General features: G+C 57.2%; 54 protein-coding genes and 1 riboswitch (1 of these 55 only partly in view). Of the genes, 32 read left to right on the forward strand and 22 right to left on the reverse strand.

Annotated elements, in window-relative coordinates:
- The coding region (locus CW267_RS09140) for a hydantoinase/carbamoylase family amidase (RefSeq protein WP_133124737.1) at positions 1-712 on the forward strand (712 nt) is incomplete at its 5' end.
- Between the two features lie 32 nt (positions 713-744).
- Here the strand turns inward: CW267_RS09140 and CW267_RS09145 are convergent.
- On the reverse strand, positions 745-1722 hold the full coding sequence (locus tag CW267_RS09145) for an NAD(P)H-dependent flavin oxidoreductase (RefSeq protein WP_002905232.1): 978 nt from the start codon (positions 1720-1722) through the stop codon (positions 745-747).
- A 174-nt stretch (positions 1723-1896) separates the two neighbouring features.
- Between CW267_RS09145 and CW267_RS09150 the strand changes: the two genes are divergently transcribed.
- Complete coding sequence (locus CW267_RS09150; protein WP_162493318.1) at positions 1897-2802, forward strand: LysR family transcriptional regulator; 906 nt, start codon at positions 1897-1899, stop codon at positions 2800-2802.
- Positions 2803-2889: 87 nt separating this feature from the next.
- The gene (locus CW267_RS09155; protein WP_064166513.1) at positions 2890-3378 is read left to right on the forward strand and encodes a hypothetical protein; all 489 of its coding nucleotides are present in this window, start codon (positions 2890-2892) and stop codon (positions 3376-3378) included.
- A gap of 232 nt (positions 3379-3610) precedes the next feature.
- On the opposite strand, the gene CW267_RS09160 is transcribed toward CW267_RS09155, so the two are convergent.
- Positions 3611-4711 (reverse strand): NADH:flavin oxidoreductase/NADH oxidase, encoded by a 1101-nt coding sequence (locus CW267_RS09160; protein ID WP_100781013.1) that lies wholly within the window; start codon positions 4709-4711, stop codon positions 3611-3613.
- 107 nt (positions 4712-4818) lie between these two features.
- Positions 4819-6426, reverse strand: coding sequence for an FAD-NAD(P)-binding protein (locus CW267_RS09165; protein ID WP_016161066.1), 1608 nt, complete (start codon positions 6424-6426; stop codon positions 4819-4821).
- 276 nt (positions 6427-6702) lie between these two features.
- Here CW267_RS09165 and CW267_RS09170 point away from each other — a divergent pair, with 276 nt between their 5' ends.
- Positions 6703-7935: an MFS transporter gene (locus CW267_RS09170; protein WP_100781014.1), complete on the forward strand. Its 1233-nt coding sequence runs from the start codon at positions 6703-6705 to the stop codon at positions 7933-7935.
- A 40-nt stretch (positions 7936-7975) separates the two neighbouring features.
- Here CW267_RS09170 and CW267_RS09175 read toward each other — a convergent pair whose 3' ends face one another.
- On the reverse strand, positions 7976-8890 hold the full coding sequence (locus CW267_RS09175) for a DMT family transporter (RefSeq protein WP_100781015.1): 915 nt from the start codon (positions 8888-8890) through the stop codon (positions 7976-7978).
- 203 nt (positions 8891-9093) lie between these two features.
- On the opposite strand from CW267_RS09175, the gene CW267_RS09180 reads away from it, so the two are divergent.
- Complete coding sequence (locus tag CW267_RS09180) at positions 9094-10194, forward strand: iron-containing redox enzyme family protein (RefSeq protein WP_100781016.1); 1101 nt, start codon at positions 9094-9096, stop codon at positions 10192-10194.
- Here the strand turns inward: CW267_RS09180 and CW267_RS09185 are convergent.
- A complete protein-coding gene (locus CW267_RS09185) occupies positions 10170-10748 on the reverse strand; it encodes a TetR/AcrR family transcriptional regulator (protein WP_023322639.1) in 579 nt (192 codons plus the stop codon). The genes CW267_RS09180 and CW267_RS09185 overlap by 25 nt on opposite strands.
- 336 nt (positions 10749-11084) lie before the next feature.
- Here CW267_RS09185 and CW267_RS09190 point away from each other — a divergent pair, with 336 nt between their 5' ends.
- Together CW267_RS09190 and CW267_RS09195 are read left to right on the forward strand one after the other, a co-directional pair.
- Positions 11085-11273 carry a hypothetical protein gene (locus tag CW267_RS09190; protein WP_025712456.1) on the forward strand — a complete coding sequence of 63 codons (189 nt, stop codon included), beginning with the start codon at positions 11085-11087 and terminating at the stop codon, positions 11271-11273.
- A gap of 69 nt (positions 11274-11342) precedes the next feature.
- Complete coding sequence (locus tag CW267_RS09195; protein WP_165454083.1) at positions 11343-11921, forward strand: GNAT family N-acetyltransferase; 579 nt, start codon at positions 11343-11345, stop codon at positions 11919-11921.
- Between the two features lie 37 nt (positions 11922-11958).
- Here the strand turns inward: CW267_RS09195 and oxlT are convergent, their stop codons facing one another.
- The gene (gene oxlT / locus CW267_RS09200; RefSeq protein WP_023297642.1) at positions 11959-13257 is read right to left on the reverse strand and encodes an oxalate/formate MFS antiporter; all 1299 of its coding nucleotides are present in this window, start codon (positions 13255-13257) and stop codon (positions 11959-11961) included.
- 446 nt (positions 13258-13703) lie between these two features.
- Positions 13704-13802, forward strand: a riboswitch (guanidine-I (ykkC/yxkD leader).
- Positions 13803-13858: 56 nt separating this feature from the next.
- Here oxlT and CW267_RS09205 point away from each other — a divergent pair.
- From CW267_RS09205 to atzF, 7 genes are all read left to right on the forward strand, one after another.
- Complete coding sequence (locus CW267_RS09205) at positions 13859-14917, forward strand: putative urea ABC transporter substrate-binding protein (RefSeq protein WP_008804844.1); 1059 nt, start codon at positions 13859-13861, stop codon at positions 14915-14917.
- 24 nt (positions 14918-14941) lie between these two features.
- Positions 14942-15757, forward strand: a complete 816-nt coding sequence (locus tag CW267_RS09210; protein ID WP_023297641.1) for an ABC transporter permease — start codon at positions 14942-14944, stop codon at positions 15755-15757.
- Positions 15754-16530, forward strand: a complete 777-nt coding sequence (locus CW267_RS09215) for an ABC transporter ATP-binding protein (protein ID WP_046619861.1) — start codon at positions 15754-15756, stop codon at positions 16528-16530. The genes CW267_RS09210 and CW267_RS09215 overlap by 4 nt, the downstream gene beginning before the upstream one ends.
- 4 nt (positions 16531-16534) lie before the next feature.
- Positions 16535-17263, forward strand: a complete 729-nt coding sequence (locus CW267_RS09220; protein ID WP_016161060.1) for an urea amidolyase associated protein UAAP1 — start codon at positions 16535-16537, stop codon at positions 17261-17263.
- 10 nt (positions 17264-17273) lie between these two features.
- The gene (locus CW267_RS09225; RefSeq protein WP_008804848.1) at positions 17274-17909 is read left to right on the forward strand and encodes an urea amidolyase associated protein UAAP2; all 636 of its coding nucleotides are present in this window, start codon (positions 17274-17276) and stop codon (positions 17907-17909) included.
- A 166-nt stretch (positions 17910-18075) separates the two neighbouring features.
- Complete coding sequence (uca, locus tag CW267_RS09230) at positions 18076-21681, forward strand: urea carboxylase (RefSeq protein WP_046619858.1); 3606 nt, start codon at positions 18076-18078, stop codon at positions 21679-21681.
- Positions 21678-23474, forward strand: a complete 1797-nt coding sequence (gene atzF / locus CW267_RS09235; protein WP_100781017.1) for an allophanate hydrolase — start codon at positions 21678-21680, stop codon at positions 23472-23474. The genes uca and atzF overlap by 4 nt, the downstream gene beginning before the upstream one ends.
- Positions 23475-23516: 42 nt before the next feature.
- Here the strand turns inward: atzF and CW267_RS09240 are convergent, their stop codons facing one another.
- On the reverse strand, positions 23517-24155 hold the full coding sequence (locus tag CW267_RS09240) for a hypothetical protein (protein ID WP_032730404.1): 639 nt from the start codon (positions 24153-24155) through the stop codon (positions 23517-23519).
- Between the two features lie 124 nt (positions 24156-24279).
- Positions 24280-24945, reverse strand: a complete 666-nt coding sequence (locus CW267_RS09245; protein WP_100781018.1) for an SDR family NAD(P)-dependent oxidoreductase — start codon at positions 24943-24945, stop codon at positions 24280-24282.
- A 104-nt stretch (positions 24946-25049) separates the two neighbouring features.
- Here CW267_RS09245 and CW267_RS09250 point away from each other — a divergent pair, with 104 nt between their 5' ends.
- A complete protein-coding gene (locus tag CW267_RS09250) occupies positions 25050-25970 on the forward strand; it encodes a LysR family transcriptional regulator (RefSeq protein ID WP_100781019.1) in 921 nt (306 codons plus the stop codon).
- Positions 25971-26006: 36 nt separating this feature from the next.
- Here CW267_RS09250 and CW267_RS09255 read toward each other — a convergent pair whose 3' ends face one another.
- Complete coding sequence (locus CW267_RS09255) at positions 26007-27059, reverse strand: LacI family DNA-binding transcriptional regulator (protein WP_032691394.1); 1053 nt, start codon at positions 27057-27059, stop codon at positions 26007-26009.
- 217 nt (positions 27060-27276) lie between these two features.
- On the opposite strand from CW267_RS09255, the gene CW267_RS09260 reads away from it, so the two are divergent.
- The 8 genes from CW267_RS09260 to CW267_RS09295 all read left to right on the forward strand — a co-directional run bounded on the left by CW267_RS09260 (position 27277) and on the right by CW267_RS09295 (position 32897).
- Positions 27277-27714, forward strand: a complete 438-nt coding sequence (locus tag CW267_RS09260) for a PTS sugar transporter subunit IIA (RefSeq protein ID WP_023322630.1) — start codon at positions 27277-27279, stop codon at positions 27712-27714.
- A gap of 11 nt (positions 27715-27725) precedes the next feature.
- Positions 27726-27992, forward strand: a complete 267-nt coding sequence (locus CW267_RS09265) for a PTS sugar transporter subunit IIB (protein ID WP_012968203.1) — start codon at positions 27726-27728, stop codon at positions 27990-27992.
- 30 nt (positions 27993-28022) lie between these two features.
- On the forward strand, positions 28023-29285 hold the full coding sequence (locus CW267_RS09270) for a PTS ascorbate transporter subunit IIC (protein ID WP_012968204.1): 1263 nt from the start codon (positions 28023-28025) through the stop codon (positions 29283-29285).
- Between the two features lie 23 nt (positions 29286-29308).
- On the forward strand, positions 29309-29989 hold the full coding sequence (alsE, locus tag CW267_RS09275; RefSeq protein WP_012968205.1) for a D-allulose 6-phosphate 3-epimerase: 681 nt from the start codon (positions 29309-29311) through the stop codon (positions 29987-29989).
- Between the two features lie 113 nt (positions 29990-30102).
- Positions 30103-30573: a PTS sugar transporter subunit IIA gene (locus CW267_RS09280; RefSeq protein WP_012968206.1), complete on the forward strand. Its 471-nt coding sequence runs from the start codon at positions 30103-30105 to the stop codon at positions 30571-30573.
- Between the two features lie 57 nt (positions 30574-30630).
- Positions 30631-30942 (forward strand): PTS fructose transporter subunit IIB, encoded by a 312-nt coding sequence (locus CW267_RS09285; RefSeq protein WP_004179922.1) that lies wholly within the window; start codon positions 30631-30633, stop codon positions 30940-30942.
- Positions 30943-30984: 42 nt separating this feature from the next.
- A complete protein-coding gene (locus tag CW267_RS09290) occupies positions 30985-32091 on the forward strand; it encodes a PTS fructose transporter subunit IIC (protein WP_100781020.1) in 1107 nt (368 codons plus the stop codon).
- 185 nt (positions 32092-32276) lie between these two features.
- On the forward strand, positions 32277-32897 hold the full coding sequence (locus CW267_RS09295) for a LysE family translocator (RefSeq protein WP_100781021.1): 621 nt from the start codon (positions 32277-32279) through the stop codon (positions 32895-32897).
- Between the two features lie 57 nt (positions 32898-32954).
- Here the strand turns inward: CW267_RS09295 and CW267_RS09300 are convergent, their stop codons facing one another.
- Positions 32955-34163, reverse strand: coding sequence for an MFS transporter (locus CW267_RS09300; RefSeq protein ID WP_100781022.1), 1209 nt, complete (start codon positions 34161-34163; stop codon positions 32955-32957).
- A 103-nt stretch (positions 34164-34266) separates the two neighbouring features.
- Between CW267_RS09300 and CW267_RS09305 the strand changes: the two genes are divergently transcribed.
- A complete protein-coding gene (locus CW267_RS09305) occupies positions 34267-35169 on the forward strand; it encodes a LysR family transcriptional regulator (RefSeq protein WP_004190055.1) in 903 nt (300 codons plus the stop codon).
- Between the two features lie 41 nt (positions 35170-35210).
- Here CW267_RS09305 and CW267_RS09310 read toward each other — a convergent pair whose 3' ends face one another.
- Complete coding sequence (locus CW267_RS09310) at positions 35211-36098, reverse strand: LysR family transcriptional regulator (RefSeq protein WP_038422555.1); 888 nt, start codon at positions 36096-36098, stop codon at positions 35211-35213.
- A 160-nt stretch (positions 36099-36258) separates the two neighbouring features.
- Between CW267_RS09310 and ahlK the strand changes: the two genes are divergently transcribed.
- Positions 36259-37053: an N-acyl homoserine lactonase AhlK gene (ahlK, locus tag CW267_RS09315; RefSeq protein WP_004218740.1), complete on the forward strand. Its 795-nt coding sequence runs from the start codon at positions 36259-36261 to the stop codon at positions 37051-37053.
- Between the two features lie 104 nt (positions 37054-37157).
- Here the strand turns inward: ahlK and CW267_RS09320 are convergent, their stop codons facing one another.
- The 7 genes from CW267_RS09320 to CW267_RS09350 form a co-directional block, all read right to left on the reverse strand.
- Positions 37158-37586, reverse strand: a complete 429-nt coding sequence (locus CW267_RS09320) for a cell envelope integrity protein TolA (protein WP_016161047.1) — start codon at positions 37584-37586, stop codon at positions 37158-37160.
- Between the two features lie 111 nt (positions 37587-37697).
- Positions 37698-38840, reverse strand: coding sequence for a M20 family metallopeptidase (locus CW267_RS09325; RefSeq protein WP_016161046.1), 1143 nt, complete (start codon positions 38838-38840; stop codon positions 37698-37700).
- Positions 38840-39595, reverse strand: a complete 756-nt coding sequence (locus CW267_RS09330) for a glutamine amidotransferase (RefSeq protein WP_008804865.1) — start codon at positions 39593-39595, stop codon at positions 38840-38842. Before CW267_RS09330 ends, CW267_RS09325 begins: the two co-directional genes overlap by 1 nt.
- Positions 39596-39609: 14 nt before the next feature.
- The gene (locus CW267_RS09335) at positions 39610-40689 is read right to left on the reverse strand and encodes a phosphotriesterase (RefSeq protein WP_012541711.1); all 1080 of its coding nucleotides are present in this window, start codon (positions 40687-40689) and stop codon (positions 39610-39612) included.
- 3 nt (positions 40690-40692) lie between these two features.
- Complete coding sequence (locus CW267_RS09340) at positions 40693-41694, reverse strand: ABC transporter permease (RefSeq protein ID WP_016161045.1); 1002 nt, start codon at positions 41692-41694, stop codon at positions 40693-40695.
- Between the two features lie 18 nt (positions 41695-41712).
- Positions 41713-42459 (reverse strand): ATP-binding cassette domain-containing protein, encoded by a 747-nt coding sequence (locus tag CW267_RS09345; RefSeq protein ID WP_004198552.1) that lies wholly within the window; start codon positions 42457-42459, stop codon positions 41713-41715.
- Positions 42460-42839: 380 nt separating this feature from the next.
- Positions 42840-43862: a LacI family DNA-binding transcriptional regulator gene (locus CW267_RS09350; RefSeq protein WP_004190069.1), complete on the reverse strand. Its 1023-nt coding sequence runs from the start codon at positions 43860-43862 to the stop codon at positions 42840-42842.
- A 345-nt stretch (positions 43863-44207) separates the two neighbouring features.
- Between CW267_RS09350 and CW267_RS09355 the strand changes: the two genes are divergently transcribed.
- Entirely contained in the window at positions 44208-45161 is a 954-nt protein-coding gene (locus tag CW267_RS09355; protein WP_012541714.1) for a substrate-binding domain-containing protein, read from the forward strand.
- 1 nt (position 45162) lies between these two features.
- Here CW267_RS09355 and CW267_RS09360 read toward each other — a convergent pair whose 3' ends face one another.
- Positions 45163-46035: a PfkB family carbohydrate kinase gene (locus CW267_RS09360; RefSeq protein ID WP_016161044.1), complete on the reverse strand. Its 873-nt coding sequence runs from the start codon at positions 46033-46035 to the stop codon at positions 45163-45165.
- A 26-nt stretch (positions 46036-46061) separates the two neighbouring features.
- On the opposite strand from CW267_RS09360, the gene CW267_RS09365 reads away from it, so the two are divergent.
- The 6 genes from CW267_RS09365 (at position 46062) to CW267_RS09390 (ending at position 53005) form a co-directional block, all read left to right on the forward strand.
- Positions 46062-46907 carry a BtpA/SgcQ family protein gene (locus CW267_RS09365; protein ID WP_004176161.1) on the forward strand — a complete coding sequence of 282 codons (846 nt, stop codon included), beginning with the start codon at positions 46062-46064 and terminating at the stop codon, positions 46905-46907.
- Complete coding sequence (locus CW267_RS09370) at positions 46907-47551, forward strand: TenA family protein (protein WP_016161043.1); 645 nt, start codon at positions 46907-46909, stop codon at positions 47549-47551. Before CW267_RS09365 ends, CW267_RS09370 begins: the two co-directional genes overlap by 1 nt.
- A gap of 377 nt (positions 47552-47928) precedes the next feature.
- Entirely contained in the window at positions 47929-49539 is a 1611-nt protein-coding gene (locus CW267_RS09375; RefSeq protein WP_100781023.1) for an ABC transporter substrate-binding protein, read from the forward strand.
- Positions 49517-50479, forward strand: coding sequence for an ABC transporter permease (locus tag CW267_RS09380; protein WP_008804871.1), 963 nt, complete (start codon positions 49517-49519; stop codon positions 50477-50479). Before CW267_RS09375 ends, CW267_RS09380 begins: the two co-directional genes overlap by 23 nt.
- Positions 50472-51335: an ABC transporter permease gene (locus tag CW267_RS09385; RefSeq protein WP_080930353.1), complete on the forward strand. Its 864-nt coding sequence runs from the start codon at positions 50472-50474 to the stop codon at positions 51333-51335. Before CW267_RS09380 ends, CW267_RS09385 begins: the two co-directional genes overlap by 8 nt.
- Entirely contained in the window at positions 51332-53005 is a 1674-nt protein-coding gene (locus tag CW267_RS09390) for a dipeptide ABC transporter ATP-binding protein (protein ID WP_012968222.1), read from the forward strand. The genes CW267_RS09385 and CW267_RS09390 overlap by 4 nt, the downstream gene beginning before the upstream one ends.
- Positions 53006-53189: 184 nt before the next feature.
- Here the strand turns inward: CW267_RS09390 and CW267_RS09395 are convergent, their stop codons facing one another.
- The 3 genes in view from CW267_RS09395 to CW267_RS09405 are tightly spaced (at most 15 nt apart) and all read right to left on the reverse strand, a layout consistent with a single transcriptional unit that may run on beyond the window.
- On the reverse strand, positions 53190-54728 hold the full coding sequence (locus CW267_RS09395; protein ID WP_012968223.1) for a DHA2 family efflux MFS transporter permease subunit: 1539 nt from the start codon (positions 54726-54728) through the stop codon (positions 53190-53192).
- A gap of 10 nt (positions 54729-54738) precedes the next feature.
- Positions 54739-55917: an efflux RND transporter periplasmic adaptor subunit gene (locus tag CW267_RS09400; RefSeq protein ID WP_012968224.1), complete on the reverse strand. Its 1179-nt coding sequence runs from the start codon at positions 55915-55917 to the stop codon at positions 54739-54741.
- A 15-nt stretch (positions 55918-55932) separates the two neighbouring features.
- Positions 55933-56295, reverse strand: the 3' portion of a protein-coding gene (locus CW267_RS09405; RefSeq protein WP_012541719.1) for a MarR family winged helix-turn-helix transcriptional regulator. Its footprint extends 93 nt past the window's final position; 363 of the gene's 456 nt are visible here — the last part of the coding sequence; its start codon lies off the right edge, out of view — the gene reads right to left on this strand; its stop codon occupies positions 55933-55935.

Below are 56295 nucleotides of genomic sequence, written 5' to 3' on the forward strand. Positions count from 1 at the left end.
CCACGCGGCCCGTCATCCGCGGGATATCGCCGCCTATCTGGAACTGCATATCGAGCAGGGGCCGTGCCTGGAGCAGGCGGGGCTGGCGCTCGGCGTGGTGGAGGCGATTAACGGCGCCAGACGGCTGAACTGCCGCTTTACCGGCGAAGCTGGCCATGCCGGCACGGTGCCGATGCTCCACCGCAAGGACGCCCTCGCCGCGGCGGCGGAATGGATGGTGCAGGTGGAAAACCTGACCCGGCAGCGCGGCGGTAACCTGGTGGCGACGGTCGGCACCCTGCGCTGTGCGCCGGGCGCGGTGAACGTGATACCGGGCGAGGTGCAGTTGACGCTGGATATTCGCGGCCCGCAGGATGCGCCGCTGACGGCGCTGCTGGATGAGCTGCTGGGCGAGGCGCAGGCCATTGCCGGGCGTCGCCAGCTGCGTTTCGCCGCCGAGGAGTATTATCGCATCGCCGCCACCGCCTGCGACAGTCACCTGCAGGCGGTGCTGGGCGAGGCGGTGATGGCGGTGCAGCGGCGTTCGCTGACGCTGCCGAGCGGCGCAGGGCATGACGCCATCGCCATCGCCGAGCGCTGGCCATCGGCCATGCTGTTTGTGCGTTGCCTGGGGGGCGTCAGCCATCACCCGGCGGAGTCGGTCACCGCCGCCGACGTCGGACTGGCTATCGACGCTTTCTCCCGGGCGGTAGAGAAGGTGGCCGACGCCTGATCGCGCCGGTTGCCGAGCCCCGGCTGGCGGCTTCACACCGCCAGCTGGTTGACCACCTCGGCGACAGAGGTGATGGCATGGATGTTGCCGATCCCCGCGCCCACCGAGATATACCCCTCATCAGTATTCCCCTCCAGCATGCCCAGCCGCATCCCGCGCAGACCGCCCATCGCCTGGGCCAGCTCGGCTTTTGAGGCGCCGGCACGATCCATGGCCACCAGTGTGTCGCTCAGTTTGCCGGGCAGCGCGCGGTAGTAGTCCGGCAGGGTACGGAACAGGCGCAGATCCAGACCGTTGGCGGCCACAATTTTCGCTTTCACCGAGTCGGGAACCCGGCTTTCGATGGTGCTGATAAATACCGAGCCGGCGAAAACCCCTTCCGCACCGAGGGCGTGGACGGCGCGCGCGCCCCGGGCGTCGGTGATCCCTCCGGCGGCCATCACCGGAACCCGCTGTACCGCGTCAACGATCAGCGGGACGATGGTGAAGGTCCCGAGGGCGGTACCCGGCAGCGTGCCGCCTTCGTCAAAGCCGGTGGCGACAATAATATCCGCTCCGGCCTGCTCCGCGCGGCGGCTGTTTTCCGGCGTCGGGTTGATGTCACGATAGATAATGGTGATCCCGGCGGCTTTCAGTTCGTCGAACAGCGCCGGTTTTAACGAACCATCGCCGTAGCCGGTGTAGACCACCACCTTAACGCCTTCCTCTTTGATCACCGGCAGGATCGCCGGCGTCCAGATGTCATTTTCCGCCGTCGGGATCAGGTTGACGCCAAAGGGTTTCTCGGTCAGCTGTTTGGTTTTGCGGATCTCTTCGCGCATTTTCTCGGCGGTGGCCTCCGGGGTGGAAACGGCGGTTGCCGCCGTCAGTCCGGCGTTCGGGCCCAGCACGCCAAGCCCACCGGCGTTGCCGACGGCCGCCACCAGACGAGCATCGGTTAGCCAGGAGAGGGGCCCCTGGACCACCGGTTTTTCAATACCCAGAATGCGGGCGACGCGGTTAGGTTGCATGATATTTTTCCTTTTATGTTAATAAGTTATAAATCTCTTCGCCCCAGCGATGCGGCAATGAGGGCAGTGTAGGCGTCTTTATTGTTTTAAAAAATGAGCAAAAACTTTCATCACTATTATTAAATTAGTAATAATGTGAACTGATGAAGAGGTGTGAGGCGGGCCATCATGCAAATGAATCTGTTTGAAAATATTAAAATTTTTATTGAAATCGTCGATGCCGGCAGCTTTGCCCAGGCGGCTGAAAATTTGCAGATCCACCGACCGGCGGTGACCAAAGCGCTGCAGCAGCTGGAGCAGGAGAGCGGGGTCCGGCTGCTGCAGCGCACCACCCGGCGTCTGTATCTTACGCCGGAGGGGGAAGAGTTTTATCGTCGCAGCAAACCGTTGCTCTCCCAGGCCGACGATCTGCTGGAGTCGTTCGCGCCGGACCGGCCGATCCGCGGTCAGCTGCGCGTTGATATGCCGATCGCCTTTGCCCGGCTGCTGGTGATCCCGCATCTGCCGGATTTTTATCAGGCCCATCCGGAGGTGGAGATTGTCCTCAGCAGCTCCGACGTACGCCGGGATATGCTGCGCGATGGTCTGGATTGCCTGCTGCGGGTGGGGGATCTTGAGGATGGCGACTATGTGGCGCGTTCGCTGGGGGAGGTGGCGTTAACCACCTGCGCCAGTCCGGGCTATCTGGCGCGCTATGGGGCGCCCGCGACGCTGGAGGACCTGCAGTCGCATCTGGCGGTGAACTGGGTGAACAGCAGCAGCCGGCAGATTATGCCCTGGCGATTCCAGACCCCGGAGGGCATCAGGCAGATCGCCATTCCCGGTAAACTGGTGCTGGACAACTCTGAAGTCTTTACTGCCGCCGGGCTGGCGGGGCTGGGGATGCTGCAGGGGATGCGTTTCTTTTTGCAACCTTATATCGACAGCGGGCAACTGGTGGAAATTTTGCCGGACTTTCCGGCGCCGCGTCGACCGTTGTCGCTGCTCTATCCGCACCGGCATCTGTCGCATAAGGTGCGGGTCTTTGCCGACTGGTTGCAGGGGCTGGTAGCGACCCTGGATCGATCGGTGTCGGCTTGACTCTGCTGGCTGAGCGTTTATATATAAAATGTGAATGCTATTAAGCAATGAATCACAAAGCTGGATAACGACTTAACCTGTAAGGGAATGCTGATGAAACTCTGGAATAAAACACTACTTGCTTCCGCTCTGTGTCTGACCCTGTTTGGCTGCGACGATGCGTCGAAAGTGGATAACAAACTGGATAAGGCCAAAGATAATGCGGAGCAGATGAAGGATGCCGCGGCGGACAAAGCGCAGGCGATTAAACAGGATGCGGATAAGCAAATCGATACGCTGAAAAGCCAGGCTGACGCCGAGGCCGACCGCCTGAAGGATCAGGCCAGCGCCATCAAGGCGGAGGCGGACAAGAAAGCGGATGCCATCGCCCAGCAGGCGAAAGCCCAGGCCGATGCCGTGAAGCAGAACGCAAAGCAGGAAAGTGACCGCATAGTCAAAGAGGCGGGTCAAATCAAAGACAATGCCATCGGCGACGCCAATCAGCTCTCGGCGGAGGCGGCGAGCAAAACCAAGGCCATCCAGGACAGTATCGCGGCGGACAAACAGCACACCACGCCACCGCCCGCCCAGCAGTAACCTGCGCTGTTTGCCTGACCCGCGCCAGGAAATATAGGGAGCGGAGCCTGATAGATTGCCCGGCGGCGCTGCGCTTGCGCGGGCCTACGCAGGGAGCGGGTTGGCTGCGCAATGACCGGGTATCATCCTTTTGTAGGCCGGGCAAGGCGCCGCCGCCGCCCGGCACGTGGACCGCAATAACATCCTGCTCAGGGGTATCTTACGATACCCCTTTTTTATGCGCGCTGCGGGTTCAACGGTTTGGCAGCAGGGTGCCTTTCAGGCCGTGTGGCTCGGAGCGCAGGTACTGCGAAGGGACGCGAACCTGGGCGCCGAGGCTGGCGGCGGCGTGCCACGGCCAGTGCGGATCGTAGAGTACCGCGCGGGCGAGGGCGATCAGGTCGGCATCGCCATCCTCCAGCGCCGCTTCCGCCTGCTGCGGATCGGTGATCAGCCCCACGCCAATCACCGGGATGGCAACCTGCTGGCGAATGTCGTGGGCGAATGGCAACTGATAACCCGGTCCGACGGTGATCGACTGCTGCGGCGACAATCCGCCGCTGGAGACGTGAATATAGTCGCTGCCCAGCGCTTCCAGCTGCTGGCTAAACTGAATGGACTGCTCGCAGTCCCAGCCGCCTTCGACCCAGTCGGTAGCCGACAGCCTGACGCCCACCGCCATGGTGTTGCCCACAGCCTCGCGGATCGCGTTAAACACTTCCAGCGGATAGCGCAGACGGTTTTCCAGAGAACCGCCGTACTCATCACGGCGCTGATTGCTGAGCGGCGAGAGAAACTGGTGCAGCAGATAGCCGTGGGCGGCGTGCAGTTCAATCAGCTCAAAGCCCAGACGCTGGGCGCGCAACGCGCTGGCGACAAACGCCGCTTTAATGCGCGCCATATCGGCAAGGCTCAGCTCGGCGGGGGCGCGGTCGCCATCGTGAAACGCCACGGCGGAGGGGGCAACGGTTTGCCAGCCACCCTCATTAAGAGCCAGCTGATGACCACCCTGCCACGGGGCCGCGCAGGAGGCTTTGCGTCCGGCGTGCCCCAGCTGGATCCCCAGGCGGATCGGCGACCAGGCCCGAATATCCTCTACCACCGCGCGCAGCGCGTTTTCGGTTTCATCATCCCACAAACCCAGATCCCCCGGCGAGATACGTCCCGCTGGTTCTACCGCCGTGGCTTCCAGAATTAACAGGCCAGCGCCGGAGAAAGCCAGCTGACCAAGATGGATCCGGTGCCAGGAGGTGGCTTTACCCTCGTCGGCAGAGTACTGACACATGGGGGCAATAACGATGCGGTTATCCAGCGCCAGATGACCAATACGCGTCGCGCTAAAAAGATGGCTCATGAGTACCTCGTAAAAGTTAGACAGGGTCTTGCATGGGGGCAAACAGTCACTGTTTATAGCACGCCTGTTTGCCCTCCTTTATTCGGATATTGCGTTTAAGCAGCCCGCTATTCGATAAACCACAGGCGGCGCCGGCGGCCCGTCGCCTGCTGCGACACGGCACGGGCCATCGCGCTGCCAATTTCGGCGCTGGCCGTCAGCCCCTGCACAAAGGGACGATCGTGCATCAGCCAGGGAAGGGCGCCGAAAGCGACCCGGCCGCGCAGCGTCTCGGGCGCCTGCAGCGTGTAGTCATCGCCGACGTCCGGAATGTCGTCGCCGCAGGCCAGCAGCTGCTGGCGCAGCGATGGGAAGGGCAGGTCCCGGGTTTTCAATGCTTGTTGCCCGCGGGCATCGATAAACACATCGAATTCACAGCGCTGCTGATGATGGACAATCAGCGTTCGGTGAGACTCGCGCTGCAGGTCATAATCCTCGCCGAGCGCCACAATACGCAGAATACCGGCCTGGTGCAGGGCCAGCAGCCGGCGAATGGATTCCGGCGGGATGGCGGCATAGTTATCGATAAACACCCGGGCGAGCCCGCGCCGGAAGCGGCGGCTGTCCTCGTCGTTGAGTTCCGGCACCACGCTTTCAATCGCCTCGTGCAGGCGGAGAATGGCATAGCGCCAGGGCACCGTGTGGTGTTCGCGCTTATTGCGCTCCACCTCCTGCAGATTGCGTTGCGCCCACTGGAACGGGTCATGGGTGAGACGGTCGGCAAACCAGGCGTCGGCGATGCTGTCAGGCGTTAGCTGGCGCAGCCCCGTCGCCTCGCACCAGGCTGGGGCGGCATATTCCAGCTCCTGCACGACCAGCTCGAATACCCGATCCAGTAGCCCGTCACTGCCCTGCGCGACGGCAGCCTCAAGGGCGGCAGGGGTGGCGATCTCCAGCGGCTCCCATGGGATCGGACAGTAAAAATCGGCTTCCGGGAGCACCCCATTGCGCGACAGCAGGGTGATCTCCAGCGCCTCGCTGCCAGGATGGAGGGTAAAATGGGTCGTTTTGTCGTTCTCAGTATGGAAAACACCATGCTGGGCCACCACGGCGATGGCAGCATCAATGGCGCTTAAAGAGGTCCCGAGGATCCCGACCCGACAGGGCGCGATCCGGGCGTCCATCAGTCCGGTCCACGGGCTGGGGAAATACTGTCGACTGGCGCGCTCTTCCTCAGGCCACAGATGGCCGGTGGCAATCGCCACCAGGTCGACGATAACCGGTTCTGCCGCGCTATCAGTGTGGATGGCGATCCCGGCGGGCTGGACGGCAATATCCGTCACTTCACAGGATTCACAAACGCTAACGATGAAGCCGGCGTCCCGGGCCCGCTCTGTGAGATACAGAAAACGGTCGCGATAGTACTCGCCGAGGATCACTCGCGGCAGGAACTGGCGCTCATGCAGCGTGTGCCGCTCGAGGCCGCGCGCCGCCAGCCAGGCGTCGCTGTGCTGCTGCAGCCATTGCAGATAGGTCAGGTCGATAGGGGGGATCTCAATGCTGGCGATGTTAGCCAGCATTTGCGCCGCCGTATTATCGTCACTGTAGGGCATACCCACCCCGGCCTGCGCCTCTTTTTCAAACAGGGTGATCGCCAGCGGCTCGCCACGCTTCACCAGTTCATAGAACGTGTAAATCCCCGTCGGCCCCACGCCGACGATGGCAACTCTCTTCATGATTCTCTCCCTTCCTGTGGGCGGATGCGGCATGGACAGCGGTTCACTGTCGCCAGCCTGTCCTTAATTCTGGTCGAAAATTGCCGATCCGGTGGGCCGTTACACGCAATTTGAAACAAATTAGCAGGCTAATAAACTTGCCGGCGGCCGGAAAAAGGGTGTAATTAACAAAAGAGCAACTTTCTATACAAACAATTTACATAAGCGGTGACACCAGCTTGCTCTGCCGGACGCCGCGCAAGCTCCCGGCAACCCCGTCGGGATAGGGATGACAAGATGCATGGCTGGACTTCACGACAGTGCAACGCGGCGATTGCCAGTTTTTTAAGCTGGACGCTCGATGCTTTCGATTTCTTTCTGTTGGTCTTTTTACTGAGCGATATCGCCCACTCGTTTCACGTCGACCTTGAAGAGGTCACCCTGGCGATTCTGCTTACCCTGGCCGTGCGGCCGATAGGCGCGCTGATTTTCGGCAGGGCAGCGGAAAAGTATGGTCGCAAACCCATTCTGATGCTGAATATCGTCTTCTTCTCCGCCTTTGAGCTGCTCTCCGCCGCCGCGCCGTCGTTGCTGCTGTTTTTTCTGCTGCGGGTGCTGTATGGCGTGGCGATGGGCGGGATCTGGGGCGTGGCCTCGTCGCTGGCGATGGAGACGATCCCCGACCGCTCGCGTGGCCTGATGTCCGGCCTGTTCCAGGCGGGATATCCCTTCGGCTATTTGCTGGCGGCCGTCGCCTACGGCCTGCTGTTTGAACAACTCGGCTGGCGCGGGATGTTTGTGATTGGCGCCGCGCCGGTGCTGCTGCTGCCGTTTATCTATTTCTGCGTCGAGGAGTCCCCGGTTTGGCTGGCGGCCCGGCAAAGTAAAGCGAGCACGGCGCTGCTGCCGGTACTGCGTAGTCACTGGAAGCTGTGCCTGTACCTGGTGGTGCTGATGGCGGCCTTCAACTTTTTCTCCCACGGGACGCAGGATCTCTATCCGGTCTTTTTGAAAGTCCAGCACGGCTTCGAGCCTAAAACGGTCAGCATCATCGCGGTCTGCTACAACATCGCCTCGATTATGGGTGGAGTGTTCTTCGGTTCGCTGTCGGAGAAGATTGGCCGACGCAAAGCGATTATGATCGCCGCCCTGCTGGCGCTGCCGGTCATTCCACTGTGGGCTTTCGCCAGCGGCTCGCTGGCGCTGGGGGCGGGGGCGTTTCTGATGCAGTTTATGGTGCAGGGGGCCTGGGGAGTGATCCCCACCTGGCTCAATGAACTGGTCCCGGCCAACACCCGGGCTGTGCTGCCTGGCTTCGTCTATCAGCTGGGTAATCTGCTGGCTTCGGTGAACGCCACGCTGCAGGCCTCCATTGCTCAACATCATGGGCATAACTATGGTCTGGCGATGGCCCTGGTGGCCGGTACGGTGGCGATTGTCATTACCGTCCTGACCTTCTTTGGTCGCGAGGGACGGGTGATCCAGCCCGCAGGAGCGGGACATCGCCAGCCGCTCTCCACCAGCCGTTAACTTCTGCTACCGGGCGTCGTCAGGCGCCCGGCAGCGTACGTTAGCCGCGCAGACGAATTGCCGCCGCCTGGCGTTTCTCCAGCGAGCAGATCCCAATCCCCACCATGATAAACAGGGCGCTGAACAGATGCCAGGCATGCGGCTGGGTATGCAGGAAGAGGATGCTCAACACTCCGCCGGAGAGCGGGATGATATGGGTGTAAATTTCTCCCCGGGTGGCGCCAATCGCGGCGATACCTTTGTTCCAGAACAGATAGGCCAGCCACGACGGGAAAATCACCAGATACGCCAGGCCGCTGAGGAAAAACGGCTCGCGCCAGGCGGCCCAGTCCTGCGCCGGGTGGCGCATCAGCCAGAAGATGACGATGGGCAGCAGGATCAGGGCGCCGAGCAGCGAGCTGACGGCGACAAAGCCATTCGCCGGGATCCGGCGGTCCTTCAGACGTAATAGCGAGCAGTAGAGCGCCCAGCTCAGCGCCGACCCCATGGCCCACAGATCGCCGACGGAAAAGCGATGCAGCGAGGTGGCATGCAGTGGGTTTCCCTGGAATAACAGGATCATCACGCCAAGGGTGCTGAAGATGACCCCCAGCCAGTTGCGGGCCGAAACCGGGTCACGAAAAATCAGCCGGTTAATCAGCAGCACCATGCTTGGCGTGGCGGACATATAGATGGCGGCGTTGAGGGCGGAGGTGGTTTGCAGGCCAATATAGAGCGTGAGCGGGAAGCTGGCCTGGCCACAGAGCGTTAGCACCAGCACCGCCGGCGCATTTTCCCGCAGCAGGTGGCGGCTGGCGGCGATCTGCCGGCGGTAGAGCAGGCCCAGCAGCAGCGCCGTCAACGCCCATCGCGCTTCGGTCATCAGGATCGGATCCACGCCCTGGACCAGCACGTGACCGACCACGTAATTTCCCCCCCAGAACAGGGCGGCCAGCGTCAGTAACAGATAGGGCATGCTGATTCCTTGCGTCGCTTATCACTGTACTAGATGGTAACTTTAATAATTTTATAATATCAATATTTTTATAGGGGTCTTTTGTTTTATTTATTAAAAGTAGTTATTTTACAATATGATATTTGTTATTCCTAAATTTTCGTTGCCGCGTTGCGAACGGTACTATACCGTATATTTGCCATGCATTTAACAGGGACAAATCCATGCGTAACACAGAAAATGGGGTCATTGGTAGTGACCAGACCGCGGTGATGGCCAGGCTGGCACTGGATGAGTTAATTGACCAGCTTCTGCACAGCAACGCGCTGTCGCTGAAGCTGACGGCCAACCCGCTGGTGGCCGACAGAGCCTGGCATCTGACTGAGAATACCTGCATCCGCGCCTTCTCCGCTGACGATCCACAGGCCAAAAAGCGGGCTCACCATGCGCTGTTCATCCTCTATCAGTCCTGGCTTGCCGACCCGCTTTCGCCAGCGGCAGCTAATCAGTTTCATCCGCTGCTCTCCGGGATCAGAAACTACATTGAGTCTGAGTGGCTGCGGGCGGAAAGCAAACGTTTCCATCGCCAGAGACCGGTGCTTAACGCCGGCAATATCGTCGACGAGCTGCGCGCCTTATGCCAGCAGCACCCGGCGTCTCATCATCCGCTGTTCGATTTCCTTGCCAGCGAGGCCTCCGCGGCGCAGATCGACTATTTCTTCAAAAGCGACAGCGCGCTGAATCTGCTGTTCTTCGATCTTGTGGCGATGGGGTTGGTCGGTTCGCTGCCGGAAACCCGCGCGGAGATTGCGCAAAATCTGTGGGATGAGATAGGTCAGGGCAGCACTGAGATCACCCACGTCAATTTGTATAAGGATTTACTGAAGCGGCGGAATATCGCGTTGCCGGACAATCATTTTGCCCATTTGTACGAGTGGCAGGGTCTGGCCGGGTATAACGCCTTTATGCTGGGCGGCGTAAACCGTCAGCATTATTACAAATCGCTGGGGGTCATGGCGATGACCGAGCTGCTCGACCCACCGCAGTATGAAAAACTGGTGGTGGGCTGTCGGCGGATTGGGCTTTCCGATCGCGACGTGCATTACTATGCCGAACATATCACCGTCGATATCGGTCATGCGGACGGCTGGCTGAACAATGTGATTGTGCCGATTGGCAAAAAACATCCGGCGGCGATGGAGGAGGTCTACTTTGGCGCCGCGCTGCGCCTGCAAACCTGCAACGATTACTATGATTGCCTGCTGGCGGCCCTGCAGTCGCTGGACGGCAGCGCATTATCTCACAGCGTTCCGCCTTCTGAGTAAATAAGCGCTTTGGCTGCGCTCCAGGCGGTGATCCCCGGTGGGATCTCCCTGCATTCGGCGGACTCGGCCTGCTGGGCGGCGATGGCGCCATCGATGAGCATCACCATCATCATGGCGACCCGCTCGGCGGGTTCCGGTTTTAACACCTGCAGGAGGATATCGCGGAAGAACTGCCAGAGGAGCGACTTGAACCGGGAGCACTGCTCCCGGATCGCCGGCGATGACGCGCCATATTCAAACAGCGCGCGGGTAAACATGCAGCCGTGGAATGTGTCGCAGGTAAACCAGCGATGGTAGTAGTCGAACACGGCAAACAGCTTTTCCCGCGCGGTGGCTTTATCCGCCGTGATCTGCGCCAAATCCTGCATAAATTCGCTCTCTTTCTGCTTGAGGATAGCCAGAATGAGCGCCTCTTTATCGGCGTAATAGCGGTAGAAGGTCATTTTGGAGATGCCGGCATGTTCAGCAATCCGCTCGATGCTGGGCGACTGATATCCTTCGCGATTAAACAGCGCGCTGGCGTGGCGGAGAATGTCCGCTTGTTTTGGCTTCATGCGTTTTCCTGTCGAATATTCGCTGTCACGACTGCCGGTGACACGGCCGTCCTGCGACAGCGGTGCATTATGCCGGATCTTGCCGCCAGACGGGCAAAAAGTAAATCAGCCGCGGTTTAAGCGGCGTCGGTTCCCTCAACAAAACAAGATTGCGTAGACATGCACAAGTCATGTCCTTATGTTTCCGAACCGGCGTATTATTCGGACCTTTATACACATAAGCTGTGAATGATGTACTTTCTGATAGCCATTATTTCTGAAGTCTGAGACGGTTACAGCAGGACAGGCATCGAATGAGGGTATTACAGACATCATTACCAGGATGATCCGATAACTATGATGAATCTTATTAAAAGATTGCTGCGAAGAATATTCAGGTCCTTAATATCATATTATGGCCCAGCTGTATTGACCATCCTCTTCGCCGTGGCGCAAGGGCTCTTTTTTCCAAAGACGCCTCTCTGGCTTGTTCCCCTTTTTTTCGTATTTGTTATTGTAATGTTTTATCGGTTTGTGAAATTTTAATATCGAAATTTAACTTTATATTAAATTGACAAGGAAGTGCGATGGCTGGGTTGAGGCTAGCAGGTTAAGATGGCCCCGCGATTGCCTGTCTCATTAAGAAGAAGAGAAGAGATGATGTTACCCCTGACCACGCCCCGGCTGCTGCTGCGCCGGTTCAGAACGGAAGATCTGCCGTCTTTCAGCCATTATCGCAACCTGCCGGAGGTGGCCCGTTTTCAGAGCTGGACCCACTATGGTATGACAGAGGCGACAGCCTTCTATGAACAACAGCGTTCGCTGGCCTTTGCTGAGGATGAGAGCTGGTTCCAGCTTGCCGTAGAGATCCAGGCCAACGGTGCGCTGGCGGGGGATGTGGGGATCCACTTTTTCGATCAAGGCAGACAGGCCGAGCTGGGGATGACCTTTTCCCCGGCGTATCAGCATCAGGGGTATGCCCGGGAAGCCATTCAGGCGGTGATGGCCTTACTCTTTGAACAGTTAGCCCATCACCGGCTGATAGCCGTGGTAGACACCCGCAATTCCGGCGCGATCAAACTCCTTGAAGGGCTGGGCTTTCGTCGCGAGGCGCATTACCGGCAGAATATCTTTTTTAAAGGCGAGTGGGGCGATGAGTACCTGTACGCGCTGCTGCGCAGCGAATATCCGTGAAGTGACGGGCGAGCCGTCACTTCTGTCAGCGCTGCAGTTAGCTGTGCTGGCGGATAAAGCGCGCGCGCCACGGTTTTAGCACCCACAGCGCGAGGGCGGCGGTGACAAAATCAAGGCCAATCGCGCAGCTGAAGACTACATGCCAGCCGTGGGTGTACTGATAGAGCAGTGCCGCCAGCGGGCCGCCGAAGATTGACCCGATGCCCTGAGAAATATACAGCCAGCCATAGTTGGTGGCGGCATGCTCGCTGCCGAACGTATCGGTGAGTGTCGACGGGAAGAGAGAGAAGATCTCCCCCCAGCCAAAGAACACCACCCCGGAGAGCAGGACAAACAGCAGCGGATCTTCCCGGCACGCCAGCCAGAGCATCATCGCCACGCCTTCCAGCGCAAAGGCGATAAACATGGTTTGCTCGCGGCCGAAGCGGTCGGAAATAAAGCCAAACAGCGGCCGGGTTAAGCCGTTGGTGAAGCGGTCTATCGTTAACGCCAGCGGCAGCGCCGCCATGCCAAACACCACCGCCTGGCTAATGCCGAAATCCTCGGCGAACACCGCCATCTGCGACGTGACCATCAGCCCGGAAGTCGACATCATCGCCATCATGGCGAACATCAGCCAGAACAGCGGCTGGCGCAGCATTTCCCGGGAAGTAAACGATCTGCTGCTCTGCGCCACCGTCTGACTGACGGGCTGGGAGACAGCGGGCGGCGGCAGCTTCAGCCCCTGACTGGCGAGGAAGCCGACGAGGGCGAAAAGGATCCCGAAAGTCGTCATCGTGTGTTCAAGGCCGTTAGTGGTCAGCGACAGGGAGATGGGGAAGGTGGTTATGATGGCCCCCATCCCGTAGCCCGCCGCCACCGAGCCGGCGGCAAATCCCCGCTGCTGTGGGAACCATTTGACCATCAGGCCGACAACGCCGATGTAGACGATCCCGGTCCCGAGGCCGCCCATGCAGCCATAAACCAGCCAGAGCGTTGCCAGGCCATTCACCTGCGCGGAAAGCACCCAGCTCATTCCCGCCATCACCGTGCCAATAGCGATCAGCCGCCGTGGGCCAAACTTTTCCACTAACCGCCCCTGAAAAGGGGAAAAGAAGGTCTGCAGGATGATCAGCAGCGAGAAGGTGACCTGCAATTCTGGCAAACCCACGCCCAGTTTGGCGGCCAGGGGTTTTGTCAGCAGCGTCCAGACATATTGCGGACTGGAAATGGCGGCCATACAGATCAAACCCAGCACCAGCTGGCGCCATTTGCCATATTTCGGGGTAACCAACGGTTCACTGAGTGTCGTCATGTTGTTCTCCGTTTTCAGTAAGCAGGCTTCCGTGAAACGCATCCACCCTGGATGCCTCACGGAAAGGGGAAGGTGGCGACCGCAGAGTGACGACGTGTTGTGGCCATACGGCATACGATCTTGTCCACATCGCGGTATACAAGCGCACAGCATTAAACGTGCCATATAAAATAATCATTTATATTCAGCAGGTTAATGTAATGAGGTGGTAACTGACGGGATGCGACATGGTGAATGGGCGGCACTGAGGCGGTGCAAATGGGTCATCGCGGTGCGTGGGAAATGTTCGTGGCAAATTCACAGAATGTCGGCGCATGCGCTCTGCGTTTTCCTGCACCAAAGCCATGCAATGCCCCAACATCACTCCCCATTTTTGGGAATCGATGCGTCCGCTGGCGGCGAAACGCGGCGGTGAGCGGCCTCTGGCTCCTGGCATGGTGCTTGCAAGAACATTGGCAGAAAGCAGCGCAACAGACAATTCAGATCACACAATAGCTGGCTAGGGTTCCGGTTCACCGCGGTGAACGTCTGGTCCGAGAGCTGGCGACCTCGGCGAGGTTACACGGCGGGATAAAAGCCCGGGAGACAGCAGCACCGTTGGGTGTCGCGCTGCTCCGTTTCTCGTGCTAACCAGAGGTCCACCATGAAAACATCGCCGCTCCTCCGCTCACTTGTCCTGTCGCTGACGCTGCTGACCAGCGTCCCGTCGTTTGCCGCCGTCAAAAAAGAGTTCAACGTCTGCTGGACCATCTACGCCGGCTGGATGCCCTGGGGAACCATCAGTAACGAAAAGATCATTGATAAATGGGCCAGCAAATACGGCATCAAGATCAATATCGTCCAGCTCAACGATTACATCGAATCCATCAACCAGTACACCGCCGGGCAGTTTGACGGCTGCACGATGACCAACATGGACGCGTTGACGATCCCGGCGGCGGGCGGTGTCGACAGCACAGCGCTGATCACCGGCAGCTACTCCGACGGTAACGACGGGGTGGTCCTGAAAGGGGCGGATAAAAAGCTCAGCGACCTGAAAGGGATGTCGGTGTATCTCCCGGAGCTGTCGGTATCCCACTATCTGCTGGTGCGCGGCCTGGAAAAAGCCGGGCTGCAGGAAAAAGACGTCAAGGTGGTGAATACCTCCGATGCCGATATCGTCTCGGCCTTCGGCACCAGCGGCGTGCGGGCGGCGGTGGCCTGGAATCCACAGCTGTCGGTTATCAAAAAGACCCCACAAACCAGCGAAGTGTTTAGCTCCTCGCAGGTGCCGGGCGAGCTTATCGACATGATGGTGGTGAATACCCAGACCCTGAAAGATAACCCCGCGCTGGGCAAAGCCCTGACCGGCGCCTGGTTTGAAATGATGGCCAAAATGAAGGCCGGGGATAGCCAGGCGTTGAGCGCCATGGCCGCCGACTCCGGCACCGATCTTGCCGGCTACCAGGCACAGCTGAAAACAACCCATCTGTTCTGGACGCCTGCCGACACCCTGGCGTTTATCTCCTCGCCGGATCTGGCGAAAACGATGCAGCGAGTGGCGCAGTTCTCGTTCGATAAAGGCCTGCTGGGTGAAGGGGCGCAGAGCGCGGACTTTATCGGTATGACCTTCCCGGGAAATGTCACCCTCGGCGATGCCGCCAACCGCAAACTGCGCTTTGACGACAGCTACCTGAAGCTGGCCGCCGCGGGCCAGCTGTAATGATTATCGCCGGGAGACCACGCCATGCGCCACATTAACCGTTATCCCCAAAAGGGGATGCGCCTGACGCTGATGCTGCTGCCTTTTGTCGTGCTGATCGCCGCCTGGTTTATTGGATCGGCGGTGCGGCTGGAAGCCAATCCGCAGGACAAGTTGCTGCCAGGCCTGTCGCAGATGGTGGCAGCCATTGACCGGATGGCGTTCACCCCGGACAAACGCAGCGGTGAGTATCTGCTGTGGGCCGATACGCTGATCAGCCTGAGCCGTCTGTTGACGGGCCTGGCCGTCTCGTCGCTGATCGGCCTCGGTATCGGCATCGCCGCCGGCGTCTTCCCGATGTACCGCGCGGCGCTGTCGCCGCTGTTGACGGTGGTGTCAATGATCCCGCCGCTGGCGATCCTGCCGGTGCTGTTTATCGTCTTCGGCCTCGATGAGCTGTCGAAAGTGATGCTGATCGTCATCGGCATTACGCCAATGCTGGCGCGCGACCTGGAGCAGCGGGCGAAGGAGATCCCAGCGGAGCTGTTTATTAAGGCGCAGACCCTCGGCGCCAATAGCTGGACCCTGGTGCTGCGGGTGGTGCTTCCCCAGCTGCTGTCGCGGCTGATCACCTCTCTGCGCCTGCTGCTGGGCTCAGCATGGCTGTTCTTGATCTCCGCCGAGGCCATCTCCGCTACCGCCGGACTGGGGTACCGCATTTTCCTGGTGCGGCGCTATATGGCGATGGACGTGATTATTCCCTATGTCATCTGGATCACCTTGCTGGCATGGCTGATGGATCTGGCGCTGCGCCAGCTGCACAAAGCCTGTTTCCCGTGGGCGGAAGGAGGCCGGGGATGAGTTTTATCAACATCAAAAACATCTGGCAGGAGTACGGCGATCACGTGGTGCTGGAGCGCATCAATCTGCAGGTGAAAGAGGGCGAGTTTTGCTCGATGGTCGGCGCGTCCGGTTGTGGTAAATCGACCTTTTTACGCCTGCTGCTCGGTCAGGAAAAACCGACCCGTGGCGACATCCTGCTCGATGGCCAGCCGCTGGCGGCGGAGCCGGATCGCAGCCGCGGCGTGGTCTTCCAGCGCTATTCGGTGTTTCCGCATCTCAACGTGCTGGATAACGTCGCCATCGGCCTGGAGCTGCCGGCGTCCCCGCTGCTGGGGCGCCTGTTTGGCGGCAGAAAACGCGAGGCCCGGCAACAGGCCCAGCACATGCTGGAGAAAGTGGGGCTGGGGCACGCTCTGGATAAATATCCGGCGCAGTTGTCCGGGGGGATGCAACAGCGGCTGGCCATCGCCCAGGCGTTCGTGATGCAGCCGCGGGTGCTGCTGCTCGATGAGCCCTTCGGCGCGCTGGATCCCGGCATTCGCAAAGATATGCATGCGCTGCTGCTCCAGCTGTGGAGCGAAACGCGCATGACGGTGTTTATGGTCACCCACGATCTGGCCGAAGGCTTCAACCTGGGCACCCGGCTGCTGGTGTTCGACAAAGTGCGCATCGATCCGCAGGCGCCTAACGCCTGGGGAGCGCGCATTACCTACGATATCCCGCTCAATGAGGCGCGGATGGCGCAGCTGGCCACCGGTAGTGACACCAACGTTTACGCATTAAGGAGATAAATTGATGACCGTACCTTTTCACGCCACTCCCAGCCTGCGCGAAGAGCGGCTTCCCGGCGGGGCGCATACCTCGCTGATTTTGCGCAAAGGGCAGATCCTGCGCCTGACCGATATCGACGGCGGGGCGAACGTCAGCATGATGATGCTCAACCCCCATGAGAAAAGTGAGCGCCTGAACCTGCCGGATACCCTCAAGGGCCAGCATACCGCGCGCCTGACCGCCGGACACTGTTTCTACTCCGATATGGGCCGGGTGCTGGCCGGGATCGTCGCCGACAGCTGCGGCTGGCACGATCCGTTCGGCGGGGTCCTTAACGCCGAAGAGACACACGACAAATATGGCGCCGGACGCTACCAGGAATTACGTAATGGCTTCTACCGCAACGGCGTCGATAACCTGCTGGTGGAGATGGGTAAATGGGATCTCGGCCTGGAAGATCTGCTGATGGTGGTCAACTTCTTCAGCAAAGTCACCGTCGATGACGAGGGCCGTTTCCAGTTTGTTGCCGGCAACAGTCGCGCCGGGGATTACGTTGAGCTGTTTGCCCCGATGGACGTCCTGCTGGTGCTCACCGCGCTGCCGCATCCCCAGGATCCGGCCACAGAATATGCCCCCCGTCCGGTGCAGTTGAGCTGGTATCAGGCCGACGATGAGGACGCGGCCATCCAGGCGCTCCTGACTCGCGATGAGAATCAGCGCGCGTTCCGTAATACCCAACTTTTTGCCCTGTAAGGAGGCGTTCATGACCGTTATCACCAGTAACCGACGCCCGGAAGAGGCCGTCTATCGCCATGTGATCCCGGCCGGGGAACCCTGGCTGTTTGAGGTTAAAAAAGGGCAAACCCTGCGCCTGCTTGATCTCGAAGGCAATCAGGCGATTGATACCCTGTTTTACAACGCCGACAACCCGCGCGAGCGCTACGATGCGCAGCGCACGCTGCGTCGCCAGGGGAACGCCTACCTGACCGCCGGCAGCGTGCTCTATTCCAACCTCGGCCATCCGCTGATGACCATCGTGGCCGATACCTGCGGGCGGCACGATACCCTCGGCGGCGCTTGCGCCCAGGAGAGCAACACCGTGCGCTACGCCCTCGACAAGCGCTATATGCACAGCTGCCGGGACAATTTTCTCTGCGCCTGTCTGCACGATGGCCGCCTGCATAAGCGCGATATCGGCGCCAACATTAACTTCTTTATGAACGTGCCGGTGACGCCGGAGGGCGGTCTGACCTTTGCGGACGGCATCTCGGCGGCAGGAAAATACGTTGAACTGCGCGCGGAGTGTAACGCCATGGTGCTGATCTCCAACTGTCCGCAGCTCAACAATCCCTGCAATGGCTGGAACCCGACCCCCGCCGAGGTGCTGGTATGGAACTGACCCGCTGGCAGCGCTGGCGTTTGCTGGCCTTTCGGCTGTTCGCCGTTCGCGCCGACCGCCTGAATCACACGCCGACGCGCCACGTTTAAGCGCCGGTTCCCCCGGGGACGACCTCAGGGAAAGACGAATTGTTGCGGGACGACCCGCTACGCTGTGAGTTCCGCTTATGTTTGATACCTTACTGATTGCCAACCGCGGGGCGATAGCCTGCCGCATTTTACGTACCCTGCGCGCCATGCAGGTGAAGGGGGTTGCCGTTTACGCCGAAGCCGACCTGAGCAGTCTGCACGTCCGCGAAGCGGATGAAGCGCTCAGCCTTGGCGAGGGCCCGGCAGCGCAAACTTATCTGGTGGTAGAGAAGATCATTGCCGCCGCGCTGCAGAGCGGCGCCCGCGCTATCCATCCCGGCTACGGCTTTCTGTCGGAAAACGCCGCCTTCGCCGAAGCCTGTGAGGCGGCGGGACTGGCGTTTGTTGGCCCGACCCCGCAACAGCTGCGTACCTTTGGCCTGAAACATACCGCTCGCGCGCTGGCGAAAGCGGAGGGCGTGCCACTGCTGGAAGGCAGTGAACTGCTGGCCGACAGCGAGGAAGCCTGCCGGGCGGCCGAGGCGGTGGGCTACCCGGTGATGCTCAAGAGTACGGCGGGCGGCGGGGGAATTGGCATGCGCGTCTGCCGCGACGCCCGCGAACTGAGCGAGGCGTTTGCCACGGTGCAGCGACTGGGGCAAAACAACTTCAGCGACGCCGGGGTGTTTCTCGAAAAATATATCGAACGCGCCCGTCACCTGGAGGTGCAGATCTTCGGCGACGGTGAGGGGGAGGTTATCGCCCTCGGCGTGCGCGACTGCTCGCTGCAGCGGCGTAACCAGAAAGTGATTGAAGAGACCCCGGCGCCGAATCTGCCGGAAGGGATGGCGCAGGCGCTGTGTAGCGCGGCCATTGCTCTCGGGAAAGCGGTGAACTACCGAAGCGCCGGGACGGTGGAGTTTGTCTACGACAGCGCGGCGCAGCGCTTCTATTTCCTTGAGGTCAATACCCGCCTGCAGGTGGAGCACGGCGTGACGGAGCAGGTGTGGGGCGTGGATCTGGTACGCTGGATGATCGCCCTGGCCGCAGGGGATTTACCGCCGCTGAGCGAGCTGGCCGCCGGGCTACAGCCCCGGGGCCATGCCATTCAGGCGCGAATTTACGCCGAAGATCCTGGCCGCCAGTTTCAGCCTTCGCCTGGACTGTTAACCGACGTCTGGTTTCCGCCGGCGGACGGCGCCACGCTGCGCATCGACCGCTGGGTGGAAGCCGGATGTGAAGTGCCGCCGTTTTTCGACCCCTTGCTGGCGAAAGCTATCGTCTGGCGCCCCAGCCGCGATGAGGCAATCGCCGGCCTGGCGCAGGCCCTGGCGGAGACCCGCCTGTATGGCGTCGAAACCAACTGCTTATACCTGCAGCAGATCCTCGGCTTTGCACCGTTTACCGCCGGAGAACCCTGGACCCGCTGCCTGGAGCAATTGCGCTACCGGGCCGATACCGTGGAGGTTCTGAGCGCCGGCACCCAGACCAGCGTCCAGGACTATCCGGGACGTCTGGGGTACTGGGCGGTGGGCGTCCCGCCCTCGGGCCCAATGGATGACCGGGCGCTGCGCCTGGGCAACCGTCTGCTGGGCAATGCCGAGGGCGACGCCGCGCTGGAGATCACCCTTAGCGGACCCACCCTGAAATTCAATACCGCCGTACAGGCGGTGATCTGCGGCGCGCCGCTCACCGTCACGCTCGATGGCGCCGGGCAGGACATGAACTGCGTATTCACTATTCCGGCGGGGGCGACCCTCAGGCTGGGGGCAATAAACGGACCAGGCGTCAGAAGCTATCTCTGCCTGCGCGGCGGTATTCAGGTACCGGATTATTTGGGCAGTAAAAGCACCTTTACCCTCGGCCAGTTTGGCGGCCACGGCGGACGGGCGCTACGCGCTGGCGACGTGCTGCATCTTGCGCCTTTGGTTGAGACAGGGGAAGGCGCGGCGCTTCCCGCAGGGCTGCGCACCGCGCTGACGGACGTCCGTACGCTGCGGGTGATTTATGGTCCCCACGGCGCGCCGGAGTTCTTTGCCCCGGCGTATATGGCGACCTTTTTTGCCACCGACTGGGAAGTGCATTTTAACTCCAGCCGCACCGGCGTGCGCCTGATCGGGCCTAAGCCGGTCTGGACCCGTGACAGCGGCGGCGAAGCCGGGCTGCATCCGTCGAATATTCATGACAACCCCTATGCCGTGGGGGCCGTGGATTTTACCGGCGATATGCCGGTGATCCTCGGGCCGGACGGCCCAAGCCTCGGAGGCTTCGTCTGCCCGGTCACGGTTATCGAAGCCGATCTCTGGCAACTGGGCCAGCTTAAGGCGGGGGATAAAGTGCGCTTTGTGGCGGTGGACGTCCCCACCGCCCGGCGGCTGGCGGCAGGTCGTCGCGCGGAGCTGGCGACCCTGCAGGCGCAGGACGTTGCCTGGCAGCCTGTGCCGCTCACCTCGCCGGTGGTGATGACCTGCGGTGACGCCGACAAACGCCTGGTGGCGCGCCTCTCCGGTGATACCCATCTGCTGCTGGAGGCCGGTGAGGCGGAGCTGGATCTGGTGCTGCGCTTTCGCATCCATGCCCTGATGCAGGCCCTTGAAGGGCAAGCCCGGGAAGGGATCATCGATATCACGCCGGGGATCCGCTCGCTGCAGCTGCATTTCCAGCCGGAAACGCTGGCGCTGGAGACCCTGCTGGCGTGGGTCAGCGGGGAGTGGGCCACGGTCTGCATGAGCGATGATCTGCAGGTTCCAACGCGGGTCGTGCATCTCCCGCTCTCCTGGGACGATCCGGCCTGCCGCAAGGCGATCGACAAATATATGACCACCGTCCGCCCGGACGCCCCGTGGTGCCCAAGCAACCTCGAGTTTATTCGCCGGATAAACGATCTGCCGGATGAACAGGCCGTATGGAACACGGTGTTTGACGCCAGCTATCTGGTGATGGGCCTCGGCGATGTCTATCTCGGCGCGCCGGTGGCCACGCCCCTTGATCCGCGGCATCGGCTGGTCACCACCAAGTACAACCCGGCGCGAACCTGGACGGCGGAAAACTCGGTGGGCATCGGCGGGGCGTATCTGTGCGTCTACGGCATGGAAGGCCCGGGCGGCTATCAGTTTGTCGGCCGCACTCTGCAGATGTGGAATCGCTATCACGAGGTGGCCGATTTTGCCGGCAAGCCGTGGCTGCTGCGCTTTTTCGATCAGCTGCGTTTCTATCCGGTTTCGGCCGATGAACTGCTGGAGATTCGCCGCGATTTCCCGCTCGGTCGCTATCCGCTGCGCATCGAACACAGCACGCTGCGGCTGGCGGAATACCAGCAATTTCTCGCTCGCGAGGCGCAGAGCATTGACGCGTTTCGCGACCATCAGCAGCGGGCGTTTAACGCCGAACGCGATCGCTGGATCGCCAGCGGCCAGGCCCATTTCGACAGCCAGGAGAGCGCCGCAGAAGAAGCGGGCGATGCGCCGCTGCAACCGGGCGAGCAGGGGGTGGAAAGCCCGGTATCCGGTAATTTGTGGCAGGTACAGACCGAGGCTGGTCGTCTGGTGCGCGCCGGCGATGTGCTGGTGGTGCTTGAGTCGATGAAAATGGAGATCCCGTTGCTGGCGCCGTGCGATGGCAGGGTTCAGCAGGTCAATGTGCAGCCAGGCAGCGCGGTGCGTGCCGGGCAACGGGTGGCAGTGATTATTGAGGAGAAGGCATGATGCAGCAGACGTTTGATTTACGCCTGGCGACCCTGGCGGCGAACTATCGTAACGGCAACACCACGCCGCGGGCGCTGTTGGCGGAGATCCGCCAGCGGGCGGAAACGCTGAATCCCGAATTTAATCTGTTTATCCATCTCCTGAGCGAAGCGGAGCAGGCGCCGTTTCTCGCGGCGCTGGAAGGCCATTCGCCAGAGACGCTTCCGCTGTACGGCGTGCCGTTCGCGATCAAAGACAATATTGACCTTGCGGAGATCGTCACGACCGCTGCCTGCCCGGCGTTTGCATACCGGCCGACGCAAAGCGCGACCATTGTCGCGCAGCTGATTGCGCTGGGAGCCGTGCCGGTGGGCAAAACCAATCTCGACCAGTTTGCCACCGGCCTGAACGGAACCCGTTCGCCGTACGGACGTTGCCGCAACGCGTACCACCCGGCTTACCCCTCCGGTGGCTCCAGCGCCGGCTCCGCGCTGGCGGTAGCCCTGGGTGTCGCCAGCTTCGCGCTGGGGACCGACACCGCCGGCAGCGGTCGCGTTCCGGCCGGGCTGAATAACCTGGTGGGGCTGAAAGCGACGAAAGGGGTGATCTCCACCGCCGGGGTCGTCCCTGCCTGTCGCACGCTGGACTGTGTGACCTTTTTCAGCGCTACCGCCGACGAGGCCAGCCAACTGCTGGCGCTGGTTGCCCGGACCGATCCGCAGGATAGCTACAGCCGTCGCAATCCCCAGTGGAACAGCCGGCAGGCCTTTGGCAGGCCGTCCGCCGGGTTTCGCTTTGGCGTTCCGCAGACGCTGAACTTCCTCGGTTGCCGCGCCAGCGAAGCGCTGTTCGCCCAGGCCGTGCAGCGGCTGACGGCGCTCGGCGGCGTGCCGGTAGCGATCGATTTCGCGCCATTTCTGGCCGCCGCCCGCCTGCTGTATGACGGACCGTGGGTTGCTGAACGCTATGCGGTGGCCGGACCGCTGATTGAGCAGCAGCCGGATGCCGTGCTGTCGGTGATTCGCGACGTGCTGGCGAAAGCGCCTGCTATCGACGCGACGGCGACCTTTAAGGCGATGTATCAGTTGCAGGGGTATAAAGCGCAGTGCGATGCCATCCTTGATACGCTGGACTGCGTGCTGACGCCAACCTTTCCGCGCCCGGTGACGCTCGACGAGCTGGCGGCGGAGCCGATCGCCCGCAACGCCGATCTGGGCTACTACACCAACTTTATGAACCTGCTGGACTATGCGGCGGTGAGTGTGCCGTGCGGGTTTATGCCTGACGGATTGCCCTCCGGCGTCACGCTGTTTGGCCGGGCGTTTACCGATCAGTATTTGCTGAGCCTGGCCGACGCCTTCCAGCGCGCGGAGCGGCTGCCGCTGGCAGGCGGCGCGCGGCTGGAGAGCCCGCCGCCTGCGCATTCCGCAGGCCATGACCGGATGGCACTGGCGGTATGCGGTGCGCATCTGGCCGGTCTGCCCTTAAACGGTCAATTGCTGGCGCGGGGCGGTCGGTTGCTGCAGGAGACCCACAGCGCGCCACGCTATCGTTTGTACGCTCTCGCGGATGGCAAGCGCCCGGCGATGGTGCGTGACGAGCGCGACGGCGCGGCGATAGCGGTGGAAGTCTGGGAGATACCCAGCGCCGAGGTGGGGTCGCTGCTGGCCGCTATTCCCGCGCCGCTGGGGCTGGGACAGGTTGAGCTGGCCGACGGCCGATGGGTGACGGGCTTTATTTGCGAAGCCGCCGGGCTGGGGGAGGCCACGGAGATCACCGCCTGGGGCGGCTGGCGTCAGTGGCTGGCCAGGTAAACGGAACATCCTCTGCGGTAGCGCCGCAGAGGGAACCCTCGCTTATAACGGGCTGTTCTCATCGAGCAGGGTGACGCTCCAGACGCGGGCGTGCGTGTCATCGATGCGATAGTAGCTTTTCACGCTTGCCGTACCGCCGATGGCGTAGCCCACCAGAGCGACAATGTTGAGCTGATGCCCTTGCTTATCGGTAAACGCATAATACTCATCCAGCACATAACCGCTGGCGCTGGCCGCTGATTCCAGACGATCGTCCCTGGCTTTCAGGTCCGGGGTATAGTCGGCGATGGTTTTCCCCACATAGTTTTTGGCGACGTCCTGGTTTTCGTCATCGCTGACGATAAACGCCGCGCTGGCAGGAAAGTGCTGAACCACCTCAGCCAGGGTTGGTTTCGGCGCGGCAGAGGGGAATAACGTATGATCGATGGTGTAGGCCTGTAGCCAGCAGGAGAATAACGCCGCTTCCGCCGCACGGCCATCCGGGTCGGAAAGCCCGGGCAGCGCATCGACGGTCTCTCCCGCTTTACGCAGCGCAATGAAATCGGCACAGGAAGAGACCCGTGCCTGATTCTGATCGCTCAACACCAGCGTCAGGGGAGACTGGTTAATCTCAAGCTCGCCCGCCGCCAGCACCGGCGTGCTCAACAATAACGTCACCGCCATACCGATAAAATATTTCATCACATAGCCTCCATGAATATCGTCGTATCCTGATCCGAGGTGACAGGGAAAGCAAGCGATGGATGACGTTTCTTCCGCACGTCCGGGCGATGGCTCCCGGACGCCAGGCGACGGCCGGGGAAGGTTACTGATGGTGTGGGACGGGATAAAACGCTTCCGCTGTCCATTGCGCGGATGGCTGGCGGTATTGCTGCCAGAACAGATCGGCAATCTCCCGGGCTTCGGCGGAACCCGGCGTGACGTAGGCCCCCACCGTCACGATGGAAAGATGAATATTTTGCGCTTTCAATACCGGGAAAAGGCAATGCGTCAGGTTAAGCAGCCCGGCTTTGCCGACGCTCAGCGTCAGATACTCCGGGTGGGGCTGAGTGGCAAACATCCCGCCAGTCAGCAGGATCGCGCCTTCTCCACGCGCGGCCATCCGCGGCGAGACCGCTTTGATGGCGGCATATACCGCGCCAATATTGGTGGTGAGATCCTGAATGAAGCCTGCCACCGACTGGGTCTCCAGATTACCGTCATGCATGGCCGCGGCGTTGAAATGCAGCACATCCACACCGCCGGTTTCCACCTCTACCTCACGAATGAGTTCCGCGATACTGGTGATATCGCTGGCGTCCGCCACACGGCCTTCCGCGGCAAATCCTGCCGCTCTCAGCTGGTCGGCCTGTGCCGCCACATTGCTTTTACTGCGAGAGGACAGCACCACCCGGAATCCCTCACCGGCAAACCGTGAGGCCGTCGCCATTCCCATCCCAGGACCGGACCCAATACTCAAAAACGTTTTCATAGGCTGCTCTCACTGTAGGTTGAAGAGCCGCTATGTTAATAGACCAACAGATCGCTGATAATTAGCCTTATTTGCAAATGATTAATGTGCAGGGTGCAGGAATCATGTTCGATGATTTTGATGAGCTGATGGCGTTTGTCTGTGTGGCTGAGGCAGGGAGTTTTATCGGGGCCAGCCTCAGGCTGGAGCGGGATGCGTCGGTGATTTCCCGCCGGGTCAGCCACCTTGAGAAAAAACTGGGTGTCCGGTTGCTGGTGCGTACCACCCGTAGCGTAACGCTGACTGAAGCCGGGACCTGGTTTTTGCAGCGCGCCCGCACGGCGCTGGATGAGCTCAGCGCCGCCAGCCGGGAAGTAGGCGACTTCGCTGCCACCCCACAGGGAACGTTGCGGGTCTCACTGCCGGTGACCTTTGGCCGGGAGCTGATTGCCCCGATGTTTCCTGATTTCCTGCAGGCGTATCCGGATATTCGCCTTGATGCCCATCTTCTCGATCGACGAGTCGATATTGTCGCGGAGGGGTTTGATGCGGTGATCCGCCTGGGAAACCTGCGGGACAGTACCTTAACCGGGCGCGAGCTGGGGGCGTTTCGCAGCCAGCTGATTGCTTCGCCGGCCTATCTGCAACGCTACGGTGAACCAACTCATCCTGAGCAACTGGCAGCCCATCGGTGTCTCGGCTTTACCCACCATCCGGACTGGCCCTACTGGATCCTCGAGAATGGTCGGGAGCATATCCAGGTGACGCCATCTGGCCCCCTCACCACCAATATCAGTGAAGCGCTGCTGACGGCGGTCATTCGCGCAACCGGGATCGCACTGCTGCCGGGATGGATGGTTAATCAGGCGGTACAGTGCGGGGAACTGGTCCGCGTGCTGCCCGACTGGCGCAGCGCGGCGCGGGTTAGCGTTTATGCCCTGATGCCGCCCGGCACGCTGGTTCCCGCCAAGACCCGGGTATTTATCGACGCGGTATGCCAGCAGCTGGCGTCATCCCCGCTGTGGCAGGACGAGTTGAAGCGATAAACGGGGGGTGCCGATAGAGCAAGCCACGGATGGCGGTTATACCGCGGTACTGGCCCGGACTTTGAGTACTGACGGAATTTCAATAAACTTTTCACAAGGTTTATCGTTGAGCAGGTCGAGAAGCGCTTTCCCGGCCTTCACCCCAATGTCATGCCAGTGAAATTCAACGGTTGTCAGGGCAGGGGAACAGACTGTCGATAATACCCCGCCGCCTAAACTCGCAATGGCTACGGTATTGGGCACTTTGATCCCGGCGCTGTGGCAGGCCATCATGCATCCACACGCCATTTCATCCGATGTGCAAATTAGCGCATCCAGATCGCCCCAGGTGATCATCATATCCTTGAAAATATTCACCCCTGTGGCAATGGTGGAAGGCAAATGAGTGGTCACTACCCGATGCGGAGAACGGTTAAGGGCCAGCATCGCCGTATTCCAGCCGCTCAGGAGCTGGCGAAACATTGTATTGTTGGCCGGGGTACACAGTAACGCGATATTTTTTAATGAGGCGTCCGCCAGGTGGGTCACGATCTGTTTCACAGCCTTACCGTAATCCACACCGATGCACATGCCAACAGACTGCGTATTTAACGCGCCAATTTCCAGGATAGGCACATCTACGTTGGCCAGCAGCTGGGTACAGCTCTCAATGGTGTCGATATTAAACTGAATAATCGCTGCCGGGTTATAGGCGAGCATTTTTTCAAACGTTTTTTGTTCGCTTTGGCCGTCATGACCGGATTCCATAAACATCATGGTATAGCCGCGTTCAGTCAGGATCTTTTGTAACGCCTCCGACACCGGCAAAAAACCTGGCGAAGAGAAGGTGGGGACGACGGCCAGAATGAGATCGGAATGGACCGACGCCAGATTACGCGCCTGGAGATTGGGGACATAGCCGAGTTGGCTTACTGCCGCATCAATACGGTCGCGAAGGTCAGGGTTGACTTTTTCAGGCATTCTCAGCGCACGCGAGACGGTCATGGCGCTCACGCCGACAAACTCAGCCACTTCGGTCAGGGTTATCTTCCCAGTTCCCTTACGACGTTTTTCTTTCGGGCTATTGTCTGCGTCTAGACTCTTCACCAGGATCACCAACCGTTTGAAAAATAAAAAGTAACAAAAGTAAATCGTTGATACACATTATAACTTACCACAGCGAGGGGGAAAGCACATTATAACCAGTGTTAGCGGTAACTCATTTTTTAACATTTTTACTTGTTAGCGCTAACTTTGGGAGGTGTATCACAGTTGTATTTTATTTAGCTGTTTATAGTTCAGCACATGGGACCCCTCGGGAGTGCATATGATTAGAGACTGGTTAACCCCGGATAAAATTAATGTCATTAACTCAATAGATAACTGGAAAAATGCCGTTCGACTCTCAGCAGAACCTTTGCTGGCGCAGGGGTATATGGCAGAGCACTATATTGAGGCGATTTTGAAAAGCCATGAAGAACTTGGGCCTTATTATCTATTAGCCCCGGGATTAGCAATGCCCCATGCCCGCCCTGAACAAGGTGCATTGAGGAATGGATTATCGCTCCTTCATATTAAAGAGGGCATATCATTTGGCTCAACGGAGAACGACCCGGTATACGTGATTATTATGCTATGCGCTCGTTCCGGGAATGAACATATCACGATGATCGGTGAACTGGCAGAACTCTTTAGCGATCAGCAAAAGCTAGAACGATTGTTAAAAGCCGATGATATTAAGGCAATTCAGGCTGTTATTGACTGAAGGAAAAGAGAATGAAAAAAGTACTCATCGTCTGCGGCAATGGTTTAGGCAGCAGCTTTATCGTTGAAATGAATGTCAAAAAAATTCTTGCCGAAATGAATAAAGAGGCTGAAGTCGCGCATACCGACCTGACGTCAGCGAAAAGCGAAACGGCGGACCTTATTCTGAGCGCCAACGATATTGCCGAACATTTAGTTGGTCATTCCGCAAAGGTTGTTGGATTAAGTAATTTACTCGACAACAATAAAATCAAAGAGATTTTAGCAGAACACATTTAAGCAACGGCTTTCTGAACCGTGGAGTTTAATATGCTTCATTTCCTTATTTATGATGTGTTAGGGACACCGGCAATTCTGGTTGGATTGTTTTCTCTGATCGGTCTGCTGTTGCAAAAAAAAGGAATTTCAGATGTTATTTCAGGAACACTGAAAACCATCATGGGCTTTGTTATTTTAACGGCAGGCGCCGGTATCATTGCCTATACATTAACCATTTTTAGCCAGCTGTTTGAACATTCATTTCATATTCAGGGGGTGGTCCCTAACACCGACGCGATGGCCGCGCTGGCGCAGAAGAATTATGGCACGGAAACCGCCACAATCATGGTGTTGGGCATGTTGATCAATATCGCCCTGGCGCGTCTGACGCCATTAAAGTACATCTTTTTAACGGGCCACCACACGCTCTATATGGCAGCGATGCTGGCGGTGATCTTGTCAGTCGGGGGATTGTCGGGGGGGTGGGTGGTGGCCATCGGGGCGGTGATTCTCGGCGCGATGATGGTGATCTCTCCGGCGATCTTGCAGCCGTTTACCCGTAAAATTACCAATACCGACGATCTGGCTCTCGGCCATTTTGGCTCTATTGGTTATCTGCTTTCCGCGCTGGTGGGCAAAGTCGTCGGGAAAGGTAGCCCCTCGATTGAAGAAATTAAAGTGCCTAAGTCACTCAATTTTCTTCGCGACTCGTCGGTGGCCATCTCTCTCACTATGATGATTCTGTTCCTGGTGTTGGTGGTCGTCGCGGGCAAAACCTTTGTCGAGGAGACACTGAGTGCCGGTCAGAATTTTATTATCTTCGCCATTATTCAGTCCCTCACTTTTGCTGCGGGGGTTTATATCATCCTCGCCGGTGTGCGGATGGTGATTGCCGAAATTGTGCCAGCGTTTAAAGGTATTGCAGACAAATTAGTGAAAGATGCGAAGCCGGCGCTCGACTGCCCGACGGTGTTTCCCTTTGCTCCCAATGCCGTCATCGTCGGGTTTCTCGCAAGCTTTGTCGCGGGCCTGGTCAGCATGTTTCTCTGCCCGCTGTTCGGTTTGAGCGTCATCGTTCCAGGGCTGGTTCCTCATTTCTTCTGCGGGGCAACGGCTGGCGTTTACGGCAATATCACTGGCGGACGTCGCGGGGCAGTGGTGGGGGCATTTGCCCACGGCCTGCTCATTTCGTTCCTGCCGGCCATCCTTTTGCCAATGATGGGAGACATGGGCCTGGGTTCTACAACCTTTGGCGATGCAGACTTTGGCGTTGTCGGCATCGTTCTGGGGCATATTATCGCAATGTTTAACTAACTGTTTATTATCGGAGATGGTTTATGAGCGCGAAATTTTCACCCTCACTGATGTGCATGGATTTAACGCAGTTCAAAGAACAGATCACGGCAATGAATAAAAAAGCGGATTTTTATCACGTTGATATAATGGATGGTAATTACGTCCGCAATATCACACTGTCTCCCTTTTTTATTGAGAACCTGAAAAAAATCACTACCGTTCCCATCGATGTCCATCTGATGGTGAACCATCCGGAAGATATTATTCCCATGTGTCTCGAGGCCGGCGCCGATATCATTAGCTTTCATCCCGAGACGGCGAATAACAAAATTTTCCGCCTGCTGAATCAGATCAAGGATGCAGGCAAGCAATGCGGGGTGGTGTTGAACCCGGCGACACCGGCTGAAAGTATTGCTGAATATGCGCACCTGTTGGATAAAGTGACGGTCATGTCAGTTGATCCGGGCTATGCCGGACAAAAGTTTATTCCTGAATCGCTGAACAAGATAAGAAAGCTCATCAGTATGCGCAAAAATAATGGCTATCACTATCTGACAGAAATTGATGGCTCCTGCAATGCAAAAACGTTTGGCCAGATTGCCGAATCCGGTGTGGATGTCTTTATCGTAGGGACATCGGGTCTGTTTTCTCTACATGAGGATGTCAGCCAGGCATGGGACAGAATGATCGAGATTTTCCAGCGTGAAACCGTCGCTGCCTAATTAATTTTTTTACGAACCACAGCATATATTTATAAAAAATTAAAAGACCTGCATCACGCCAGCGATGCCTGCTCTGTTATTCAACGACCACTCTATATGAATGCGGGTGAATTATGGATATTTCGACAGTGCTTAATGTTAAAAACATCAAGTTAAATATGACCGCCAGAACGAAAGAAGAGGTGATAGAAGAACTCACCGATTTACTAGTACAGGATGGTGCGGTGACTAATAAGGAGGACTTTATTCGTGATGTCTGGTTACGTGAGGAGCAAGGCTCTACCGGTTTTGAAAATCATATTGCGATCCCGCATGGCAAATCTTCCGGTGTTTCCCGTACCGCATTAGCCATCGGACGCACGCAACATACCATTCCCTGGGAGACCATGGATGGCAGCGATGTTCGCTGTATTATTTTATTTGCGGTTTGCCTGGTGGATCAAAATGCCACTCATATTCGCCTGTTAGCGCAAGTGTCCGGGTCACTGGCCGACGAAGACATTATCGCTAAATTACTGGTTGAATCTGATCCATATAAAATCATTGCGCTTTTCAATTCAGAAACTGAAAGCACCGAAGCGTAATATGTAGTTGTTAACATTCTTTTATATCATTATTAAATGAATTAACGGAGAATCGTGATGAATATTGTCGGAGTTACCGCCTGTACGGTGGGGATTGCACACACCTATATTGCTCAAAAAAAAATTGAAACAGCCGCCAAAAAAGCCGGTCATAACGTTAAAATCGAGACCCAAGGGACCATCGGCATTGAGAATCAGTTAACCGCTGATGAGATTGCCATGGCAGATATTGTTCTGCTTGCCGCGGATGTTAAAGTGACGGGAGAAGAACGGTTTGCGGGTAAGAAAGTGGTCAAAGTCGCCACGGAAACGGCAGTGAAATCCCCCAATAAACTGATTGAAAAACTCAGTGAAATAGTCAATTCATAATTTTATTTCGGCCTGCTGACTCTATACTTAAGGGCGTAATTTATGTCTCTAAAACAAATATGGCAAGCAGCAAATCCTAAAGGACATCTGCTGACCGCTATCTCATTTCTGATCCCCATTGTCTGTGGTGCTGGGTTTATTATTGCCATCGGCATGGGGCTTGGTGGAACGGTGCAGGACACGTTAACGCTGGGGCAATTTGATTTATGGCAGGCGATGGCCACTCTGGGCGCTAAGGCGCTTGGGCTGTTGCCGGTGGTCATTGCGGTGGGTATTTCCGGCTCGATTGCTGGCAAGCCGGGCATCGCACCAGGATTTGTCGTCGGGCTGGCGGCGAACACCATCAGCGCAGGCTTTATCGGCGGGATGATCGGTGGCTACATTGCCGGCTATATCGCGCTGGCGATCATTAAAAACGTCAAGGTGCCTGACTGGGCTCGCGGTTTGATGCCAACGTTGATCGTGCCCTTTTTTGCCTCCATTATCAGCTGCCTGATTATGGTCTATATCATTGGTACGCCTATCGGTATCTTTACGGAAGCGCTGACATCTTTCCTGAGAAGTATGGGCACGTCATCGAATCTTGTGTTGGGCGCAGTGATAGGCGCTCTGTGTATTGTTGACTTTGGCGGCCCGCTTAATAAAACATGCTTTGCCTTCGTTCTCACGCTGCAGGCGCAGGGAATAAATGAGCCGATTACCGCGCTTCAGTTAGTTAACACCGCAACGCCTATTGGTTTCGGCCTGGCTTTCTTCATTGCTAAGCTTCTGCGTAAGAACATCTATAACAGTGAAGAAGTGGAAACCTTAAAATCGGCGGTTCCAATGGGGATTGTTAATATCGTTGAAGGCTCTATCCCGATCGTCATGAACGATATCGTCCGCGGTATCGCCGCCGCGGCCATCGGTGGCGCGTGCGGTGGCGCAGTCACCATGGTGTATGGTGCGGATGCCACGGTGCCTTTTGGTGGGGTACTGATGATCCCCACCATGTCACACCCGATGGCTGGCATTATGGCCCTGCTGGTGAATATTGTTGTTACCGCCACGGTTTATGCTGTCATCAAAAAAGATATTCCGCGTGATGTGATGGTTACTCATGATCACGAAGAAGAGGATATCGACCTTGATGATATTAAAGTGAGCTAACTTACCCCTGTATTATTTTATCAATGGCGTTGAGCTAGTCCTGCAAATCAGCCCATAACCGAGGGGTCCTTAGTTATGGGCTGAGTTGCGTCAGGTGGACGGCTGGGTAAAAGTGGAGCAGGGTGAACATTGTTGTTGCAAAAATGTGAATGCTTCAGTAGCCTTGTCTCTTTCGGAGACAGGAAATGCTCGTCACTGATTCACTTCTTGCTTACACCCTCGCTGCCACACTGCTTACCCTGACGCCAGGTCTTGATACTGCTCTTATCCTCCGCACGGCGACCGCTGAAGGGGGACGCAAAGCCTTGCATGCCGCGTTAGGCATTGATCTCGGATGCTTTATCTGGGGCGCGCTGGTGGCCTTTGGTTTAGGTGCGCTACTGGCGGTTTCTGAGTTGGCTTATACCTTATTGAAATGGTGCGGAGCAGGATACCTTTGCTGGCTGGGCATCCAGTTGCTCCTGCGCCCACGCCAGCAATTTAACCCCAACCCGACCGAATCAGATTCCACGAGTAACTGGTTCCTGTGTGGGATGCTGGGGAATGTGCTTAACCCCAAAATGGGCGTCTTCTACGTTTCGTTTTTGCCCCAGTTTATCCCTGCCGGGCATTCACCGATCAACTGGACCTTTCTCCTGGTCACCATCCATGTATTGATAGGGACGCTGTGGTCGTTAACGCTGATTACCGCCACTCGCTATGCCGCCGGCATCCTGAAAAAACCAGCCGTGGTGAAATGGATGGATCGGACAACCGGCTGCCTGTTTCTGATATTTGCCGCGAAGCTGGCCATGAGTCGGCGGTAGTCACGCAGGGGCGTATGCCCCTGTTTTTGTCTTAAAAAATGAGCAACCCGTGGAGTACTACTCAGTGCTGTAACGATCGGGCTCGAACGTACGTTTAGCCAGTTTCTTTTGCAAAACGATGACAATAATTGGGGTTCCTGATGCGGTAATTGCACATACCGCCAACAGCATGTCCATATTTTGTAGCGCCATGCGATGGTCGGGTAACAAAAAAGCAGACAGGAAAAATGCGGCAGTTGTCATCAGATACATCATGGATGTCTGTAATGAAGAGAATCCCGCTCGTTGCTTGTTATCAGGAAACTGAATCGTCACCGCCGACGATGACACCAGACGACTGTAAGCTGAGCCGAGAAACAACGTAATAAATAGCGCCGGATGCGGATAGCCCAGGAGGGGTATCAGCAAGCTCAGGATAAAAACGAGGGTCGACCCGGTCGCCAAACTCAAAGCAGAAAAACGAGAGGTTAATGCGCCTGTCATTCTGGTAGACAGATACCCCGCCAGACCCCCGCCGAAGAACAACCAGGGCAGCAGACCTTGAGAAGCCCCCAACAACTGCGTCATTAATGGCGCCAGAACAGGAATGATCAGCATTGGACTAAACTGTACCAGCGCATTACCGGAAGCAAACAGTAAAGTATCTACATCGAGGGGCAGCGCGTGGGACGTGTCGAAAGTGACGGGATCCTGAGGGATGATGGAGACGATCAGTGGCAATGCCAACCAACACAGTGTGCAGATTAACCACAACGCGACATGCCAACCGTAATGAGTACACAAAAATAGTACAGCGGGCATCCCCACGATGCTGACCATCGAAAATGACGCAATCACCGTCGCCAACATTTTTCCGCGCAAATCAGCCGGCGTGTGGTTTATCAAAATAGTGATCCCCACACCCATTGTCGTACCGCCAACCAGTCCTGCGAAAAAGCGCAATGTAAGAAGAAGAGGAAAACTGGTGGTCAATGTCGTCAACAGTGTCGCCATGGCTAGCAGTACCATATTGGCAATTAAAAAACGTTTCTTATTGCAACGGTCAACCCAGTAAAAGGCGATAATTCCCGACAGGACGGCTCCAGATGTGTACATACCGGATACATAGCCTGAGAAGGTGACGGGTACAGCGAAATCTGCAGCCATAAATGTAAAAACAGGGCTGAACATCATATATTCCAGCGCATTAGTAAACTGGACAAAAGCGATTACCAAAGCAATCCGAATGAGTGCCTTTTGATTAAATGTTGTGGTGACCAGTGGCATAGCAAGCGACCTGTGGATGAAAGATATCCTAGCTTAACTGCTATCAAACCTGTCGATTAGATGATAAAAATGGCACTCATTATTATCATATGTGGGATAGTTGTTGCGGCCGGTCCTGGACTTTAATGCGCTGAAAATCTTCATTGCTGTGGTGGAACGAGACAGTTTTGTCGGGGCATCGAAAGCCCTGGAAATGCCGACATCAAATGTGAGCCGTTGCATTTCTCAGTTAGAAGACAAACTGAATCTTCAGCTCATTGAGCGCAGTACCCGACATATGAAACTCACACAGGCGGGGCATCTACTCTATACCCGGGCGAAGCCATTACTGGAAGCACTTGAGCAAACTGAAACCGAATTAACGTTGCGACAAATGCAATTCAAGGGGCCATTACGTATCTGTATTCCCAATGAAATCGGTCCTGTATTGCTGGGCTCTGTTGTTGCTGATTTCGCCTGTCAGCATCCGGACCTGGAGATAAGTTGCGTCACAAATTTGTCGGGTTATGAATCCCTGCGAGATGATCTGGATTTAGCTGTCATTGTTAGCCGTGGTCAGATGGATGACAGTGACTACATCGCCCGTCATCTGGTGACGATCCCTTGCACCATCGTTGCGGCCCCCTCCGTCATCCAGCGTTATGGCACGCCTTCTCGAATACAGCAATTTGAAGAGTTACCCTGTATTACAACGGTGAATGCGCTTAAAGGCGCTCCCTGGCAGTTTGTGAATAAAAAGGGCGGATTCGAGACGATCAAGGTTAACGGTCGTTATCGGGTCAACAGCGGAGAGATGGCAGGGCGAGCGGCCATCTCAGGTGTCGGTTTTGCCATCCTGTCGAAACAAGCCTGCCAACCCTATATTGATGATGGGCGGTTAATCGAGATTGAATTTGAACAATCGGCAGCCCCCTTGCAATTGTTCGCTCTGTATTCAGATCGGCGTTACTTGCCGGCAAAAACAAGAGCGCTTATTGATTTCATGCATCAGAGATTGAGTCATTAACAAGAGGCCATCTTCAGCGCGCCAGGGCGGCGCTGTTTTATTCAGCCGGCCGGTTCAAGCAACAAATCTCTGAGATAGCCCTCCAGTAGGGAGGCACAAATTCGCGTTTCATACGACATCATCCCAGCCGGTGGATGGAGCAACCAGGCACTAAATGGCGGGATCGGATAGTGGCTTAAGAGGGGGATGAGCGCGCCGTGTTCCATTTCTTTTCTGCAAACCGGACTTTGCAAAACACCAATGGCATGTCCCGCTAATAACCAGGAGAGGACACTCCGCCAGTGCGTGGACTGAAATTGAATATTGACGGGAACATTAATGAGTTGATCTTCGGAAGCGATCAATTGAATGCGATTACTGGCGAATACACCGGAAACAGCAGCAAATGGATAATCTGTCAGCGCTTCCGGCGTGTCAGGATGACCCATTTTCGCCAGCAGAGCCGGAGAGGCCACTAGCACTCTGCGCACGGCGCCAAGCGGACGTGCGACAAAAAAGCCTTCGGAGACATCACCTAACCTCAGTGATAAATCGACCCCCTCGGTGACGGGATCGATGACGCGGTCGTTAAAAATGACATCGACCTGCAGCTCCGGATGCTCGTTCTGAAGCTGCAACAATGCAGGCATCAGCAGGCTTTCTCCGGCGGAATAGGGCGCGGCAATACGGATTTTGCCTTGCAGCCCCTGATTTTCCTCATTCACAGAAAGAGCATGCTCTGCCGCCTGAACGGCCGTTTTGCTTCGCTCATAAAACACGTTACCGCTGTGCGTTAGAGACATGTTACGCGTGTTGCGCCTAAGCAAACGTGTCCCAAGATGTGCTTCCAGTTTTTCTATTCTTTCACTCACGGCGGGCTGGCCAATGCCGAGATCGCGGGCTGCAGCCGACATGCTGCCCCGTTCAACCACCCTGATAAATATGCGCATTGCTGAGAAGAGATCCATTCACCAATTATATTGGCTTTACCGATAAATGTAAGTGGGGACAGGCATCTACTGCTTTCCTGCGAAATGATGAAAAATCCAGACTCAAGGCCTGAGTCAGGCTAAATTTCAATCTATTTAATTGATTTATTGGTGGAAAATAATGATGCCAGAGATAAAGCTTTTCATGTTCCAGTCAGGAACACAGCATTGTCGATATCAGCATATCCGGATGAATCAGGGCGTGGGAGAGCATTATGAGATCCCTGTTCCCTGGTTTCTGCTGACCCATCCGGATGGGTTTACGCTGATTGACGGCGGTCTGGCTGTCGAAGGATTGAAAGATCCCAGTGGTTATTGGGGAAGTGCTGTAGAGCAGTTTAAACCGGTGATGTCAGAAGAACAGGGCTGTGTGGAACAACTTAAGAGGATTGGCATTGCTCCTGAGGATATCCGCTATGTGGTCCTGTCCCATTTGCACTCTGATCATACGGGAGCAATTGGTCGCTTCCCCCATGCTACGCATGTTGTCCAGAGGCAAGAGTATGAATATGCCTTTGCCCCTGACTGGTTTACTTCGGGAGCCTATTGCCGACGCGATTTCGATCGTCCCCAACTTAACTGGCTATTTCTGAACGGGTTGTCCGATGATCACTATGACCTTTACGGTGATGGCACGCTGCAGTGTATTTTCACCCCAGGGCATTCACCAGGCCATCAATCTTTTCTTATCCGCTTACCCGGTGGTACAAATTTTACGCTAGCGATTGATGCGGCTTATACCTTAGATCATTACCATGAGAAGGCGCTCCCGGGGCTAATGACGTCTGCTACTGATGTCGCTCAGTCAGTGCGAAAGCTGCGTCAGCTTACCGAGCGATATCATGCGGTATTCATACCCGGCCACGATCCTGAAGAATGGAAAAAAAACAGGCTTGCGCCAGCCTGTTACTATTGAATCATTCCTCGCTGATCGCCAAAAAGCGTCTGTTAAGAAGGGCTGTCAGCTTATCTTGTTCGAAATGGCCCTGGTGATGGCCGGGGCCATTTCTGCCGGCAAGCTCAGGGCTTCACGTCCAGCACGACATGACTGAAGGTTTGATAGGTTTTTTCGTCCGGCGCGGGCGGGATGTTGGCTTTTTTCAGCGCGGACATCACCTGCGCGCAGAATGGCCGATCGCCGCTCTCGACCGTTGGATCCTGCACCGTCCCGTCACGCTGCAGCATAAAGCGCACCGAGCATTTTTGCCCTTGCCAGGAGGCCGGCTGGTCTATGTTAGCGAAGATAGCCGCCTGGATCCGCGCCAGATAGCGTGAGGCATTGGCCTGGGGTGAAGTATCGGAACCCGTTTGATAATCGCGAAGTATCTTATCCACTTCAGCCGATATTTTAGCGTCTTCGGCGCTGTCCGGCGCAGAAGCACCACCCGAGCAGGCGGAAAGAAGTAAAGAGAGGGTGCAAACGAGCACAGCGTTGGTTTTCACGGACATGCTAAGCCTCCTTGCTGGTGGGGATACCGTCGTGTACTAGGCGGTTATCCTCTGTTATTCCGCGAAATTATTCAAACGCTGAATGCATGGCACGCGCTTTCAGTGACAGTGTCACTCATTTTTTACTTTCGTCGCGGGCGGTGATGCCATCCAGTCGCGAATAATGTCACCGTATAGCTGTTCTGCCTCCGCCAGTCGGCTGAGCAGGCAGTACTCGTCGGTTTGATGCGCCATCGACGGCTCGCCGGGGCCGAGAATAATACAGGGCGGATCGCCCAATGCAGGCAGCAGCAGCGAGGCGTCGGTAAAGTAGGGCACCACGCGCGGCGCAATCGGCTCAGCGTGCAGCGGCTGACAGCGTTGGTAAACCTGCTTAATCCACGCGTGATCCTCCCGGCTGAGGACGGCGGGCAGGTCGACCAGCGTGGAGACGGTGACGCTTTCGCCAAGCAGCGTCGTCAAGCGCTCCCGGATAGTGGCGTGCTGTAAATTGGGCGCGCTGCGGATATCGACATCAAAACGCGTGCGGTCCGGTACGGAATTAATATTGAGTCCGCCTTCTATGCGTCCGACGTTGAGGGTGGGTTGCTTCATTAGCGGATGCGGCGCGCCTGGCGAAAAATGCTGAATCTTACCCAACGCATCCGCCGCAAGATAGATAGCATTGATCCCCAGCTCCGGCATCGCGCCGTGGGCGGTTTTCCCCCGCGTTTCGCAGCGTAGCCAGAGCGCGCCTTTATGGCCGATAACCGGATAGTTGGTGGTGGGTTCACCGACGATCAGCGCGCCCACCTCCGGCAACGTTGCGGAGGCGATCAGCGCCCGCGCGCCGTCGCAGCCGGTCTCTTCTCCGCCGGTTATCAGCAATACCGCGCCGCGTCCGGCGAGGATCGCTTCCCGCTGATGAACGCAGGCGACGGCAAACGCCGCTATCGCCGCTTTCATATCGCTGGATCCGCGGCCATAAAGACGCCCGTCTTCCATCTGCGAGCCAAAAGGATCGTACTGCCAGCGGGCATTTCCCAGCGGGACGGTATCCAGATGTCCGGTAAAGGCCAGCGGTTTACCGCTCTTCGCCCCGGGCAGGCTGGCAATAAGATTGCAGCGTCCCTCGCCGAACGACGACAGCGAAACCTCAAAACCGCTCTCGTCAAGCCAGTCGGCGAAGAACCGCATGCAGTCGGCTTCGCTGCCTGGCGGGTTGATGGTGTTAAAGCCCAGCAGCTGCCGGGCGAGCTCAAGGGTCGTGGTCATCAGCGGCGTTCCGTCAGCCAGTCGAGGCAGTTAATCCATAGCTGGCGATAGCCGGGCCATTTGGCAAACTCTTCCGGCAGCCAGTGCGCCGACATGTCGCTGGTCCACACCAGCGAACGACCCTGCTGATATTCGCGAACAGCCAGTAGCGGATGACCGGTACCGGCCACGGTCGCCAGCAGTTTGCCTTCCGGGTGCATTTCAACTTCGTTATAGCCCAGCAGCCACGGCCATTCGCCCGGAATATCGTTAAACAGGGGGTGAGACTCCGTCACTTCGGCATAGCAGCCTTCCGGGGTTTCAATGCGGTCGTCCCAGGCCAGGCAGCGTACCGGCAGCACTTTCTCCACCGCGGTATGGCGGTAGCGCGCGCCGCCGTTGATTCCCTGGAAGCTGTAATAGCCGCCGATCATCATCAGCGCCCCCCCGCCGGCCACGTAATCATGCAGGAGCGTTAAACGGTTGGCGGTTCGGCGGCTCTTCAGCCAGGTGTCCGGATGCAGCAGCAGCGTATTGGCGCCAATGTCCGAGAGAATAATCGCATCCCACTCCTGCAGCGCTTCCAGCGTCAGCGGAAAGTCGGTCGCCGCCGCGTGGGCGGGCATATAGGTAATGGCATAGGGACTGTCGGCGAGCGCGGCCAGAAAGTCCGTTGCGCCGGTGTGCCAGGTGGCGGTGGCAAACTGGTCGAAGCCTTTAACGTGCGTTGACGTGCTGGTCCAGGACTCACCGACCAGTAAGATTTTTTTCTGCATGATGACGTTTCCTTTTATCCGCCAAAGACCCGCTGGGGGTTTCCAATCATTAAGGTTTCAAGTTGTTCGCCGCTGACGCCGTGGCGCCGCAGACGGGGAACAAAATGCTTGAGTATGTAGCCATAACCGTGGCCGCCGTAGCGGGTGAGCATGGTTTTCAGGAAGACGTCCTGCGACAGCAGAATTTGCTGGATGTAGCCGTCGTCAATCAGCTCGCGGATCGCGCGGGCGTTCTCCTCGTCGGAGGGCGACTGCGCCGACTCGTCGGCGTAGTAATAGCTCATGCCAATCATGTCGTATTCGAGAAACGCCCCGCGCTGCGCCAGTTCGCGCTGGTAGCGCTTATCGGCAAAGCTGGGATTCATATGGCACAGCACGGTATGGCGTAAATCGGCGCCTTCCTGCTCGAGAATATCCAGCACCCGATGGCCCAGCCGCTCCCAGCCGGGCAGATGGACCTCGATCGGCACGCCGGTCGCGGCGCTGGCCCGACCCGCAGCGCGCAGGGATTTCTCCTCATCCGGCGTAAAGCGGCTGGAGATACCGATTTCGCCGATGAGTCCGGCGAGCACCTCCGGTTTCTCCTCCGCGCCGCCAAGATCGTAAATCAGCCGTTCGGTCAGTTGTTCGACGCTGCTGATTTTTACCCACTCGGGGTGCGAAGGCTCCAGATAGAGCCCGGTCCCCATAATGATGTTCAGACCGGTCAGACGCGCAATGCGCGCCAGCGCTTTCGGATCGCGGCCAATGCCGATATTGGTCGGGTCGACCACAGTCTCTCCGCCAAGGGCGCGAAATTTAGTCAGCTCGTCAATCGCAACGTCGACATCAAACAGCTGACAGTTATCGCGGCTCATCAGCGGGTTGAGCGACAGTTCGCCAAGGTTTTCCATTTTCACCGGCATTTCGGCAAGATGGCGATCGCTGCAGCAGCAGGGCGGCACCCATTTGCCGGAGGCATCCAGCAGAATATGCTCATGCATCAGAGTAACGCCCATTTCGTTAATCGGTAGTGGGCCAAGCACAGTCATTACATAACCGCTGCTGACGCCAACCGGCAGCGGGGAGGGATGGCGAAAAATTGATCCTTTCATCAGCTATCCTTTTGCCGCGGAGCGCGTCGGGTTGAGAATGCGGGTGTTCAGCCAGATAGCCAGCAGGATAATGGTGCCGGTGGCTATCTGGGTGTAAAACGGCGAAATATGCGACAGGATCAGCCCGTTCTGAATGACCGCAATCGACAGCGCGCCCAGCAGCGTGCCAATAATAGTCCCGAAGCCGCCAAACAGACTGGTGCTGCCTAGCACAACGGCAGCAATGACCTGCAGTTCAAAGCCTTCGCCCTGGTTGGAAGAGCCGCTGCCGAGGCGTGCGGTAATGATCATCCCCGCCAGCGCGGCGGCCATTCCGCTGATGATATAGACCTTCATGGTCACCGCTTTGGTGTTAATGCCGCTGCGCCGCGCGCCTTCGGCGTTGGCGCCGATAGCGGTCACGTAGCGGCCAAAGCGCATATGGTTGAGAACGATATGCCCGATCACCAGTATCATCATGCCGATCAGCGCGGGCATGGGGATACCAACTACCCACGCGCGTCCGATAAAGGTAAACAGGCTGTCAGCCGGTACCGGAATCGAGTAGCCCTGGGTGACCAGCAGCGCGATGCCGCGAACTACGGCCAGGGTGGCGAGCGTGACGATGAACGCCGGAATGCCTTCATAGGCAATAAAGAAGCCGTTGATGGCGCCAACGAATCCGCCGAGCAGCAGGCCGCCGAGGAGTACCACCGGCCACGGCAGCCCCCAGTTATTCAGAGCGATAGCGGAGAGTGCGCCGACCAGCGCCAGGGTGGAGCCTACCGACAGATCGATACCGCCGGTGGTAATGACCAGAGTCATAGCCGTCGCGACGATCAGCAGCGGGGCGCTCTGACGGATAATGTTGAGCCAGTTGGTGCCGGTGAGAAAGTTGCTGGTGATCAGCGAAAACACCACGCAGCAGAAGACGAAAAAGAGCGCGATGCTGACCACGCCTGAGTGGTTATGCAGCAGGCGGCGCGGCAGCGAATGCTGGATCATGCGGGAGCTGCTTAAGTTCATGATACTCATCCTGTTACCTCAATGTGCTGCCGCAGAGCGGGCGGTGAATTTTTCGCCCACAATCAGGTTAACGATATCGCTCAGGCTGGTGTCGGACACCCGTCTGTCGGCGACGTTCGTACCTTCATACATCACCATGATCCGGTCGCAGACCAGGAACAGGTCCTGCAGGCGGTGGGTAATCAGAATCACGCTCACCCCGCGAGCGGAAACGCGGCGAATGAGTTCCAGAACCGCTTCAACTTCCGCGACGGCCAGCGCGGCGGTGGGTTCATCCATAATCAGCACTTTCGGGTCAAAGGCCGCGGCGCGGGCGATGGCTATAGCCTGGCGCTGGCCGCCGGAGAGATTTCGCACCAGCAGGCGAGTATCCGGAATGGAGATCCCGAGCCCTTTAAGCATCTCTCTGGCATCGGCGTGCATTTTGGCCTCGTCGAGAAAGGGGATGCCGAGGACCGATTTCATCGGCTCACGGCCCATAAACAGATTGCCCGCGACGTCGACCGTGTCGCAGAGCGACAGATCCTGGTAGACCATCTCGATATGGCAACGGCGCGAATCGGCCGGATTCGTAAACTGTTGCTGTTCACCGTCGATACGAATCGTGCCGCTGGAGGGGATCACCGCGCCAGAGAGCACTTTGGTCAGGGTGGATTTCCCCGCGCCGTTATCGCCCACTAAGCCCAGCACTTCGCCCGGGGCCAGCTCAAGGTTGACTCCGCGCAATGAGCGTATCGACCCGTAGGTCTTGGTGATATTGATCATCTCTACCCTTGGCGGGGTAGTTTGTGGCTGCTGCATCTGATAACTCCCATCGCTGTGGCCGGGAAAATGTTCGCCATCCTGCGGGAGGGGCTCTATCCGACACGGTTTACAATCTAGTAAACCGGTTTACCTGCGGAATAGAGCACTCGCCAGGGCAGTCAGGACAAACGCTATGTAAGATATTTGTTCGCCAGTAAGAACATTGCAGCATCCGTGCCAGGGCAGGAACCACACAGCAGCCCTGTAACTTAACCTTATGTATTCAATACACTTAATTGAATAAAATCCGGTAAACCGGTTTACTGATTATAGTGAATAAATTGTTAATTGATCGTTTTTTGCGCCAAAAGCGGGCACTTTTGCGCCATTTTGGGACGGGCTTAACAGATCTTAATCGAGTCGCGGCCAATCCATTCAACCGGCAGGCGGGTTTCCGCAGGGATGTCCGGATCGTCGTTTAGCAGGCGCATCATGATGTTCACCGCGGTACGGCCCAGTTCGCGGGCGGGCTGACGGATAGTGGAGATCCGCGGCTGGGTAAAATCGGCGTAGTTGGCGTCATCGAAGCCGACTAACGAAAGCGCCTCCGGCGCCTGGAGCCCGCTGGCGCGCAAGCCATCGAGCAGGCCGAGCACCAGATAGTCGCTGGCCGCGAAGACGGCGGTGGGGCGAACCGGTTGGCTGAACAGGTACCGCAGCGCCTGCTGGCCAAACTCGCGCTGGTAGTCGCCATACATCACCCATTCGGGCGGCCAGCTCAGGCCCGCTTGCTCCATCGCGGTGCAAAAGCCCTGATAGCGCTCACGGACGCTCATCAGCTTGTCCGGGCCACCGACGAAAGCGATATGGCGATGCCCGGCGGCGATCAGTTTTTCGGTGGCGATCCGCCCGCCCTGGACGTTATCAGCAAACACTTTCGGTACCTTACTGCCGGGAATATCTTCATCCAGCAGGACAATGCGTTCGTGACGCTGGACTTCCTTGCGCAGCAGGCCGTTATCGGGGCGGTTGGTGGTGAACAGCAGACCGTCGACCTGGCAGGTATCCAGCCAGCGAATGAACTGGCACTCTTTTTCCGGGTTGTTGCGGGTGATACACAGCACCAGGCTGTAGCCGCTTGCAGAAGCGGCCTCTTCGGCAGCGTCGGCCAGTTCGGCAAAGAAGGGGTTGGTAATATCGGGAAGCACCAGGCCAAGCGTTTCGCTGCCGCCTTTGCTAAGACGGCGTGCCAGGCTATTGCCGCGATAGTCCAGTTCGCGAATGGCGGTTTCGATGCGGTCGATGGTGTCCTGCGGCAGCACAATACTGTTGTTCATATAGCGCGACAGGGTCGCCTTCGACAGCCCGGCCAGCTTTGCCACATCGGATAACAATACGCGTTTTATACTCATTTCCTGCGCCATTTCTGCCAGAATCGGCTATCTGTAACATAGTTAAGCGCGGTGGATACAGCAATTTCTCTGCGAACAATCACCAAAAATAAATGCTTGACAAATTTTAATCAGCAGAGAATTGTATAGGCAGTTTACCGCATCATCCGGGAAGTCATTCCCAACCCCGTTTAAGTTATTCCAGTCGCGCACCGACACGGACCGGTTGCCGGGATGACATTAAGCAGGTATCCGCCGAACGTTCAATGATAGTTCTGGCGATATAGACGATATTTGCCCGCCAAAAAAATAATCCTTCTGCGTTCGCATGCGGCGCGGAACTCTGCTGGCTATCAACTATTCCCGACGAGGATACTGATGATGTTATTTCACACCGGAAAACTGCGTTTACTTGCTGTCGCCACGACCATGCTGGCATCAATGAGTTTTATTTCTGCCGCCAGCGCTGCCGGTCCGACTTATGCGCTGGTACAAATCAACCAACAGGCGCTGTTCTTTAATCTGATGAATAAAGGCGCACAGGATGCGGCCAAAGCCAGTGGCAAGGATTTAGTTATTTTTAACTCTAACGATAATCCCGTGGCGCAAAACGACGCGATAGAAAACTATATTCAGCAAGGCGTTAAAGGCATTCTGGTTGCTGCTATCGACGTTAACGGGATCATGCCAGCGGTTAAAGAAGCCGCCGCCGCAAACATTCCGGTGATTGCGATTGATGCCGTATTACCGGCCGGGCCACAGGCAGCTCAGGTCGGCGTTGATAATATTGAAGGCGGCAGAATTATTGGTCAATACTTCGTGGACTACGTGCAGAAAGAGATGGGCGGCCAGGCGCGACTGGGTATTGTCGGCGCGCTGAATTCGGCCATTCAGAACCAGCGGCAGAAAGGGTTCGAAGAGACGCTGAAAAGCAATCCGAAGATTACTATCGCTAACGTGGTCGACGGGCAGAACGTGCAGGATAAAGCGATGACCGCGGCGGAAAACCTGATCACCGGTAACCCGGATCTGACAGCGATTTATGCCACCGGCGAACCCGCGCTGCTCGGCGCTATCGCCGCCGTAGAAAACCAGGGGCGGCAGAAAGATATTAAAGTCTTTGGCTGGGATCTGACGGCGAAGGCGATTTCCGGTATGGACGGCGGCTACGTCACCGCCGTACTGCAGCAGGACCCGGAAAAGATGGGCGCCGAAGCCCTGAATGCGCTGAACAGCATCACGTCGGGTAAAACCGTGCCGAAAACCATTCTGGTTCCGGCGACGGTGGTAACCAAAGCGAACGTCGATTCATACCGTCCGCTGTTTAAGTAGGTCAGCGCGCCCCGTCCGTGGTTAACAGGGCGGCGAGCTCACGGCTGCCGGGAAACGCGCTGAGCGTCCCCCGGCGGCTAACGGTAATGGCGGCAGCGCGACTGGCGTGCGCCAGCGCCAGCGCATCCGGCGCGACGCCGCGCAGCAGGGCGGAAGCCAACATGACGGCGAGGAACGTGTCGCCCGCGCCGGTAGTATCAAGCGCCTCGGCGGGCACGGCGGGACAAAACTGACGCTGGCCCTCCTGGACCAACCAGGCGCCTGCGGCCCCCTGGGTAATCACTAAGGTTTTCACCCCGTATGGCTGGAGCAGTTCGGCCTCGGATTCATTGACCACCGCGATGTCGATGAGCGGCCACAGATGGCAAAAGTCAGGATTGACAGGTGAGGGGTTGAATACCGTCGTCATGCCGCGGCTTCTGGCGTACTGGAACAGCGCCCGCGTTTTATCGAGGGAGAAATTGCCCTGCTGTAGCAGAATATCGCCAGCGACGGCATCCGCCATATGCGGAATAATTTCATCCAGGCTGAATGTATCGGCCGCCGCCGTAGTGGTAATGATGGCGTTGTCGCCATCAGCGCTATTTAAAATAATCGAGGTATCGCTATGTTGATTGAAATGGCCGTCGGGTAGTAGCGTCAGTGGTTCATTTTTTATCTGCTGGCGGATCCACGCGCCGTTGCTGTCATTTCCCGTGGCGGCAATTAAACGCGTCTCTATTCCGCAGCGGGATAATATAATCGCCTGGTTCGCGCCTTTACCGCCGATATCCTGCGACATTTTAACGCCGTGAATGGAGGCTCCTTTTTTCGGTATATCCGGAATGGACCAGGTTTCATCTACGGCAATATTACCAGTAACGTAAACACGCATAGTGTTCCCTTAACAGGATGGATAAGATGGTTGCTATCTCAGCAGAAAAAACGAATGCAATACAAGCTATTTTTTCACGAAGCAAGGCTGTTATTGGTGTTATTCATTGCGACCCATTTCCTGGTTCGCCAAAATATCGAGGAAAATCAGTCTCGGATATTGTTGAACGTGCGCTTCGCGATGCTGAAAATTATATTTCAGGCGGTGTTCATGGTCTGATTATTGAAAACCATGGCGATATTCCTTTCTCTAAACCTGAGGATATCGGCCATGAAACCTCAGCGCTGATGGCGGTCATTACCGAGAAAGTTCGTGAACGTTTTGCTGTGCCGCTGGGCATTAACGTTCTGGCTAACGCGGCGATCCCGGCAATGGCGATCGCCCTGGCGGGAGGCGCCGATTTCGTCCGCGTAAACCAGTGGGCCAACGCCTATATCGCCAACGAAGGATTTATAGAAGGGGCGGCCGCTAAGGCGCTGCGCTACCGCAGTATGCTGCGCGCTGAACATATTCGCGTTTTTGCCGATAGCCACGTTAAGCACGGTAGCCATGCCATTGTCGCCGATCGTTCGATTCAGGAACTGACGCGCGATGTCGATTTCTTCGAGGCTGACGCGGTGATCGCCACCGGCCAGCGTACGGGCGATAGCGCCACGATGGCGGAAATTGACGAGATCCGCGCGGCGACGGAACTACCGCTCCTGGTGGGCTCCGGGGTGACACCGGCTAACGTGAAGCAGATCCTCGGGCGGACTCAGGGGGTCATTGTGGCCAGTACAATGAAGGTCGATGGCGTCTGGTGGAACGATGTTGAGCTGGCCCGGGTGAAACATTTTATGTCGGTCGCGCAGGCCGCGCTGGAGGAGGCTTAATGGAAGCGTTTAGCGAACGCCTGCTGCGCGAACATCAACCGGCGTGGCAGGCGATGCAGCAGCACCCGTTTGTGACTGATATCGAACAGGATCGTCTGCCGACAGTCGTCTTCAACCGCTATCTGGTGTTTGAGGGCAACTTTGTCGCGACGGCAATCGCGATTTTTGCCCTCGGGGTCAGCAAAGCGCCGGGTATTCAACAGCAGCGCTGGCTGATTGGCGTGCTGAATGCCCTGGTTGATATACAGATCGCGTGGTTTGAACAGGTGTTGTCAGCGCGGCAGATCGATCCCGCTGAGTACCCGGATGATTTGCCCGGGGTACGGCGCTTTCGCGACGGTATGCTGCGGACCGCCCGCGAGGGCAGCTATGAGCAGATTGTGACCCTGATGTTCGGTGCGGAATGGATGTACTCTTGCTGGTGCCGACGGGCGAGCGAACATCATCAGAGCGATGCTGATTTACGACGCTGGGTGGAAATGCACGCGGAGGACGAATTTTATCAGCAGGCTCTCTGGCTAAAAAACGAACTCGACCGCTGCGCCATGGCGCTGAGTGAAGACGAAAAGCAGGCGTTATCGGCGCTTTACGGCGAGGTGCTGCAGTGGGAAATTGATTTCCATCACGCGGCGTACGAGGAGTAGCCGCGAGGTGGATCACAGGGGGCGCCGGACGCGGCGTCTCCTGAATACGGGTTATATCTCGACGTTCTGCGTCTTGTTGGCGAAACTTAGCATTACCGTTAATGCCGATTCTTATTTCACATTTTTATCTTAATAAAGTCGGAGGGTTAATTTAGCTGCCTTCTGACTCTTTTGAGAGAAATTATAGAGGGCGAGCATTTATGTTATTTTATTCGGGCCTGTAGCTCGGGGCTCTCTTTTTTCTTTTCTTCCCACCTGAAGAAAAAGCTATTTTCAGAAATAGATATAAATTATCCATCGTTACTCGACGGCGGCTCTCCCCCTACAATGGACTTTAATTGCCAGATATTTAACAAAAACCAGGCCAAGGAAAAGGGATGAAACGAAGCATTTATTCACAGAACAGTTTATTGCGCATCAGTCTGCTTTCCGCGCTAACGCTTACTGCCAGCTTCACCACTCACGCACAGGATAAACCTGTCGCGGGGGGTGTGCTGACGGTCGCTCTGGGCAGCGATACCCCGATTATTGACCCCTCTATTACCGCTTATTCCGTCACCGCTCTGGTTACGCGTAACGTGGTGGATTCTTTGGTCGGCCAGGCGGAAGATAACAGCTTTACACCATGGCTGGCGGAACGCTGGGAAATTAAAAACAATAACCGCGAATACACCTTCCATCTTCGCAAGGATGTGACTTTTAGTGATGGCACGAAACTGGATGCTGCGGCGGTAAAATATAACTTTGAACGCATACTCGATCCGAAAACCACCTCCAGTTACTCCAAATCGTTGTTGGGGCCGATTGACGCGATCACTACGCCAGATGAGTACACCGTGGTGATCCGCTATAAAACGCCTTTCGCACCGCTGCTGCAGGGGCTGAGCTTGCCGTATCTCGGTATTCAGTCACCGGCTTATCTGCAGAAAACGGCGAATACCAGCAATACCGTGGTCGGTTCCGGTCCCTTTATCCTCGAATCGTTTGTCAAAGGCAGCGGGAGTAAACTCAGCAAGCGCGCCGATTACAACTGGGGCCCGGGCTATGCCACCCATAAAGGCCCGGCATGGCTGGATAAGATCGAATTTAAGTACCTGCCGGAGTCAGCGGTGCGGCTTGGCGCGCTGAATAGCGGGCAGGTACAGGTGATCGATGCCATTCCGCCGGTGAATTATGCGCAGGTAAAAAATAACCCGAAGCTGGATGTGATCACCAGGGAAAACCCCGGCGTTCCGCGCGTCCTTTATTTGAATAGCGACACAGGGATCTTCAGCGACCTGAAAGTGCGGCAGGCCTTCCAGAGCGCCATCGATCGCACTACTGCCGTTAAAGCCGCGTTCTTTGGCATCCTGAAACCTGCCGACAATATTCTTGGACCCGCTACGCTGGATTACGATCCGGCCATTGCCAGCCAGTGGGGGTTTGATCTGCAAAAAGCCCGCCGTCTTCTGGATGAAGCCGGCTGGCAGCAAACCGATAGCGAAGGCTACCGGGTCAAGGAGGGTAAACGCCTTACTGTGCAATTTACCTATTCTTCAAACGATGTCGAAACCGCTGACGTGACGCTGTTCCAGGCAATTCAATACCAGGTAAAACAAGCCGGTTTTGAACTGAAACTCGATCCGGTGGATTCAGGCATTCTCAGCAGCCGCACGGCGGCTAACCAGTACGACATTATCTCGAACTATTTTGTTCGCCCGGAGCCGGACATCCTGCGTACCGTTTTCCACTCCAATTATATTCCGCCGAAGGGGAACAACTTCAGCCGCGTTAAAGCGCTGGATAGCCAACTGGAAACCGCTGTCGGTGCCAGCGAAGCCGAGCGTAAACGCATCTACTATGCCATCCAGCACCAGATAATCGATCAGGCCTGGGCGGTGCCAATTTACATCCCGGCATATCAGTTAGGGAAAGCCAAACAGGTGCAGGGCATTAGCTGGGCCACGAACGCGAAGCCGAATTTCTATGATGTCTGGATCCAACGCTAAGCTGCTGGCAGCAGGCAAGCGCCTGCTGACCATTTTCGCCGTGCTGTGGGGCGCGGCAACGCTGACCTTTGTTGCGGTAAAACTGATCCCCGGCGATCCTGTGGCGATACTGATAGGCAGCGCCAACAGCGTTGTGGATGATAGTTTTCGCGAGACACTGACCCGCCAGTTCGGCCTGGATAAGCCACTGTGGTGGCAATATTTGCGCTACTGTGGCGAGGCGCTGACGGGCAACCTTGGCGTGAGTTATCAGTATCGCCAGCCTGTTGTGCAGGTGATTAGCGCAGCGTTGAAAGAGACGGTGCCGCTGGCCGTCAGCGCCCTGGCGCTGGCGCTGGTACTGGCGGTATTTAACGCATTACTGACAGCCGGACGTCATCCGCGTCTGCGGTCTCTGCTTGCCGGGTTGGAGCTGATGCTGCTTAGCACACCGGTGTACTGGATCGGCATCGTGTTGTTGAGCATTTTCAGTTTCAAACTGCAATGGTTTCCGGTGACCGGTAACGATGGCTGGATCGCCCTTGTGCTGCCGGTGGTGACGCTCAGCCTGCCGCTGGCTGCGACACTCAGCCAGGTGCTGCGTGATGGGCTGGAGGAGGCGCTTTCGCAGCCGTTCGCCATGACCGTGCGTACGCGAGGGGTGAGTGAAACTGCGCTGCGCTTACGGCATGCGTTGCGCCATGCCTCGCTGGCGGTGTCGACGCTGACGGGGACGCTGCTGGCCAGCGTATTAGGCGGCTCAATTCTGACCGAAACAGTATTTGGTCGGGCGGGGCTGGGGCAAATCACTCTCGGTGCGATTGAGAACCGAGACATGCCCCTGGTGCTGGGGGTGGTGATGTTCTCCGCGCTGTTGTTTGTGGTGATTAACCTGCTGATTGATACCCTTTATTTACTGATCGATCCCCGTCTACGTCTGCGAGGGCATGCTGATGAGTGATCTTTTACTGCGGGTGGCCCGCCGCGACGGGGGGCACTATCGTAACCCGTGGCTGGCGCCGGGTACCAGCATTCCGTTGTTACTGGTGCTACTGCTCGTGGTGGCGGTGTTTTTTCCATCGCTATTCACGCCGTACACCCCCGAACAGATGGATTTCAGCGCGATTTTGCAGCCGCCGGACCTCAGACACTGGTTCGGTACTGACCAGTTGGGGCGTGATGTGTTTACCCGCGTGGTGTATGGCACCTCGCTGTCGCTGAGCATTGGGGTCGGCGCGACCCTGATTGCCAGCGCGGGCGGTATTGTGCTGGGGACACTGGCAGGTCTTGCGCCCAGGGCGGTACGGCAGTTACTCGTACGGCTACTGGACATTATGCTGGCGTTCCCCGATTTGCTGTTGGCGCTGCTGGCTATCACGGTGTTGGGGCGTGGGCCAGAGAATACCCTGCTGGCGGTCGGACTGGCCGGCATTGCTGGCTATGCCAGGCTGGTGCGCGCGCAAGTGTTGCAGGTCAGGTTATCGGGGTATGTGCAGCATGCGGTGGCGTTGGGAGAGCCGCCAATGGTGATTATTTTGCGCCATATTGTGCCCAATACGCTGCGCCCGCTGCTGGTACTGGCAACGGTGGGGATAGGGTATTCCATATTATCCGCCTCGGCCCTCAGTTTCCTTGGACTTGGGGTGACTCCGCCGACGGCGGAGTGGGGCGCATTGCTCTCTGAGGGACGTAATTTTCTCGATAGCGCCCCATGGGTCAGCCTGCTGCCCGCCAGCGTTGTCGCGCTGTCGGTGATTGCCATTACGCTGCTGGGCCGACGTGTTCAAACCCTTATTGCCAAAGGCGGGATCGCATGACTTCAGAGACCTTCCAGCAACCGCTGTTACAGGTGGCGCAACTGAGCGTCAGCTTCCCCTCGCCGCAGGGGCTGATTGAGGCGGTTAACGCCTTATCGTTTGACGTGCATGCCGGTGAAGTCCTGGCTTTGGTAGGCGAGTCCGGTTCGGGTAAATCCGTCACGGCCCGGACGCTAGTCGGGCTGGCGGGGGCAGGGGCGGCTGTTCGCGCCGAGTCCCTGATATTGCATGGGCACGATGGCCTGTCGCAGAATTTACTGGCGTGCGATGCCCGCCGTTGGCAGCAACTACGCGGGCGCGAAATTGGTTTTGTTTTGCAGGATGCACTGACCTCGCTTGACCCGCTGCGCCGGATTGGTCAGGAAGTCGCGGAGCCGTTGTTGACGCACCGCCTGGAACGGGGGGCGGCAGTTCGCGAACGCGTGGCGGAGCTGTTAACGCAAACCGGCATCCCCGATCCGCATAACCGGATGGCGCAGTACGCACATGAACTCTCCGGTGGCTTGCGCCAACGAGCGCTCATCGCGTCGGCGCTGGCGGCGGGGCCGCGATTACTCATTGCCGATGAACCTACTACCGCGCTGGACGCCACCGTACAAAAACAAGTTTTGAATGTATTCAGGGCCCTGGCGGATGCCGGGCATGGCGTGCTGCTGATCACCCATGATTTATCGGTGGTGGCGGATATTGCCGACCGTGTGGTGGTGATGCGGCAGGGCAAAGCAGTGGAGAGCGGCAAGGTGCGACAGGTGCTGCATGCGCCGCAACACCCTTATACCCGCCGTCTGCTGGCGGCCATTCCCTCTGCCGGTACGCGTGGGACGTGGTTAACAGGAAACGATCCGCTGGGTCAAACGGTAGTGCGGGAGAACATCAGTACTGACAGCACCACACCCGTGCTGGCTGCCGATAACGTATCACTGGCGTATGTTCTGCCGGATGGCCGTCGCTTGCAGGCCGTCAATCAGGTGACGTTAGAGGTCGCGCAGGGCGAAACGCTGGGCATTGTGGGCGAATCCGGTAGCGGGAAGACCACGCTAGGCAAACTGGCGCTGGCGCTGCAGGCACCGCAACAGGGCGAGATCCTTCTCGCTGGGCAACCATGGAGCAGGCTGACAGAACGTCAGCGGCAGCCGTTGCGGTCGCGTATCCAGACGATTGTGCAGGATCCGCTGGGTTCATTTAATCCGCAATATAACGTGGCGCAATTGCTGCAACAGCCTCTGCGCCTGCATACGACGCTCACAGCCGCGGACCGGTTGTCACGTGCGCAGGCGTTGCTGGCGCTGGTTGGTTTAAGTCCTGATCTGCTGACGCGACGTCCGGCCACGCTTTCCGGTGGGCAGCGGCAACGTATCGCCATCGCCCAGGCCCTGGCCTGCGAGCCGGATATTCTGATTTGCGACGAGCCGGTGTCGGCGCTGGATGTCACCACCCAGGCGCAAGTGTTGGATTTGCTGGTAGCGCTGCAACGCCGTTTGCATCTGTCAATGCTGTTTATCTCTCATGATCTGGGCGTGGTGCAGCATATGAGTCATCGTATTGCGGTGATGAAAGACGGCGAGGTAGTCGAAAGCGGCAGTGTGGATCAAATTTTTCGGGCGCCACGCCACCCGTGGACTCGACAATTGTTATCAGCTGTTGGGCAGACGCCGTTGCGATATAACTGAGCAGTAAACGTCAAACACCGTTATCAGAAATGGGGTCATGTTATTCAACACTCTTATCATCTCCAGAGCCCGTTCCCGGCGGTCTTACGTGATAGAGGGCAGGGAAGAGGCACTGGCCCGGCGCTCGATAGTGCCATCCGTACGCAGTGCTCGTTCAGCTAAGTTTGCCTATGTGAATTTCAGTTTAGTGACCTGCTGCGGGGGCGCCTGGCATACCCGATTTCACGAACGGCGGGCGGGTGAACCAGATGATGATAATCAGCGCCATAAAGCCCCAGCCGAGCACCCAGAAATAGTCGATTGTCGACATCATGTAGGCCTGCTGGGTAACCACCTGGTCAATCATCGCAAGATGCTGCTGCGTCGGGCCACCCATCTTATTTACGTAATCCATAGCCGCCGGGTTGTACTGTGTCACGCTCTCGGTCAGATTCGCGTGGTGGAAAACTTCACGTCGCTGCCAGATCCATGTGGTTAACGATGAGGCAAAGGAGCCGCCGAGTACGCGAAAGAACGTGGCCAGTCCTGAGCCTTCCGCCACTTCGTTACCGTGCAGATTCGACAGCACAATGGTGGTCAGCGGCATGAAGAAGAAGGCCACGCCAATCCCCATAAACATCTGCACGCTGGCGATGGTGCGGAAATCCACGTCAGTATTGAACTGCGCGCGCATCAGACAGGATGCCCCCATTGTCAGGAATGACACTGAGCATAAAATTCGCAAATCCACTTTGGTGGCGTAACGTCCGATGACTGGCGTCAGCACCAGTGGTAAGAAGCCCATCGGCGCAGCGGCGAGACCGGCCCAGATAGCCGTGTAGCCCATCTGGGTCTGCAACCACTGCGGCAGAATAATGTTGATGGCAAAGAACGCGGCATAGCCCAGCATCAGCGCCAACGTGCCGATGGCGAAGTTGCGGTCTTTGAACAGCCGCAGGTTCACAATCGGGTGACGTTCGTCCAGCTCCCATATCACAAAGCAAATCAGGCTGATCGCCGAGACAATAGACATCACGATAATGGGCGTAGAAGAGAACCAGTCTTCGTCGTTGCCCTTATCCAGCACCACCTGCAGCAGGCCCACGCCAAGCACCAACAGCGCGATGCCAATATAGTCGACAGGCGATGACTGCGTTGTTTCTTCACGCATGCGCAGCTGCGACCAGACCACGATGGAGGCGAAAATCCCAATCGGCACGTTGATGTAGAAGATCCACGGCCAGGAGTAGTTATCGGTAAGCCAGCCGCCGGTGATGGGTCCCACGATAGGCGCCACCACGGTCACCATCGACAGCAGCGCCAGCGCCATGCTGCGTTTCATCGGCGGGAAGATAACCAGCAACAGCGTCTGACACATCGGGAACATCGGCCCGGCGAAAAAACCCTGCAGCGCACGGAAGATGATGAGCTCCGTCATGCTGTGGGCGAAGCCGCACAGAAATGACGTCAGGGTAAAGAACATCACCGAGGCGATAAACAACCGCAACTGCCCGAATCGGCGGGTAAACCAGCCTGTCAACGGTAGAGCAATAGCGTTACACACCGCAAAAGAGGTGATAACCCATGTCCCCTGATCGGCGCTAACGCCCAGGTTGCCGGAGATAGTCGGCAGCGCCACGTTGGCGATGGTGGAGTCCAGCACCTGCATAAAGGTCGCCAGCGACAGGGCAAGCGTCGCCAGGAACAGGCTGGGGGGCGTAAAGGCTGCCTTCGGCTCTGACATAGCTTCTCTCTTAGCGCTGGGCTACAGCGCTGGTGTTGTCATGAAGGATTTTCGCCACCAGTTTATCGGCTGCTTCCATTGGCGTTTCATACACATCGGTACGGAATCGCGGCTGTTCGACGGTTTTTTGTGGCAGAAGGTGACCACCCTGATTGCGGATATCCACCTCAGCGTTCATCGACAGACCCACACGCAGCGGATGCTTCTGCATGTCATGTGGGTCAAGCGTGATGCGTACCGGCAGGCGTTGGACGATTTTGATCCAGTTGCCGCTGGCGTTCTGGGCTGGCAACAGTGAGAATGCGCTACCGGTACCAATGCCGAGACTTTCGATGGTGCCGTGATATTTCACGTTATCGCCATAGAGATCCGCATTAAGCTCTACTTTTTGCCCAATGCGCATGTTCTGCATTTGGCTCTCTTTAAAGTTGGCATCCACCCACACTTCATTCAGCGGCACGATGGCAAGCAGCGTGGTGCCGGAGGTGACACGCATCCCGAGCTGCACAGCACGTTTAGCGACGTAACCACTGACGGGCGCAACAATGGTGCTGCGGGAGTTATCGAGATAGCGTTGGCGCAGCGTCGCAACGGCGGTTTTGACTTCAGGATGGTTATCCACCACGGTGTCATCAACCATCGCCTGATTGGTTTTGAGCGCTTGCTCTGCAGCCAGTAAATCGCTTTGCGCGCTGGTCACGGCATCACGGTAGTGCGCCAGATCTTCCACCGCAATGGCGCCGGAACTGACAATTTTTTCCCGGCGCAAGTAGTCACTTTTCGCTGTTTGCAGGGCTACTTTTTTGGCAGCAACTTGTGCACGGTAGTTGTCGGCAGTGCTATAGAGACCACGCACCTGACGCACTGTGCTGGCGAGATTGGCTTCAGCCTGCTGCAGGGCGATGGCGGTATCGCTTGGGTCCAGCAGAACCAGGGGCTGGCCTTTTTCGACATAATCGCCTTCATCCACGGTCACCTGAGTCACGGTACCGGTGATTTGCGGTGTCAGGGTGACCTGATTTCCGTTGACGTAAGCATCGTCGGTGCTCTCGTAATAGCGGGCATAAAGCAGATACCAGGCCAGACAGCCTCCTGCCGCGAGGATCAGGATCAGTAATAAAATGGCGAAGTTTCTTGTACGCTTGCCTGGGCGCTTGTCAGAGGGAGGCGCGTTATTTTCCATAGACATAACCGGTGACCTTAATTAGCGATGGGGGGCCGTGAATTCATCGGGCAGCATTTTGATAAGAATATCTGCGAGCTGCCGGGATTCTTCGGGCGTCAGACGCGCCGTTAAGTCCGCGAGGATGGTATTCAGTGCTTCATTCTGAAACGTATTGCACAGCGTCTGACCTTTTGCCGTCAGGGCCAGGATCACCTGGCGCTTGTCGTGCGGATTCGGGCGGCGCTCGATCAGGTCGTTCTTCACCATACGTGCAACCATACGGCTCATTGCCCCGGTATCCATCTGCAGGCTCTTGCAGATTTCTGCCGGGCTGGTGTTACCTTTAAATATATTAATCAATACTTTAAATTGCGGTGCGGTAATGCCGCTGTCGGCAAAGTA

It is taken from the genome of Klebsiella sp. X1-16S-Nf21, assembly GCF_002837615.1.
Taxonomy (GTDB): domain Bacteria; phylum Pseudomonadota; class Gammaproteobacteria; order Enterobacterales; family Enterobacteriaceae; genus Klebsiella; species Klebsiella variicola.

What these genes read in the sequence shown, in the direction of transcription:
- CW267_RS09145 (WP_002905232.1), bottom strand. Translation starts at nt 1,722, where the DNA reads ATGCAACCTAACCGCGTCGCCCGCATTCTGGGTATTGAAAAACCGGTG.
- CW267_RS09150 (WP_162493318.1), top strand. Translation starts at nt 1,897, where the DNA reads ATGAATCTGTTTGAAAATATTAAAATTTTTATTGAAATCGTCGATGCC.
- CW267_RS09155 (WP_064166513.1), top strand. Translation starts at nt 2,890, where the DNA reads ATGCTGATGAAACTCTGGAATAAAACACTACTTGCTTCCGCTCTGTGT.
- CW267_RS09160 (WP_100781013.1), bottom strand. Translation starts at nt 4,711, where the DNA reads ATGAGCCATCTTTTTAGCGCGACGCGTATTGGTCATCTGGCGCTGGAT.
- CW267_RS09165 (WP_016161066.1), bottom strand. Translation starts at nt 6,426, where the DNA reads ATGAAGAGAGTTGCCATCGTCGGCGTGGGGCCGACGGGGATTTACACG.
- CW267_RS09170 (WP_100781014.1), top strand. Translation starts at nt 6,703, where the DNA reads ATGCATGGCTGGACTTCACGACAGTGCAACGCGGCGATTGCCAGTTTT.
- CW267_RS09175 (WP_100781015.1), bottom strand. Translation starts at nt 8,890, where the DNA reads ATGCCCTATCTGTTACTGACGCTGGCCGCCCTGTTCTGGGGGGGAAAT.
- CW267_RS09180 (WP_100781016.1), top strand. Translation starts at nt 9,094, where the DNA reads ATGCGTAACACAGAAAATGGGGTCATTGGTAGTGACCAGACCGCGGTG.
- CW267_RS09185 (WP_023322639.1), bottom strand. Translation starts at nt 10,748, where the DNA reads ATGAAGCCAAAACAAGCGGACATTCTCCGCCACGCCAGCGCGCTGTTT.
- CW267_RS09190 (WP_025712456.1), top strand. Translation starts at nt 11,085, where the DNA reads ATGATGAATCTTATTAAAAGATTGCTGCGAAGAATATTCAGGTCCTTA.
- CW267_RS09195 (WP_165454083.1), top strand. Translation starts at nt 11,343, where the DNA reads ATGGCCCCGCGATTGCCTGTCTCATTAAGAAGAAGAGAAGAGATGATG.
- oxlT (WP_023297642.1), bottom strand. Translation starts at nt 13,257, where the DNA reads ATGCGTTTCACGGAAGCCTGCTTACTGAAAACGGAGAACAACATGACG.
- CW267_RS09205 (WP_008804844.1), top strand. Translation starts at nt 13,859, where the DNA reads ATGAAAACATCGCCGCTCCTCCGCTCACTTGTCCTGTCGCTGACGCTG.
- CW267_RS09210 (WP_023297641.1), top strand. Translation starts at nt 14,942, where the DNA reads ATGCGCCACATTAACCGTTATCCCCAAAAGGGGATGCGCCTGACGCTG.
- CW267_RS09215 (WP_046619861.1), top strand. Translation starts at nt 15,754, where the DNA reads ATGAGTTTTATCAACATCAAAAACATCTGGCAGGAGTACGGCGATCAC.
- CW267_RS09220 (WP_016161060.1), top strand. Translation starts at nt 16,535, where the DNA reads ATGACCGTACCTTTTCACGCCACTCCCAGCCTGCGCGAAGAGCGGCTT.
- CW267_RS09225 (WP_008804848.1), top strand. Translation starts at nt 17,274, where the DNA reads ATGACCGTTATCACCAGTAACCGACGCCCGGAAGAGGCCGTCTATCGC.
- uca (WP_046619858.1), top strand. Translation starts at nt 18,076, where the DNA reads ATGTTTGATACCTTACTGATTGCCAACCGCGGGGCGATAGCCTGCCGC.
- atzF (WP_100781017.1), top strand. Translation starts at nt 21,678, where the DNA reads ATGATGCAGCAGACGTTTGATTTACGCCTGGCGACCCTGGCGGCGAAC.
- CW267_RS09240 (WP_032730404.1), bottom strand. Translation starts at nt 24,155, where the DNA reads ATGAAATATTTTATCGGTATGGCGGTGACGTTATTGTTGAGCACGCCG.
- CW267_RS09245 (WP_100781018.1), bottom strand. Translation starts at nt 24,945, where the DNA reads ATGAAAACGTTTTTGAGTATTGGGTCCGGTCCTGGGATGGGAATGGCG.
- CW267_RS09250 (WP_100781019.1), top strand. Translation starts at nt 25,050, where the DNA reads ATGTTCGATGATTTTGATGAGCTGATGGCGTTTGTCTGTGTGGCTGAG.
- CW267_RS09260 (WP_023322630.1), top strand. Translation starts at nt 27,277, where the DNA reads ATGATTAGAGACTGGTTAACCCCGGATAAAATTAATGTCATTAACTCA.
- CW267_RS09265 (WP_012968203.1), top strand. Translation starts at nt 27,726, where the DNA reads ATGAAAAAAGTACTCATCGTCTGCGGCAATGGTTTAGGCAGCAGCTTT.
- CW267_RS09270 (WP_012968204.1), top strand. Translation starts at nt 28,023, where the DNA reads ATGCTTCATTTCCTTATTTATGATGTGTTAGGGACACCGGCAATTCTG.
- alsE (WP_012968205.1), top strand. Translation starts at nt 29,309, where the DNA reads ATGAGCGCGAAATTTTCACCCTCACTGATGTGCATGGATTTAACGCAG.
- CW267_RS09280 (WP_012968206.1), top strand. Translation starts at nt 30,103, where the DNA reads ATGGATATTTCGACAGTGCTTAATGTTAAAAACATCAAGTTAAATATG.
- CW267_RS09285 (WP_004179922.1), top strand. Translation starts at nt 30,631, where the DNA reads ATGAATATTGTCGGAGTTACCGCCTGTACGGTGGGGATTGCACACACC.
- CW267_RS09290 (WP_100781020.1), top strand. Translation starts at nt 30,985, where the DNA reads ATGTCTCTAAAACAAATATGGCAAGCAGCAAATCCTAAAGGACATCTG.
- CW267_RS09295 (WP_100781021.1), top strand. Translation starts at nt 32,277, where the DNA reads ATGCTCGTCACTGATTCACTTCTTGCTTACACCCTCGCTGCCACACTG.
- CW267_RS09300 (WP_100781022.1), bottom strand. Translation starts at nt 34,163, where the DNA reads ATGCCACTGGTCACCACAACATTTAATCAAAAGGCACTCATTCGGATT.
- CW267_RS09310 (WP_038422555.1), bottom strand. Translation starts at nt 36,098, where the DNA reads ATGCGCATATTTATCAGGGTGGTTGAACGGGGCAGCATGTCGGCTGCA.
- ahlK (WP_004218740.1), top strand. Translation starts at nt 36,259, where the DNA reads ATGATGCCAGAGATAAAGCTTTTCATGTTCCAGTCAGGAACACAGCAT.
- CW267_RS09320 (WP_016161047.1), bottom strand. Translation starts at nt 37,586, where the DNA reads ATGTCCGTGAAAACCAACGCTGTGCTCGTTTGCACCCTCTCTTTACTT.
- CW267_RS09325 (WP_016161046.1), bottom strand. Translation starts at nt 38,840, where the DNA reads ATGACCACGACCCTTGAGCTCGCCCGGCAGCTGCTGGGCTTTAACACC.
- CW267_RS09330 (WP_008804865.1), bottom strand. Translation starts at nt 39,595, where the DNA reads ATGCAGAAAAAAATCTTACTGGTCGGTGAGTCCTGGACCAGCACGTCA.
- CW267_RS09335 (WP_012541711.1), bottom strand. Translation starts at nt 40,689, where the DNA reads ATGAAAGGATCAATTTTTCGCCATCCCTCCCCGCTGCCGGTTGGCGTC.
- CW267_RS09340 (WP_016161045.1), bottom strand. Translation starts at nt 41,694, where the DNA reads ATGAACTTAAGCAGCTCCCGCATGATCCAGCATTCGCTGCCGCGCCGC.
- CW267_RS09345 (WP_004198552.1), bottom strand. Translation starts at nt 42,459, where the DNA reads ATGATCAATATCACCAAGACCTACGGGTCGATACGCTCATTGCGCGGA.
- CW267_RS09350 (WP_004190069.1), bottom strand. Translation starts at nt 43,862, where the DNA reads ATGGCGCAGGAAATGAGTATAAAACGCGTATTGTTATCCGATGTGGCA.
- CW267_RS09355 (WP_012541714.1), top strand. Translation starts at nt 44,208, where the DNA reads ATGATGTTATTTCACACCGGAAAACTGCGTTTACTTGCTGTCGCCACG.
- CW267_RS09360 (WP_016161044.1), bottom strand. Translation starts at nt 46,035, where the DNA reads ATGCGTGTTTACGTTACTGGTAATATTGCCGTAGATGAAACCTGGTCC.
- CW267_RS09365 (WP_004176161.1), top strand. Translation starts at nt 46,062, where the DNA reads ATGGTTGCTATCTCAGCAGAAAAAACGAATGCAATACAAGCTATTTTT.
- CW267_RS09370 (WP_016161043.1), top strand. Translation starts at nt 46,907, where the DNA reads ATGGAAGCGTTTAGCGAACGCCTGCTGCGCGAACATCAACCGGCGTGG.
- CW267_RS09375 (WP_100781023.1), top strand. Translation starts at nt 47,929, where the DNA reads ATGAAACGAAGCATTTATTCACAGAACAGTTTATTGCGCATCAGTCTG.
- CW267_RS09380 (WP_008804871.1), top strand. Translation starts at nt 49,517, where the DNA reads ATGATGTCTGGATCCAACGCTAAGCTGCTGGCAGCAGGCAAGCGCCTG.
- CW267_RS09385 (WP_080930353.1), top strand. Translation starts at nt 50,472, where the DNA reads ATGAGTGATCTTTTACTGCGGGTGGCCCGCCGCGACGGGGGGCACTAT.
- CW267_RS09390 (WP_012968222.1), top strand. Translation starts at nt 51,332, where the DNA reads ATGACTTCAGAGACCTTCCAGCAACCGCTGTTACAGGTGGCGCAACTG.
- CW267_RS09395 (WP_012968223.1), bottom strand. Translation starts at nt 54,728, where the DNA reads ATGTCAGAGCCGAAGGCAGCCTTTACGCCCCCCAGCCTGTTCCTGGCG.
- CW267_RS09400 (WP_012968224.1), bottom strand. Translation starts at nt 55,917, where the DNA reads ATGTCTATGGAAAATAACGCGCCTCCCTCTGACAAGCGCCCAGGCAAG.